The following is a 52085-nucleotide window of genomic DNA, read 5'->3' on the forward strand; positions in this document are numbered from 1 at the left end:
TCATCATAAATGGCTAGAGCACCACCTAGGACGCCATAATCAGGGATTGTTCCAACAAATAATTTGTTATCCCCTGACGTAATCGCGAAAGGACGATCTTGTTCATCTTGGATATCATATTCAAGCTGTGGATTGCTATTTAAATCTACAGGCTGGGTTGGGTCATAACTGTACATAATCGCACCAACATATGTGCCAAAATACACTTTATCATTCAAGAAGCCAATCCCCTCTGGTTGAGCAAAGGATGAAATATTGACTTCGATTTCATTCGTGACCGGATTATAAACACTCATACCACGCTGATAGCCGCCCATGTATAGCTTGCCATCTGGACCAGTCTCCAGTGACTGGATTGCTACAGCTGTTGCAGCAAGGTCTAACAAGATAAAGTTCATTTCATTTGTTTCTGGATTGTATAGCATATACTCACCATATTGCGTCACCATTGTCAATACAGTTTCACCAGTCGATAACGTAATCCACGACATATCCTTCACGCGTGGCGTATCTGGTAATAGTGGAACGTCAAGTAATGTTTCCTCATTTGTACTAAGGTCATATTTGTAAAATTGAGTACCATTTTTATAGTAAATGAAGTTTGGATTGGTTGGGTCTGGTTCAGAAATCATATTACTAAAAGCAAAGGATCCTTCGATTTCCATTGTCTCTGGATTAACAACAATCATATTGATTGTCGAAACCGCAACAAGAAGCTTACCATTTACCATCCAGATATCTTGAATAAATCCACTTTCTCCTGAATGTCCTTCGATTAGCAGCTCTTCTTTTTCACCTGTATGTCGGTTAATTTTATACAGATACTTCGTTGTTCCCATTCCAACATATATAAAATCACCATTAACCGCTAGACCTCGTGCATATTCTTGGTCTGATACTTTACCAAAATCCTTAAATGCACCAGTGTTGATATCATATTCAAATACACTACCACTAGGATATGTTGCACCATAGATTTTTCCATCTTCTGTTGCTTCTAAATCCCACACCCAGGCATCCGATGGATTTGTTCCGAGTTCTTGAACCTCTTTTAACTCTGGAACATATCGGTATAATTTGCCGTCAGATGTACTAGCAAAATACACATTCTTATCTGAACCAATCGTAATTGCCCAGACAGCCTCTGTATTTGCAATCACCTTAGAAAACTTTAACTCTCCCGTTTCAGCATCCAAGACAGAGAAGGTTCCAGGAGCACCATTTGAATGATAATATACTTCATTTTCACCTAGACTGTTTTCTTGGATTGCACCTGCTTGTCCTAATTGAACATGAACCATCTCTCCTAGATTGATAGGATCTGCATATTCACGATCAAATTGGGAATCATCTGTTACCTTTTCAAATGTTACATCGTCAAAATAGACCTCTGTAAAGCTAATACCACCTGAATAGAATGCTAATCTTGCATAGGCTGCATTCTCAGGTACAACACTGAATACTTTTAGGTCAGTCCAATCATTTTTTGGTAGGTTCCCATTTAGTTCTCTATGTTGTGTAATACTATTATCGTCAGCATCAAAATAGCGAATTTCGGTTACCACATTATGAGTCTGACTGACAACATTTGAATGCACTGTCAATAAATATGAAGCACCCGCTTCAACTGCAATTTTATCACTAATAGCACTTACACCCGCCTTATCAGTTGTATCATGTAAGTGAAGACTATGTCCTCCAGTAAGCGCTCGATCTGTACTTACTGAGATACCTGGTCCATCAAATTCAGATGACCAACCAGGGATAATCCCATCTGTGACCGCTTCTTCAAAGCTAGGATTCTTTACTTCTGTTTGGATATCATCAACCGGAGGCTCTTCAATGGCAGTTCCTTCGATTATTACATCATCAAAATATGCTTCTGTAATTGACGGGTGGCCGGAGTTGAAGCGAAGTTCGACTTGTGTTGCTCCCTCTGGAAGCTCAAAAGGAACTTGAATTTCGGTCCATTTATCCTTACCCAACATAGCAGCATTAAAATTAATAAAAGTAGCATTGCCAACTTTTTGTCCATCACCGTTATAAAAATGAATCTCATATCCTATCGAATGAGATTGGCTAACAACATACACATACGCTTTCGCCACATATGAGATACCTGTGCTAACAGCTATTTTTTCACTTGTTACCTGCAAATTCCCACCTGAACTATTACTATTTTCATCTTTCAAATGTAAACTTCTATTTCCTGTACGAGCTTTTTCATCACTAATACCCATACTTGTCGATGGGTTATTGGTAACAAGGCTCCACCTAGGATTATCAAACTCTTCAAAACTACCGTTAGGTACATCGACAAGTACCGTATCAGCTGAAACAGGTAGTGATTTAAAAGTTGTAAAAGGAGCGACTAGACCAAATAGTAGAGTAAAACAAAATGTAAGCATGATCGTTTTTTTCGAATTTCTAGATTTCAAACAACAAACCTCCCTTAAATTATGTAAAAGTAAAATGTTTACGAACCCCCCTTCCTTTTCGAGGAAGCGTTTACAGAATTTTTGAAGAGGATCAAAAAATTCCATACTTATAAACTTCCTTATTATGATTCTACTTAAGTAAATACATCATACATATAGGTCTTTCTTCCGATACTCTGTCATAAATAGGACTTTAAATAAACAGTAGAACGAAGATAAATTTTAAAAAGATTAAATACTTTCCACGAATTAATACTTTGATTCTGTCTATCCATAGAAAAAAGGCTGCACGAATGCAACCTCTCTTTACTAATTTGGGACAAGTATTCTTTCCCACTATTACGGCTTTTCCACTTACTTAAACAAATCGAGTAGCTTTGCAAAAAATCCTTTGTCTTCCTTACTTTCGGTTTTTTCTGCTGTTTCTGGCTCTTCTATTTGAATACTTTCGGTCTTAATCACAAATTGCACAAGATTTACATGTTCATTTTGGTCAGAGGCAAACGAGATTGCTTCAAAATCGGACTTATCAAATTCTGAAATCATTTTGTCTACTTCTTCTTTCATTTGCTCTGGTAAATCCTTAGTGGATTCATATAATTCACCTGTACCATCATGAAGTTCACTAACACCATTATCTAGTTCACTTGTACCGTTAGACAATTTTACAATCCCATTATGCATGTCACGATAAGACTCAGATAATTGGACAACTCCACCTGTATAGTCAACCAATCCAGAGTGGAATGTTTTGTAGTTGGTGGATAATTCTGCTAGACCCTTTTGTAATTGGGTAAAAGAGCTTGCAGCATCTGAGGTTTCTAGTTGAGTAGAAACTTCAGTTGCCATTGTATCTAGATTCTCTGCTACTTTGGTTAGTCCGTTGCTGAGATCACTAAGTGCAGTGTCGATAGCTGTAAACATTGGTTCAACTTTTGAATAGGTTCCTTTTACCGTTTGTGCAGCTGAATAATTATCGAGTAATTTTTTTACGACTTCTTGATTTGCATCGCTAGCTTCTAAGTCTGAAATTTCATCCTGGGTGAGCCCTGCTCCAGGAATAGCAGCAATTGCTTGTTTTAATGCCCCAAAGGAAGTGGCATAGTTGGTTTTCAATGTACCTAATCCTGTCGCAGTTTCTCTTAGTTCAGTTGAGATTTGCTTTAATCCATTGACTAACTCTTCAAAACCACCTAGATTCATGTCCTCAGAACCTTCACCTAGTGAATGACTAATCTGGGCAAGAACTTCATCAATGGTTTTAGATCCATTCACAATATCAGAAGACGCCACACTAATATCAGACATTCCTTTGTTAAATTGAGCAGATCCTTTACTAAGATCATGAACACCATTATTTAGCTCAGATACGCCACTCTTTAACTCACCTACCCCGTTGTGTAACTGAGAAATTGCATCTGTTAAAGAAGCCATATCACCAGTCATATCATCTATGTCTGGTGCTTCAATTGACATGGAGGATGGTACAGCCGTAATGTTAATTCCGTCAAGCTCAAAACCGACTACATCCGCCTTGAGTACAAGTTCCTCCTCAGTTTCAGGCATGACGGTATACGTCACTTGTTTGTTCTTGCCAGCGTTAGCAAGCATCCCTTTTCCAGCATCAATATTGCTGTAAATGGCTGGATCTAGTGTCAATGAAACCTGTAATAAGTAGTTTGTAAAGAACACTGGATTGATGTCTGTATTTGCAGAAGTAGTAATCTTTATTTGTACATTCCCGTCTTTTCCAGCAAGCTCCAACGGGTTTATTTTTTGGCCGTCTAACAAATACGTAACAGAAATATCCCAAGGTAATGCCTTGTCTTTGAGTGACCCTTGATAATAAAATTTCCCTTCAGGTGCTTCAATCTCAACTTGATTGTCTTTCGTACCTATCTCAGATAAGTCCGTTAAATTTTTCAACGTTGAGTATGAACCATAGTCCGTAATTTTACCTGCTTGTTCAATATCCAATGTGTTAACCACATAAATTTCTTGTTGTGTCCCTGCAGCATTCAATGTCGCATAGACGACCTCATCTTTTGATGAGATTTTCCCCTCATTTGTAGCCGCATTAGCAAGAAATGACGGCAATATTAGAGTGCTTGCAAGTAAGAGCAGTAGAACCTTTTGTAGTCTCTTCATCCTCATTTCTCCTTATAATAATTTGCTTTCCATGTTGTTTTTTCGATTAGTTTATCAAAGACCAATAGCATTGCAGGTAGGAAGAATACCACCATGATAAACGCAAGCAATGCCCCTCTTCCTAATAAAAGCCCAATTGACGACACAATCGGATTTGAAGAGGTAAAGGCTAAGATAAAACCGACACTTGATAAAATTGCTGCCGATACACCAATTGAGAAAATTTTCTCATTGAGCGTTTTCTTGATTGCTTTAAGAGCTGACATTTGTTTGCGATTACCTGTGTAATCCTCAGTCAATAGAATCGCATAATCGACTGTTGCCGCAAGCTGTACCGTAGAGATAATTAAATAACCAACATACACTAACGACGAATCCGTAAAATATGGAACCGAGAGATTAATCCAAACTGCTGTCTGGATCGTTAGCAGCAGTACAATTGGATACGAAATGGATTTGAATGTGACAATTAGGACAAGCGCAATGGTCAGCACCGTTAATAGATTGACCAATGCATTATCCTTTTGGACGGTATTTTTAATATCGTATAATGTCACGCTCTCCCCTAGAGTAAGTGCCTCTTCACCATAATAGTCCTTAGCGGTTTGTTGGATTTTTTCAATTAAATGAAATGCCTCGTCACCTTCGTTTTTGGTTGTAGTATTAATAATAATTCGACTATAATCTTCAGAATAAAATTGTTTTGTAATCGATTCGTCCAGATATTCTGGTGGTATCGCGCTACTGACCGTGTTTACATAGGCAAGTACACTTGACACCTGATCAATTTTTTCAATGTCCTGGACAATCGCTTCTTCCTTTGCAATATCCCCATTCGGTACAAGTAAAACCATTGGCGTATAAGCACCAAACTGTTCCTGGATTTCCAGTTTGTCACTACCTGCCCTCATCGATTCAGGTTGATCACCCAGTCCATAAATAAAATTTGTCTCACTCTGCGCCAAAAATGCAGGTACAATGATTAAAAGTACAAGAAGTAAAACTGGGAATCTCGTTTTCACAACAAGACTGCCGACTCTCTTGAAGTTCGGAATTATCGGTCTGTGCTGTGTTTTATCAATCCACTTATAAAATAAAAGGGTAAGTGCTGGTAAAAACACCATAACACTAATGAAGCTAAGTAAAATTCCCTTAACAAGGTTGATTCCTAGGTCTGAACCGATTTCGAAATTCATTAGTGACAAAGCCATAAACCCGAAAAAGGTAGTTGACGCACTAGCTGTAATGGCTGGGAACGACTTTTTCATCGCGAGCTGCATCGCTTCCTTTGGATCAGCTACAGTTTTTCGGTAGTCTGTAAAACTATGAAGCAAAAAGATCGCGTAGTCGAGTGAAACCGCAAGCTGTAAAATCGGTGCAACCGATTGGGTAACAAACGATACTTCTCCTAGAAAAATATTTGTACCAAGGTTAATAAGTACGGATACTCCAATTGCAGTTAAGAAAAAGACTGGCTCAATCCATGAGTTTGTCGATAAGATTAAGATGATGATAATAATCGGTACCAACAACAAACCTGCATATAGTGATTCTTGGCCGGCCATTTTTTGAGAGGTTGCAGTATCAAGTGCCTCTCCCGCCATTGCATGATCTTCACCAATGACTTCATATATCGCATCAGTGACCGCAACTTCGTCTCCTTTACGAACCGTTAAAGAAAAGAGCGCATCATTTTCTTTATAATAAGACTCGACAGTTTCTTGATCAGCCACTTCGATAGGTGTCTTAATATCGATAGCATCATCTAACCAAGTTACATCGGAAACACCATCAATTCCAGAAAGCTTCTTTTTAAAATCAAGTGCTTCCTGTATCGTTACATCATGAATCATGACTCTCGTATTAGGAACAGCCCCATCAAATTCTTCTTCCATAATCTCCATTGCTTTTACCGAGGGAGCATCCTCAGGCAAATAGTCAACCATATCATAGTTAACGGCAACTCCAAACTGAACGATCGTTGCGACAATGGTGAGAACCATGAACGTAATAACGACAGATTTTTTATGTTTTATTATTCGTGCTGCAATTTCTATTTTGATTCACCCTCTCTTGCATAAGCGACAATTCCACTATAATATTATATCGACACGGTGTTGGCCAATCAACAAACAGTTTAGTAAAATGAGTAGGTTCTCCAACACAACCAACTAATATGTTGGATATCTTTTCGAAAAGGAGGATGTGCATTTGAATACTTCCAAAATGGACAGACGAAAACAATATACACGCATGGTACTCAAGGAGAGCATTATTTCCCTGCTTAAGGTGAAATCGATTTCCGCTATAACGGTAAAGGAGATTTGTGAGGAAGCTGATATCAATCGCTCCACATTCTATGCCCATTACTCCGACCAATTTGATCTTCTGGATAAAGTAGAAGAAGAAATCATACAGGATATGATTAAATACCTCAATCAATATAATTTTGACAAAGAAGACGAAACCTTACAAATGACTGAAAAATTGCTGGAATACATCGTCACAAACAAAGACGTATGCCATACATTATTGAACGAAAATGTAGACACCGCCTTTCAACAAAAGGTAATGGATATCGTGCATCGATACCTTATGAAAAATTGGGCCGGTGGCTCTCTCGATGAGAATGTTTCAGAGTATTTTAGTACCTTTATTATAAGCGGAAGCATTTATGTCATAAAAAGGTGGTTGAAAAATGGAATGGATAAGCCACCAAGAGAATTGGCAGAGCTCGTCAATAACATCATCAATAAGGGATTAGCTGCCGTGAAGTGAATAGAGGGTTTAATAAAAGTGGCTGGATGATTCGGTCACTCTTTACATAAAAAAACAGGACCACTTCATGGGTCCTGTCTCTACATACGATTATTCACTTTCCTGCTCTTGGTCTTGGTCAAACCAAAGCTTTTCTTTGTCATCAACATCACCATTGTAATTAATAAGAATTTCATCCCCTGCTTTTATGTCTGTGTAGGCATAGAATTCAAATGTGTGATTGTCGAAGTTAATTTCGTAAAAAGCGTTCGGTTCATAAGCATGGTTGAATAACATGCCATATCCAAGAAGAATTGCCGTATGGTTGATTCCATACTCAAATGCATAGTCAGCGAGTAAGGTTTTCTCAATATGATGGTGCTGGTCATTAGGATATGCAATGACAGGAGCTTCATGGATTAATTGCCCTTTTTTAATATCCTCAGTTGCAAATACCCCTCGATTGAATTCTCCATTACTTAGTGAAGATGTTTTTATTTCGATCATGTTGTCGCCCTACCTAGTTCTTTAGATTTTCTCTTTAACCATACCATTAATTCCATAAAATAAAAACATTCTTATATATTCCCTATTACAAAGAGTGTTATTAGCGGAAAATTCACTAGATTTCTGCCCCAATTTAATAGAAAACAAGCTTTTGTACCATTCATTTCATCACCTGCTACATATAGTAAGATTGAGACGTCTCCTACAAAGTTATTTTGAAAGGAGGTCGAACAGATGTTAACTGCATTGCTTATCGCTTTAATCTTGTTCGTAGCACTGGTTGTAGCTGTATTATTTGGTTCTCCGGCTCAGCGCAATATCGTTAGAGAAGCTATTGATGATATCTTACAAACAATCTAACGAAGAATGGACTGAAACCAAGAAGTTCCTTGGATAGTATTCTATCTGAGGGACTCTCTTATATCAATTGAATCATAAGTGGGGTGAAAATAATGACTGAAAATAACGAACAGGTAACAAATAATATGAATGATAATAATGAAGAAAAAAACAAGGATATCTCAAAGGAATTAGATGGTTTAATGGAGGTTGCAAATAACTTGTTTAGTGAAGATACGTTAAGTAAACTAACTGCGAAATTAGAGGAAGTTTCCACTCCTCAAGAGAAAGATTTATTATCAAAACTTGGTAACCTACAGAATCTATCAGGTTTGAATTTAAATGGGGTGAATGGATTAAATGGCCTTGGAGGGCTACTCAAACAATTCACCGGGAATTCAAACAAAAAAGAAATCAATGAAGCATTACAGGACATCTCTGAAAAATTAGACCAATTAGATAAAAAAAAAGATGACTCCCAACACACAGGAACACAAACCCTATTAAATGAACTCAATGTACGATTATCAAATCTAGAAAACAAAATAGCTTCTATTCATTCTATGCAAAATTCCCTTTACACTCTTCAATCGGATGTGGATCATCTCCTATATCAATTCGAGGAAATGCAAGAGAAATTAGAGAAAAAGAAGAAAAAGAAAAAATAGGTATTCTCAAATTTGAGAAATTAAAAAATACGATTAATACAAGGCTCCGCCTCCAACGACTATGGGGCCTTTTTATTTTGCTTTACTATTTGTAGAAAAAAATACGGCAACCCGTTATAGTGGATTGCCACAAGTTGGCGCCAATACGCCACTCCTTTGTAAATACGATATTTTTATTTAAATAACTCCTTCGTTGCTTCAATCCATGTCTTGGCCATTAGCATATTACCTGCTGAGTTCATATGAACCCCGTCTGTTGTGAGTGCGAAGTCTTTACCATTTTCCAAGAATGCAAGAAATGCTTGGTGGGTTGGGACGATGAGTGCCTGGTATTTCTCAGCTAATTTATGGACGATATCAACGTATGGTTTTAGTTTTAGGTTCCCTTCAGCATGAATATCCTCAGTTATAACAGTAGGTTCCATTAAAACAATGGATGCATTTGTTTTATCTTTGATACTTGAAAGGATTGAATTATACACGTCTTCGAATTGCTCTGGATAGACTTGAACGATATCAGGAGCATCTAATTGTCGCCACACATCATTGATTCCAATCGAAACTGATACCAAATCTGGTGCTAAGTCAATCACATCATGGTCCCAGCGTAACGCTAAATCTGTTACACGATTCCCACCTATCCCTTTGTTGAGAATATCAAGATCACGCTCTGGATACGTAACCTTTAAATAATCATGTAGTAAGCGTACATATCCTGTTCCAATGAGATCAGTCTCACTCTTGCCACTATATGTAATACTGTCACCGATAAAAATAATTCGTTGTTTCATATACTTCCCCCTATAAGATAGAATTTTCAGTATTCCTATAATTTCCATCTTACAATCTATCAGAGTTCCCAGCAAGTACTAATCAGAAAGTTTATCAAAGTAATAGATAAGCGACTAGGGTTCCGATTACCCCCATTCCTAAGGCAAATGGCATGTTTCGCAGAGTAATTCGGAACGGACTTTGCTCAGTGCCCATCGCGGTTAACGTTACAAGCAGTCCATATGTTCCAACTGTAAAGGTGGCTACAGATCCTGTTATAAGAACAAGCGCAATACTAACAGGATTCATCACCTCTAACAAAGGTGTAATAACCCCAGTTAAAATACCTACTGTTGCAATTGGATGTATACCAAACATACTAAAAAATACAAATAGAAATTGTAATAGAAACAGGATTACAACCGGATAATCAGAAAGATAGGATAATGGCTTTTGTATCATTTCCAGAAACGACGTATCACCTAAACTTGAAGAAAATAACGATAAGGAAATAAATAGCACAAGAAAATTTTGCATTCTGTTGGTTGTTGATTTCCAATTATTCCAACCGATTGTCCAAAAGCTTCTCCTTCGTTTCATTAATAATGACCAAATGAAAGCAAACGGAAAGATAATAATCGTTACTGTTAAAATAAAGTTTAAATCAAATAGGTTTCCGAACAGTATCACCAGTGTTAGAAATAATATGAGCGCAATGATGAATTGGGCCATTTTTTTCATGATTTTCTTTTTGTTAATTACTGGCTGATTCGAATTACTTACGGCCTTAAACTTATATTTCCTATAGTAAAAATGACCAAAGACAGCATCTAACAAAAACGCAACGACGGCCATCAGGATTAGCCATGGTAATAGTGTGACATATTCAACCCCTGTTGCAAAAATTGATACCGCAACCATAATCTCTAACGGACTCCACAACAGAGCTAAGGAGTATCCTCTAAGTGATGCCGTTGTAATAAATGAATTACGTATCTCTTTACTAAAAGGAGCTAGCGTGTTCTTCAATACATCTTGTGAAATAGTGGCTGCGGACAAATTTAAGAACGCTGCTAAAATGTGTGTCGTTACTGAACTACGTGGATATAGTTTACCTAAATCAGAGACATTTACTTTCATTAGTAGATTCATATTCCGATCAAATCTTCCACTTCTTACGATACTATTCATCCATGGTAACATGGCTAACAGAGTCAATAATGATAGATTTGAAGTTAATAAGCTAGGTAGTATAAGAAATGACTGTTCCGTTGAAAGAAATAAACACCCTCCAATCAGTAAAAATGAACCTCCGAGAATTTTAAATAGGCGTGTTGCCAATGGAAAAGACACAATAAGCATAATGATAGCAAGTATTCCAAGTATGTAGTTGATCGTCTCATTATCGATAAACACATTAATGATGCTAACTAAAAACACAGATGAATAAAAGATATACAGATAACGAGACAACGGATATTGTTTCATTTTTTCCTCCTTCTTCGATGTCTAAGTCAAACAATCAAAGTATAGCATAAGAGGAAAAAACTACAAGATAACCGTTTTGTATACAAAAAAACAGTTCTGATTCGATGAAGAAAACAGAACCGCTTGTAGTATTTCGATTATGGATGTGGAAACTGAATCCGAAATTGAGTACCATCATTTTTTTTGCTCGTAACTTCTAAACTACCTTCTAGAAGCTTAATAATTTTTATAACGGCCATCATTCCAAGACCTGTACCTTCTCTACCTTTCGTTGTGAAAAACGGTTCACCTAATCGGCGAAGTTGTTCATTGTTCATTCCTTCTCCGCTGTCTTTGATTTCAACCACAACACCATTATGACTATGCTCAGTCCTTATGAAAAGATTTCCACCTCCAGGCATCGCCTCTATACAATTTTTCGTAATGTTTAAGAAGCACTGTTGTAAAAGTTGCGGATCACCTTTAATACGACAAGGAACAAGAGCCGTTTGGATATCAACACAGTTCATATTGGCCATAGGCGTAATTACATTTATGGAACGTGTGAGTTCTTGTTCCAAATTAACAATGATATGTTCTTCTGGCGCGGTTTTAGCAAACGTTAAATAATTACCAATAATATCATTCGCACGGTCAATTTCTTGAAGGGATATTTCAATAAACTCATTCCTCTTCTTTTCATCCCATTCATTTTTATGAAGCATTTGTAAGATTCCTTTCACAACCGTAAGCGGATTGCGAACTTCATGAGAGATACTGGAAGCAAGGTGACTCACTACCTCCAATTTCTCCGCTTTGATAATTTGCCGATTCATGTAAGAACTCTCACGTAACATTTCACAAAAATAAACTACAAAAAAGGTGCTTAACATATGAACAAGGAAAAACACAATAATGACCATATAATCAGCTAAATGTAGATGTCCAAATACAAATCGAAGTAATAAAATGAAAGTACAAATAAATAACGAAAAACTACATGCGATTAGGATCCGTTTGTGCTTCGTAGCTTTATTAAATAAATTTTCTATTAATAACAATACTGCAAGAATGACTAAAGTAGAAATTGCTGATGCATAGAAACCACTTCCTAATTCTCCTAAATATAGGCGAAGAATAAGGAAAATAACTACCAAAGTAAAACTAGCTTTTCTGCCAAGATATAAACCACCAACCACCATTGCTATGGTTCGTAAGTCCATGATGATTTCATCACCAATGTGAAACGGAAATAACATACAACTAATCATGGCTACTATAACTGAAACTAATGCGAGTCGATACTTAAACTTGTTAGACACTTTACTATTCGTTTCAATTAGATGAGGAATAAATAAGAGAAAGACTACCAAAAAAAGCATATTTAATAATAATGTTTCTATATATGTAAACACCCTATTCCTCCTATGTCTAGTTAGAAATCATCATAATGACAGGAAATATAAAAATTATTTAGGTGAAATCTAGTATTCTTTTTTATTAGTCAATTTTGCCTTTATTCTATGATTCGAGAGTGCTTTCCTTTTCTCAGGATGATAGTATAATTTCGTCAAAAAATAAGAATTTCCTTCTTTTTTTGATAAAAACAGCCTTTATTTCACAAAAAAATTGGCCCCCACAAGGAGCCATAAATCATCATTTATTTTGCCTTCAATTGTTCAAATAATCTGCCCACATTGACAACTCCAACATTCTTGTACTTACCTAAAATCACAAGCTCTTTTGGTAGTTGTCCAACTTTGTATATTCCGTCTTCATTAAGCTGATTGATGAGGCTGGGTATGCCAGTAAACTTTTCTTTGTTTAGCGGGATGTCTTTTAATGCGTCTGTTAGGATGATGTAATCTGCTTTATAAAATAAAAATAGCTCCCCAGGACGATCAAGAGTAACCTTTCTTCGAATCTTCTCTTCTTCGATGAAGATTCGAAGTTCACTGAAAAATTGCTTGTCATTATTTTCATTAAAACGTTTCACATGTTTATGCAAATCTTCAAGATTACTAGGTAATTCGCTGATGATTCGTGCTTGCTGTTCTGCGCCAAGTCTTATTAAAAACGTCTCTGATTTCTCAAATCGTTGTGGAAGCAAAAAAGCGTCTCGTAGAAAATACGGAACCTCTAATGTATCCCCTTTATAGTGGATCGTTCGTATCGTTGTATATCCCGGTACTTCCATTTGGGTTGGTAGTGAAGTCGTTGCTGCAACTTCTTCCTTGGCTTTATGACCTTGAGTATCTTTTTTTTGCATCGAAGCAACTAATAATGTCTCAAGGGATTTCAATCTAAGTTCCAATTCGGTAATGTCATAGCGGTCTTCCAGTGGTGGAGTAGGATCTTGATATTCAGGTACATCGATTGATAATGAAGTATACACTTCAACAAACCACCTAACAATCGTGTAAATGGCCTCCCAGGAAAGGAGTGCTTCTGAAAAACGAAACATTCTTTTGTCATGTGAAGCCTGGTTTCCTAGTTGGCGAACCAAATGAAGCGCGTCTCTTATCTCAGGTGTGAGAATCCCTTCATTATCTAGGATTGTAAGACGTTCCTTTAATGTTATACGTGGCTCTTCCTTCATTTTCTCAACTAACATCACATGTTGGAGTATATTTTCAACGAGTACCCTCGAATGAGTTAACATCGTACGTGGGCTCGAAAAGATTGTATGCTCCAATTCGCCTGCTAGAAAAGCTAATTCTTTTGAAATAGGTTCTAGGAATCTATAAAAATACTGAGTTGAATTCATGTCTAGTTGGTCCTTTCTTTGATGCAAAACAGATGGCCTGAATCTATAAACTAGACTCAGGCTTCTTTTTAGTCTTTTTATTTTAGACGAAAAAGGAACGACATTCAAGGAATGATTATTGGAATAAGGAACTTAATCTACTGATTACAGCCTAAATGGTATATTACTAGGTCGAATAACGATAAGTGGTATATCGATTACGGGGTAAATGGATAGCACACCACCGATTAACGATAAGTCGTATATCGATTACGAGCTAAACACAATACCAAGCAACAATTAACAATAAGTGGTATCCCGATTACGCACAATACCGTAAACACATCCCCCCTTTTACGAATCCCAGCTGCCCATTGTAGGACCACTTCTTAATCAGATGGAATCATTTCCCTTCCAATGTTCGCAGAATTATGTTAATTTTATAGTATAGTTTAATATTTCTGTTTTCACTAGGGGAACCCTTGATAAGGGCTGAGAAAAAAGTAGTTACTTTGAAACCCTCAATACCTGAACAGGCTTGTACCTGCGTAGGGATGTGGTTTAGGCACTTTTTTTGATGTGTACACATACATATCCAACCACTTTCCTACATTGGAGAGTGGTTTTTTGTTGTGCTCAACCTCTCCTCTCATCACGCAAAAAGGAGAAATCAAATGAAATTAATTGCCGTGACAGATGATCGACAATCAGTAAGAGCTATTGCTGACAAGATTATTGCCATCAAAGATGTGGTTGATTTTGTGCAATTACGTGAGAAATCAAAATCTGTAAAAGAAGTACTCACACTAATTGAATACTTAGTAACCGGTGGTGTGAAAAAAGAAAAATTAATTGTGAACGATCGCTTAGATATAGCGTTGTGTATGGATATACCGTCCGTACATTTACCAGAGCATGGTCTTCCTGTAAAACTGCTGAAGCAACGTTACCCTCACCTACGTGTTGGTTGTAGTGTTCATTCCTTTGAAAAAGCAAAAGAGGTGGAAGCTGATGGAGCAGATTACATTATATACGGACATTGTTTTGAAACCACTAGCAAACAAGGACTGCCTCCACATGGGACCGGGCCTATCGAGCATATGAAAAAGGAACTGACTATTCCGGTTTACGCAATTGGAGGAATAACACTAGACAACTTACCAACAATTAAAGCTGTTGCTGCGGATGGCGTGGCGCTCATGTCGAGTATTTTTTCAACAGATCAGCCCTATTCCATAACAAAAAAGTTCAGTGAGGCGATTTGCGATGAGAACTAATTATGAGGTAGTCGTAATAGGTGGTGGAATTATTGGTTGTTCCATAGCTTACTATTTGGCAGAAGCTCAAATGGATGTTGCAGTATTCGACGGCGGCCAGATTGGTAACAAAACAACGAAGGCTGCTGCTGGTATGCTGGGTGCACATTCTGAAAGCGATGGCGATTTCTCCCTTTTCTTCCCTTTTGCCAGGTCCAGTCAAGCCGAATATATACGATTAAAAGATGAGCTTTATGAGTTAAGTGGGATGGATATTGGCTATAGAACGGGCGGAATTTTAAAGCTAGCATTCTCAGAGCGTGATAAGTCAAATCTCGATCCACTCGTTAAACAACCTACTGTGGATTGGCTGGATTATGAAACAGTGAAAAAAATGCAACCAGAAATCAGTGATACAGTGATTGGCGCCGCCTACATCGCAGATGATGTGAACGTTATTCCTACAAGTACGTGTCTGGCATTTGCAAAAAGCGCCCAAATGCTTGGTGCTTCCATATTTGAAAACTGTCCTGTATATGACATCAAGAAGAATGGAAATGAGTACACCGTTAAAACAGATAATGGCGAAGTTCGGGCAAAGCATATCGTTCTTGCAACAGGCGTGTATAGCAACAGCCTTTTTCAAAACCTCGGTATCTCTGAAAAACTGAAACCTGTAAAAGGTGAAAGCATCATTGTTCATCATGATAAGCCATTTCTTGAGCACACTTTGTTTTATGAAAAATCCTATATCGTTCCTAGAAATAATGGCAAGGTCGTGATTGGTGCAACGATGATTGAGGATGATTGGAGTGATTCGATTAGTCTCCAAAGTGTTGAAGTATTGCTCAAACATGCTAAAACAATGCTCCCTTCATCTATCAATTGGAAGATTGACAGCTTTACTTCTGGATTACGTCCGACAACTTTTGATGGACATCCTTTTATAGGTAGACATCCTGAAGATGAACAGATTTTCATAGCTTGTGGGCACTTCCGCAATGGCATCCTTCTTGCGCCTGCTACTGGGAAAATGATTCGTAATCTAATTTTAAAACAGGAAGTAAACAAAGAGTGGATTGATGCTTTTCGTATTAACAGACAGGAAAAAGTTATGATTTAGGAGGTGAGAGAAATGAGAATCAGACTTAACGGTGAGACTGTAGAAATCCCTGTTGAAGTGAACTCAGTGGATAAGCTGTTGGCTCATTATAAGTTGGAAAATCGAATCGCCATCGTTGAAATAAACGAGGATATTATTCAAAAAGATGATTATAAAACGCAAAAACTTGCAAATGGTGATGTTGTTGAAATCGTTCAATTTGTAGGAGGAGGATAAAGATGTTAACAATAGCCAATTATACTTTTCATTCTAGACTTTTATTAGGTACAGGAAAATACCCTTCTTTCGAAATCCAAAAACAAGCTGTGGAGGTTTCAGATGCTGAAATCTTAACGTTTGCAGTAAGAAGAATGAATATTTTTGAAGAAAGTCAGCCCAACTTTTTAGAGCAGCTAGACTTAACAAAATATACTCTACTACCAAATACTGCAGGAGCAAAAACAGCTGAAGAAGCGGTACGAATTGCAAAGCTAGCAAAGGCATCTGGATTATGTGACATGATCAAGGTTGAGGTTATTGGTGATGATAGATCGCTTTTACCAGATCCTGTTGAAACGTTGAAGGCATCTGAAATGCTCCTCGAAGAAGGATTCATCGTATTGCCTTATACTTCAGATGATGTCGTGCTTGCTAAGCGTTTAGAGGACCTCGGTGTTCATGCGATAATGCCGGGCGCTAGTCCCATTGGCTCTGGCAAAGGAATCATAAATCCCTTGAATTTAAAATTTATAATCGAACAATCCCAAGTACCAGTTATCATTGATGCTGGAATTGGTTCACCCAAGGATGTTGCCTACGCAATGGAACTTGGAGCAGATGGCGTTCTTCTTAATACGGCCGTGTCAGGCGCTAAGGATCCTGTAAAAATGGCCCGAGCTGTGAAGCTTGCATTAGAAGCAGGAAGATTAGGCTTTGAAGCTGGACGCATCGAAGAAAAAGACTATGCAGTGGCTAGTAGTCCATTAACAGGTCTTGTAGGGTCTTAACTCATGGAAGACCATTTCGTTAGCAAGTAGCTGTTAGAAATTCTTCAGATTATTATCCTCCATATTACACACTCTAAGACTGGAGGTGATATCTGTGGAAAATGAAAATAAAACGAAAAGTAGTCTTCGTAATGATTATAATGACGGTTTTTTGAATAATGTTGGTCAGACACTTGCGGATGCTGCAACTTCTGTTACGGGAGAATACCAAGAAGAAGCTGATCATAAGTATGAACAACAAAAAAATAAAAAATAACAAGTACTTAAAATGAGACTGCGAATCCTCTCTCCATCTGAGAAGATTTGCAGTCTCATACCGTGTTTAGCGGTTCCCGGAACCTAAGCCTGTTCCATTTGTACCCGTTTGATTTCCACAACCATCAACACCATTGATGAAGTAGCCAGGTCCTTTTGAATAACCCATACCACCTGCACCGCTTGTTCCTTCATTATTCGTACCTGTTGCACCAGTACCATATGTCCCAACGCCTGTACGACCTCGATTAACATCGTCACAATTCGGTCCGCGGTTATTCGTACGGTTCCCGTTATTCATTATGCCGCTCCGACCATTATTGTTGCCATTTCTGTTTTCAAATGTATTGGTATTGCGTTTATCGTATCCTCGATTGTTGTCCCGATTATCTTGATTTCGTTGATTCAGTATTTTTACATCTCCATCATTTTGTGTATCAAAATTATTCGTATCGTTAGCTCCACATCCTGCAAGTCCAACGACTAATAATGTAGCACCCAAAAATGTAGTTACTGATTTCCTCATGTGGTAGCCCCCTTTTTTAACTATGAACATTTAAAAGGTACGATTTGCCCTCAAACGCTCATTTATAGGTTGGCTTACGACATTGGTATTTACTTCTGTTAGATAACGGAAATAGACCCATTTACTATTATGGTTCTTACTGTAAGGATGATGATAATGAACATTTTCCCACTTGTAGGAATGAGCGTACTGGGAAATCTACTATCTGAGGCAAGGCTAAATTAGTTGTACCTAGGCCTTGTTTTTAAAGCTTTATCCATTTTTAAATTTGGAGGTTTTTACATGGGACAGTCTCTACGAGAAATCATGACTTCAGATGTGTTAACGGTAAATGAAACACAGAGTGTAAAAGAGGCAGCAGCATTAATGAGCGAGTACAACATTGGGGCGATACCGGTTGTCAACAATAATAAGCAAATCGTAGGTATTGTAACGGATCGTGATATCACTCTACGTACTACAGCGCAAGGTGAAAGTGCACAAACACCTGTTTCACAAGTGATGACCGCGCAACAAATTGTGAAAGGCACGCCTGAAATGGATGCTCATGAAGCAGCTAATCTAATGGCTCAACATCAGATCCGTCGTTTGCCAGTAGAAGAAAATGGCCAAATCGTAGGAATGGTTGCATTGGGTGACCTAGCGGTTGAAAATCAATATGCCAATGAGGCAGAACAGGCATTGAGTAGCATTTCAACGCCATCTTCTCCACAACAATAAAGTTTCTAGGCAGACCATTTGGTATCATTTGGTCTGCTCTTTATGCAAAATCGCACGTAGCTCTGCTAAATCATTAATCACATAATCTGCTTGAGACAACTCGTCTTCTTGCGCAAAGTAAAAATTACATCCAATCGAAGTTAACCCATTATCCTTTGCTGCTTGTATATCAGAAAGCCTGTCTCCAACAACAGCACCATTTGTGATACCATATTTTTTTAGAATGCTTTGAACTAAGTCTGATTTATGTAAGGTGTTAATTTGTTGAATACTGAATGTTTTCGTAACCCATGTATCTAACTGATAATAACGCACAATTGCTTCTAGATATTCCTGTAAACCATTGCTTGCAATATAAATCGAATAATTTTTTTCTTTTAAATACATGAAGATTTCTTTTACGTTTGGATATAAGTCCCCTTTTCCGCTATTTATATTTTCTATGAGTCGATTTAAAAAATAAACATCGGTTTCCATTCTGTCCTCTGCTGAATGATGTGGCATTAAAGTTTCCCACACTTTTGGTAAAGGCACACCCATTATCTCACGGTACGTCTCAATTGGAGTATCACCTTCCCATTTATGTAGTGACCGTAAATAATTAAACGTGTCCTCAAGAGATTGTTCTAATATTTTATCTGTTTGAAAAAGTGTTCCATCCATATCGAATATAATTGATTGAGACATGTTTCTCTCCCTTTTTTTCTTGAACTGTAAAAATGACACCATCCACATTAGTACCGTAAACTGGTGGCGGTGCGCGAAATACTGTCACTATTTAGCATATTTTCCCCCACAGAGCTGTAATTTCAATTCCTAAGTAGTATCTATCCTTGTTTTTTATTTTTAATTATCCTATCACTGATCATTGCAAGTAGTAGCCCAACTGCGAGTGGCAAAAGAGCAATTTCAGTTTTATCGGGAGTCATTTTAAACATTAGTACATTTATATCTGCTATAAAACCAAGTAGATAGAGTAATATCATTGCTCCGATTGAAAAAAATACAGAAAGTTTACACAAAATCCCACCCCTATGCTAAGCAATTTTGCTCCCTACTTCGATAGAAGCACCCCATCGGGATCGACTAAACCTGAAAAAGACCATGTTTTTCCTTGATTCTGAGTGCTAAATTGCGCTAATACGTTACCGCCCAAGTAATCCCCATTTGGTCCTTGATTGACTAATAAAGTCCCTTCTGTTCCGGTAAAGGTCGGAATCTCGGCTATTGTGAAGTATCCTAGATACTCTTCAGGTATTGGAACTTCAACCCGCTCCCAATTGACACCACCATCAGTAGTCCGGTACAAATTAGGTATGGGGGGCTTTGACTCTTCGCGATATTCACCAAAAGAGATAAACCCTAACTGGTCGTTTATAAAGCCTCCATCCGTTACTAAGCGATAGTGCTCCACAGATCCAACGTTATTCCAAGATTGCCCACCATCAATGGTCTTAAAAATAAAGTTAGCCTCGCTACTCATTGTCTTATCGCCTGTAACGATGAGATATCCGTCCTGTTCAGAAGTGAAACCCAAGATCCGTAACCTCAAAGGAGGTAATTGTTCTGAAATAACCACCTCATTCCAGGACTCCCCTTTATCAGTACTCATAAGAATTCGCAGCGTACTATCAAGTACAAATGCGGTTTTCTCCGGTGTTATCACATAGCTTCCTTCTGCTAAATTTGATTCATTGTATCCACTAATAATTAAGTTATCAATTGGAACGGGTACAGTTTTCCAATTTCGGCCATTATCATAAGTGACCATCAGCTTTTCATCTTTAATTTGATACTTGTTTCTTTCTGCGTCTTCCTCTATTCCGGCTTTTTTATGATAGTCTTCCAGTGTTTCAACAGGTGGCAACCCTATTTGGATATCATTTGATCTTTCAATATTTGCTAATGTGTAGGTATCCTGATCAAGTTTGTTAATTGTCAGTTTCCAAACGATATTTGGAACAACTCGATTTTCCTGGATTTCTCCCCACTTGTAATCGACTTGTGGACCACTTTCTGGTAACTGAACTTGAAAAACAGTCGCAACCACAAAGGTATTTTCATCTCCTGATAGCTTTGTAAATCTCGTGTAGCTGGCATTCGAAATAATCCCATCATCTTCTAAACTCTTCATAAAATCAAACAGAATGCGATATGCGATTATTTCTGGTCTCTTGTCATCCGCATCCACTTTCAGCGTGTAGGGTAATTTATCATTTATGTTTGCTGCATTTTCGACTGGTTCAGGATTTAGTTCTTCTTTGTCATCTTTAAATACTTCTACTATTAAGATAGCTATACATAGTAAAATGACTAGTAGTAATCCTAATTGTCTTTTTTTCATAAAAGTCACCCTTGAACTTTCAAATATCGTATTTTTATCTTGTAGAAACAAGGTATAATAACCATAAAAATAAGGACAAAAATGCAAGGAGTGGCAGGCCATCTTTTACTTTTTTCCTTGATCGATAAAAGCAAAGTTTACAAACAAAATAAAGGATACCAGTACTAGCCACTACAAAACCTGCAATAAGGGATGCCATTTGATTCTTTGTAAACTGAAAATATATTATAAAGAAAATAAAAATATAAATAATTAATCTTTTGGATACCGCGTATTCCTTTGGATTAAAGATTACCTCTTTAATTGGTCGCTTTCTCTCCATATATTCCCCTTTCATGTTACAAGGCAATACCTTGACGAAGCCACTCTCCACCTACCTTCACACAATGAATGTTGTAAACCATGCGATGTATTTTGCTCCCCAAATAAACAATACTTGAGCAAGTACTGTGATAATGCTGATGCAATCATTTTTACTCTTGCTCCAGATAACCTCACAGCATATGCGAGTGTTTCAATTGAATGAATGATAAAAATAAACAATGCAATAAATAATAGTTTCTCAGTTAAAAACTCCATTTCAAAACCTTCTTTATAAAAAATAATCAACCTACCTAATTTTACCATAACAACCAAACGTAGACACTGTTTCAATGAAAATAGCAGTCACCACTTCTTAGAATTAGCACATCTGCAGTCCCGCATAAAATAGGTAATTTTTGGTGACATTATGTATGGACACCAATGAAGGAGCTCAATCTATGCCACATCAAAGATTTCAATCAGCAAGCATTAAGCCTCGATATAAAAAAGGCCATATATCTGTATTCGGGATTAATTCTGTGTATCCACGCCCTCCTTGGATTGCGGCTTGGTGGTCTGCTGCTTTTCCAGGGTTTGGACATATGTTTATTGGCAAGTATCTACATGGTTTTATTCTCATTCTATGGGAGCTAGTCGTAAACAACTTGTCTAACTTGAACTTAGGGATGGCTTTATCCTTTTTAGGTAGATTTGACGAAGCAAAAGAAGTTATTAATATGCAGTGGGGGCTCCTCTATGTGGCTGTTTACTTTTTTTGTATTTGGGATAGTTACCGTTGTGCGGTTGAGATTAAAAAGAGTCATATTTTAGCTGAAATCGAAGATGCTCCCGTCACACCATCAGATGTTAATTTTTTTGATGTTGTAATCCTAGATAAGAAAATTCCATCTGTTGGGATGTTCTGGTCATCTTTTACACCTGGGCTAGGACAACTATATGGTGGAAGTACGGTTATTGGTGCATTTATTTTAGCGTGGTGGATTTATGTTTGCTACAAAGCACAAGCAATAAATACCATACTATACTCCCTTCTTGGAGACTTTAGTCGAGCAACGGATATTGTGAACTGGCAGTGGTTTTTATTTCTACCCTCAATGTACGTTTTTGCCATTTATCAAGCTTATGTTTCGGTAACTGAAAGTAACACCTTATATGATATTGAGCAAATAAGGTTTCTTAGAGTGAGGTCGGAAAACTTGGGACAACAAAAAGCAACCGAAAGCAATACAGTTCAAATCATTGCAACATTTGATCATTCTCCCTTCGTGGAAATGGTGATTCACGACATTGAGAAGTTGGGTGTACATCCGAACAATATCATTGCATTGCCATTGGAGAATCTGGATTCCCAAGCACACATCATTGACACAATACATCGCGTCGATGGAAGAAGCATGCTCGACGGGGCCATGATGGTTGGAACTATTTTCGCAGTATTAGGTACTGTATACGGATTTGTCTTGCACTGGGGACCTGTAATTTGGGGATTGCTTGGATTAGTAGCTGGATTTCTATTGGGACTATTAATTGAACTAGCCGTGAATAAGAAAAAGTTAACATTAATTTCGAAACGCAAAAGCGAAGTGATTATCGAAGTAACTTGTGATGTTTCTCTGAAGGAACAACTAATCAGAGCACTACAATCACGTAAAGCAATGGGCTTTGTTGTTAAGCCCATATCGTCAACTTCCACCCCATAATAAATGAGTGAACAGAAACTAGGTTCACTCTATCTTCATTAGTATTGATTTTCTCTTTAGTGTTATAAACGAATAAATGGTAATTTTACTCTTTTTCTCTTTGTAAAAATCGCTTCTAAACTTGTAAGGTAGTATATATCAATCAATGGTTCAAAATATCTCGAAGAGTGCTTGTTTTGTTACTTATGATAAAGGCTCCCTTTATTTGATTTAGTCAGGAATATAAAGAAATCTGTGATCCATCTCGAAATCAACCCCACAGTTATGTACCCATAAAATAAAAGCATAAAGTTCTCCTTGCCCCCAAAACGAAACAATCCAATGCCGAGTAAAAGCGGCTTTAAGAAAAACGCAAGTACAAGAGAAAGTACTAGTAACCATAAGTAGTAATTCTTACTCTTATTCAGGGTATATTGATATAGAAAGATATATATAACAGGAACAAAAGAGGAATCTAGCGCTAAATTTGCCGGAATGCCTGGAAGTAATTTATAGGGATATGTCCACCACCCTCTTGTTGTAGCAAATGAATCAGTCATTGCAAAGAATACGTGTACGCCATATCCGTAAAAACCTAATTGAAAGACCTTTCTCCTATCGATAAAAAGAAATAAGGCAATGAGTGGTAATATTAGCATACCTAGGACAACCCAAAACTGCCATGTATGGAAATGAGAGTATTCGTGCCAATAATTAATCCATCTTTCACTTAGTTGAATTTCTGCTTTTCGTATTTCCTCTATCAATCCGATTTGGTCTTTATTCACAAAGAAACCTCCTGTTTTTGATAGTATTTTAATATGTATGCTTGTTTATTCCACCTTCCCCCATGTTCGATAAATATTTCCCTTAAAAACACCAATACTATTACTAAATGTCAGAAGGGAAATTAGAGACAGCTATGATAAAAAAGAAAAACATTTTAAATAAAAACTCGATTCCTTTTTTGTTATTGTTAGTGATCCATATGTGTATGCTTGTGATATTTTCTAGACATAAAAAATCAAAATCAATATGGATTTTATTATTATCAAATATAGGTTTTGCCTATTTGTTTGAATATCCAACGCTTAACATATTTCATGGGTATAAATATAAACCTTCCATTATGAAAAATCGTGTTTTTGATTCAATTCTAGGCGCAATCTTTTCACAAGCATTCTACGTTCCGGTAACAGCTACCTTATTGACTTTGTTTAAAAAAGGTTGGAAATGGAAAGTAAGTGCAAGTATGATTTATTATGGCATCGAGTTACTTTTTTTACGTTTGAGAATTTATCAAGTAACCTGGTGGAAATCTATCTACACTCCGGTATTACTAACGATTTATTTTTTTATAAGTGATGGATTTTACAAAGCACTAGTAAATAAAAGAAAATGGGCAATGACGATAGCTCATTACATGGCTACCGAAGTAATTTGGATTTCTTTTATGTATATCCTAGCTGTCAAGGAGTATATAAGAATTGGACGGGGACGCATTCATACGTGGGTTGAACACTTCAAGATAGTACCTCTATATAGTTTGATACTAACCTTGATTGCAACGATCACATCAACAAAGACTCGAGGACTTCATTGGTTTTTACTACCTTTAACCCATTTAAGCATGGATACAGTATTATTTAAATTAGGTATGTTTAAAATAAAAATGAAACACTCTCTTGTTCATATGGCTAGATACATCCTAATGCCAGTTATTTCGAGGATTTTTTATAAAACAATCTTTAAAGGATAACTTAGTGGCTACCCCATTTCTATAAAATTTAAAAATAATTAAAATTAGCACCTTGACCTTTTCATCTCATTTGTATTAATATTAAAAACAATAAAAATTGTAAATCGAATTAATTAAGCTGTGAAAAGGACATGAATCACTCATCAATTTCTTTATCAGAGAACAGGGTCATTGGCTGAGAGCCCCGAAGAAAAGTGAATGATTTACCACCTTGGAGCTTTTATGGGGAAATGATAAAAATCAGAGTATCTATAAACGGGAGATCCGTTATCATATTTGAGCGTAAAACATTTTTTTGTGTTTTATGAAATCAGGGTGGAACCACGGCCGCACTCGTCCCTATGTTTGGGAGGAGTGCGGCCGTTTTTTTATAACTTGATATCGTTTGGCAATGAAAAGGACATGAATCATTCATCAATTTCTTTATCAGAGAACAGGGTCATTGGCTGAGAGCCCTGAAGAAAAGTGAATGATTTACCACCTTGGAGCTTTTATGGGGAAATGATAAAAATCAGAGTATCTATAAACGGGGAATCCGTTATCTTTTTTTGAGCATGAAACATCTATTGGTGTTTTATGAAATCAGGGTGGAACCACGACCGCACTCGTCCCTATATTTGGGAGGAGTGCGGTCTTTTTTATATTCAAATAAAGTAGGAGGAGATTTTAAAATGGTTAAAAAATTGGAAGCAGAGAATCGAAATCACAGAAAGTTAGGTCAAGAATTAGAACTATTTACTTCGTTGGAAGAAGCACCAGGTATGCCCTTCTTCCTTCCGAATGGAATGGTAATCAGAAATGAACTGGAAAATCTATGGAGGAAAAAACACCAAAAGGCAGGCTATCAAGAAATTAAAACACCAATTATGATGAAACAGGAACTGTGGGAGCGATCAGGACATTGGGACCACTACCAAGAGAACATGTACTTTTCCAATGTAGATAATCAACATTATTCGATTAAACCGATGAACTGTCCTGGTGCAATATTAATTTTTAATAATAAACGCAGGAGCTATCGGGAATTACCCATTCGTTTTGCAGAGCTAGGATTAGTACACAGACATGAATTATCAGGATCCTTAAATGGATTACTCAGAGTTCGATCTTTTACTCAAGACGACGCCCATATTTTTGCTCGTATTGACCAGATTGAATCTGAAATTGATAAAGTACTATCACTAATCAATGAGTTCTACGCACATTTCGGTTTTGAGTATAAGGTGGAACTTTCAACAAGACCAGAAGATTACATGGGCACTGAAGAAAACTGGAATCAAGCAGAATTAGCTTTGGAATCTGTATTAAAGGACAAAGGCGTTCAGTATCAAGTTAATCCAGGAGACGGAGCATTTTATGGTCCAAAGATTGATTTCCATATCGTCGATTCCTTGGGAAGAAGCTGGCAATGTGGAACGGTACAATTGGACTTTCAGATGCCTGAAAAGTTTGATTGTGGTTATATTGGTGAAGATAATAAGTTTCATCGTCCGGTTTTGATTCATCGAGCTATTTTTGGATCAGTGGAACGGTTTATGGCGATTTTAATTGAACATTATGGTGGGCAGTTTCCACTTTGGCTAGCACCTGTTCAAGCAAAAATAATCCCGATTGCTGAAGCGCACATAGATTTTGCAAACGAGGTTAAATCACAGCTAGAATCAGGTGGTATACGTATTGAAGTGGATTACAGGGATGAGAAAATGGGATTGAAGATTAGAGAGGCCGAAAAACAAAAGGTCCCTTATATGCTTGTAATCGGCGACAAAGAGATGGCGAGTCAGTCTGTGGCAATAAGAAAGCGTAAAGAAGGAAATCTTGGTGTGATGAGTATAGAGGATACAATTCAGTTGTTAACGAAGGAGATTAACGGGATTTCGGAGGCTAGGATTGGGGCTTGATAGTTGTTATGGTTGTGGATTGGTAAAGCATTTATCGTTTCTCGGGTGTGTGGTATTCCGTTTCAGATTAGATTTTCGGAATACCCCATCCGCAATCGCAATAATAACTATACTTCAATCTGTTTTTAACTTTTTATAATATGCTTCACTTGCGATGATACCAAAAAAACCGAACATTAAAATCAGTAATCCATAAAACGTAAAACCTCCAAAAAAGGTATGATAAACGCCAACTCCTGTTGTTAAGTACCCAATAGCAGCAAATATGTATCTTTTCATTTATGTACCCCTCCCCTTTATCTTACATTACATCTCTATAACTATATTATCTAAGTTGTAATCGGTAATCTCTATTTCCATTTTTAAAGTTGTCGTAAAATTATCTGTCCATACATGGTAACGAAATATTTTCCGTTGTCCAGTTCAGAGGCCTTCCCGATTGCTTCTTCAACTACTGCTATATTTTCATCTATGATTTGATCTTTATTCGCGATGGTATCTTCACTAGCATTAGCACAAGCTGTTAAGATTAAAAAAACAATAATAATAATGCCCATTCTCGCAATCAATTTCATAAGTAACTCCCCAATTTATTGCTTTTATTAATAATCTTACCATAATTTTCTATCGCAAATATAAAAAAGGCACGAATTGGTTTAGTAATTCGCACCTCTTTAAAATTCGCTTTAGTTTTGTTTTAGGAAATTTGGATCTGAGTATGCAGGATTCGGGTATTTGTAAAAACCTTCTCCGGTCGCTATTCCCATTTTACCTTGATCAATCATTTCTGACTTCAGTTTATCTGCAATCACTCCGTAGGCAGGGTCCAATTCAGCGCGAGCTTTGTTGAGGTTGTATGGTGTTTCCATCCCCACAACGTCTAAAATTCCGAATGGACCTCTTGGAGAACCTGTTGAAATCATCCAGTTTTTATCAATCGTATGAGGGTCTGCAATATCCTTTGCCCATAGCGTTAACCCTGCATTTAGAAACGGAACTAACAATGTATTTAAAATGTAACCTGGTTGTTCTTTCTTAAGCACAAAAGGTATCATTCCGATAGAACGTGCAAAATCGGTTACCTGTTCAACATATAGTTGATCTGTACCAGGATGTCCCATAATTTCAGCGGTATTGTTTTGCCAAATGGAATTCGCAAAGTGTAGAGCTAGAAACTTATCCGGTCGACCTGTAAACTCTGCAAACTGACTAGGTAGCATTGTCGAAGAGTTACTTACGAACACTGTTTGCTCAGATGCTACAGCTCCTAGCTTTTGATAGAAATCTTGTTTAATATCTACACGTTCAGGAACAGCTTCAATTACTAAATCTACTCCTTTTGTTGCTTCGGCTAAGTCAGTACTATAAGTTAACCGACCCATTGCTGCATCTGCTTTTTCCTCATCCTTAAAAAAGTCTGCATACACTTTTCTTAATTTTGTGATACGCTGTTTGCCTTTACCAATTGCTTCGTCGTTAATATCGTATACGCTTACATCATACCCGAAAAATGCAGATTGAAATGCAATTTGGCTGCCTAAGACACCGCTTCCGGCCACCATAATCTTTTTAAAATCCATAGCCACTCTCCTTTAGATACTGTTGTTTCCTACATTATTCTTTCCACAATTCTATTTTCATATGAATATTACAGCGTAAAACAATAAAAGTAGGTCAATCAATGTAATGCATCCATTATTTTCTTAACCACGTCTTATATACTTCTGGAAAATGTTTCAAAATCCTTCTTTTATAAAAGAAACCTAACGATTTTCATTCCCAAATTATTACTTCGTTTATATAATAAATACGTATAGTACGCCTCTGTAGCTCTAGAAGGGAAGAGCGCCGGAAAACATTGTTGGTACCGGGTCGCAAGGCATGGGTTTCAGAAGCACCGAAAAGCAATTTAGCTGAGGCGGGTGAAATTCCTAGCCGGTGAAAATCCGTAGGGAAGCGTGTTCCCCCTAGCCTATGCTTACGAAAGGAGTGCGGGTTCGAATCCCGTCAGAGGCTTTTTAGGATTTCTAGTGTACCAAAAAAACTGTCCATAGATGACTCTTAAGGACAGTTTTTTTAGAGAAGATGATTTACACCCTTATAGCTATATCTAAAAATAATAGTTTATTATAATACTTCTTCAATTGTAGACTTTCCCTCAGTTTGTTCATTATCAAGCCATTTCCATTCTTCATGTAGCCTGATTCTACCATCTGGAAGAGTCTCCGGGGTTGAATAACATTCCCCTCCCCTTATTTCATTTCGGTCATTTACATGGTTATATCTAAATTTCAAACAACCATTATCCTCTACTAATCCAATTAAAGTCCCTTTAACGATTTCTCCGCCACTATATACTGCTGAAAGTATGTTACCCTCTTGTTTGTATTCGAAAATCGTCTTCGAAGATACCTCACCGTTTTCCGTATTGGCAATTGATACAAACTTTTTTCCATTGTAATTGATCATGTTTATCCACCTCTCTCTTATTTATAGGAAAATTCAGAACGGTTACGTTCATTTTATATATGAAAACATACTTACACAACCATTATTCAGGAGCTACTAGTTCAACTTTGATTCGGTCGGGGTCTTCAAAGAAAACAGCATAATAATCTTCTCCACCTGCAAACGGATGCAATTCAGGATAAAGAATTTTGATACCTCTTACCTTTAATTTATCTGTTAGTTCATCTACATGCTGACGGGAACTAGCGTGAAATGCAAGATGATTAAGTCCTACTCGACATCTATGATAAGGGACATCTAAAAACCTATCCTCTGTTTGCACAAACACAAGGTATGTATCGCCAAGCTTAAAGCTCTGTCCATTTTCCCATTTTTGAAAGGATGTGTATCCTAACTCTTCAAGTAACCATCCCCAAAAATCTACTGACTTTTTCAAATCTGATACGTACAGTTCAACATGATGAAGCAATCCCTTAGACATAATAAATCCTCCTTCTCCTATTGTGTTTCCACCATCTTTTATTCAACAAAAAAAGTACTAACCCTTTTTTAGGATAGTACTTCTGAGTATAATGGATAGTCACGATTGAATAAACAATTAGAATCTAGCTTATATTTACTTCACAGGATTATTATTATGGGCGATTTGTATTAGGTTTCCACACGTATCGTCAAACACAGCGATAGTCACTTCACCGGCATTGGTCGGCTCCATGAAAAACTTCACTCCAAGCTTTGATAATCGTTCATATTCTTTATGTACATCCTCTACTCCAAACATTGTCGCGGGAATGCCTGATGCATGAATCTTTTGTTGATACTCTTTAGCAGCTGGATGATTAATCGGTTCAAGTATAAGCTCTGTACCTTCGGGATTTTCAGGAGAGACAAGTGCAATCCACCTAAAGTCTCCTGTTGGGACATCATGCTTTTTTACAAAACCTAATGTTTCGGTATAAAACGTTAGGGCCTTGTCTTGATCTTCTACAAAAATACTTGTAACTATAATTTTCATCGTTTTCCTCCATAATCAATCTGTATTCCACGATTATCATACCACTTTAAACAGTATGTCGTAATCAAGTCATCGTTAACCTACTTTTTTTACTTAACAGTAACCGATGTGACGTGAAAAAGGCTTACTCCAATAATAATTGAGTAAGCACCACTTTTCCTCTTAAATTTAGTAAGCAAAAACCTGGCTAGCCTGCAGTAAATCGTTTCTTGCTTCTATATACTCACGATGGAGTTTATCAACATAATCGCCTGCACTTGTCACTTCATTAATCACACCAATTCCTTGACCACTGCCCCAAATATCCTTCCAAGCCTTGGACTTGCCTTCTCCACCAAAATTCATTTGTGATGGATCACTTTCAGGTAGATTATGCGGATCTAAACCTGCTGCTCGAATAGAAGGTGCCAAGTAATTTCCATGTACGCCAGTAAACAAATTGCTATATATCACATCATCAGATGTACTTTCAACAATCGCTTGTTTATACTCTTCTGCTGCTCGCGCTTCGTGTGTCGCAATAAATGGCGAACCGATATAGGCAAAATCTGCCCCCATTGCTTGTGCAGCTAATATAGACTTCCCGTTTGCAATTGAGCCCGCTAATGCTAGTGGTCCATCAAACCATTCGCGTATTTCCTGAACTAACGCAAAGGGGCTTTTACTTCCTGCATGTCCGCCTGCCCCCGATGCAACGGCGATTAAGCCATCTGCTCCCTTCTCAATCGCTTTATGAGCAAACCGATTATTGATGACATCATGTAATACGATTCCACCGTAGCTGTGTGCAGCTACATTGACCTCTTCACGCGCTCCTAGAGAAGTAATAATAATGGGAACTTTGTACTTCACACATAATTCCATATCGTGTTCAAGTCGATCATTAGATTTATGGACGATTTGGTTAATCGCAAAAGGTGCTGCAGGACGATCAGGATTCTTCGCATTGTAGTCAGCAAGTGTCTCTGTTATCTCGGCCAACCACTCATCTAATTGTGAAGCTGGCCTGGCATTAAGTGCTGGCATCGAACCCACAATCCCTGCTTTACATTGTTCAATCACAAGCTTTGGATTACTGATGATGAATAGTGGTGATCCGATTACAGGTATCCTTAAGGATCTAAGGATAGATGGAATGTTTGACATGCTTATTTCCCCCAGTTTTAAGTAGTTGAAATTTGTTAAATTGCTTTTATAGAAAACGTTTTCAATTGTCCTTATATAACTAATACTATATTAATAGTTATATAGTCAAACTATTTTTGAAAATTATAAATATATTTGTGGACAAAACAAAGTTTTAAAATTGATTTTAAAACCCTACTGTCTTCGTTGCAAATAGCAACTTAAGGGTTTTCGTCAACTCAGATTTGTCCTTGTTTGACAGATAATCCGTGTCAATCTGTTCTTCTTTCCCATCTTTCATTAGAAGAATAATCACATCATTCACTTGAACAACACGTTGTACGTGGCTAAAAGGGATTTGTTTTCTTGGAAGGATATTCCCTCTGTAAATGGAGAAAGACTTGTCGTCAATTGTAAGATAGTCCTTTTTATGTAGCTTGAGATAATATGTTGCCCTATATATCCCGCCCATAATTAAGACTATATATACAAATGTTAAGATCGGATTGGTAAAACCACCACCATCAAAGGAGAAAAAGGAGATAAGAATTAAGGTAGTAATCGTAAATACATACAATAGGGATGTTACAGCTTCTCTTTTCCACTTCTTTCTTGAAACAAATTTAAACCCCATAAATCAGCATCGCCTCCTTACTTATTTATATGTTCATTATTTCAAAATATTTATTAACTATATAATGGTTTCCACTTCGGGTCTTTGTACTCTACTTTATCTGGGCTCCTATCACTTGATATAAATTCAGATTGACATGCCCCAATCAAAATAAAGTTTTTTTGAGCTTCCCTTAAGGAAACTGGATTTGCTCCACCATCATAATCAGGGTCGTCAAATTGGACTCCATCATCTTCCCAATAACAAACCTCACAAATCGCATATGTATTTGGTGGTTTTTCGTCGAGGGTTTTATACCCACAACAAGGACAAGTATATTTAATACGCAATCACCCTACTCATTTGAACTTAACGATTTTAACTTTCTTACTCCTTACTACTACTTCAACATAAATTCCATATTTCCTTCATTCCTAGGTAAAGATTTCCCTTTTGAACATGTAATACGTCCCATTCACACCAGACAATTCCCAACCTTCTTTTCCAAGTTCGTTTAACTTATCGGCTAATACCTCTTTAAAATCCAACATTTGAACCTGAATTTCTTCAACCTTATACTCAAATTGTTTCACAATAAATACCTTCCTCTCTAAATCCCTATAACTGCTCTTACTATTTGTTTAGACGATAACTAATTAAACGATCTTTCAGTTCGAAACCTGCTTTCAAATAGACATGGTTTGCTTTGGTGTCTGTATCCTCGACGGTTAATTTAATCTCTGTTATTTGTGGAAATGAAAACATTTCTGTGACAACCTCTTTTAACAATTGGGTACCTAAACCCTGATTCTGCGCTGATGGTGCTATCCCTATGTATTCGAGCGAAGCTTCTGCCATTATAATATCAACTTCAAAATAGGCGTAACCTTGGAGTTCGTTTGAGTTATCTCTTACTATTTTTAAAATATTTCCATTGCCAAGTCTTTCGATAATTGTTTTTGCATCGTAGTAGGTGTTTGGAAATAATTCGTTATGTAATTTTTCGAAACCTCGATAATCGCTATCTATAAATGGCGTACTCTCTATCTTACTAACCTTCTCAACGTTTTGTTCATGTATTTCTAAGATAAGATGTTCACCCGAGCATTTAGCATTTATTTCATTCATAAAACGTTGTTGCTGCTTGTTTTCCTTATTGATAAAAAAAGAGTAGGTTTGAACCGTTGGATATTCTCTTGTTAACCGCTTCCATAACTGTTCTTGGAGCTCAACTGATGGTGTCTGGTTATATGGACCCCATACTTCAGCAAATGTATCATCGATATCAATGCCAACCGCCGCTACAATCTCTCCTTCTGTATTCCTTGCAATTTGAAAGTTGAGTTCCCCATTTTCATTGATGAAGTCTTCCTCCAGTGTTTGACGAATCTCCTCAACTTTTATGCCACAATATCCAATATGTGTTTCTTTTTGTTTGTTCATTTTTGATAAAAAAAGAGCTAGCTCTTCAAGGTCTGTTGCTTTTTCAACTTTCGTTACCATTTATATCACCTTTTTTTCTATATTTATATACTGCTAGATTTTTAGATTATTTATTACATCCACACTCATATTCCTTGAAAGTAAATTCTTTATACAATCTAAAATCTTTAAAATCACTTGTATCTGACTCATAAACCTTAACAACAGGGGCAACATCAACCTTTGCCACATCTCTTACTTGTAGTTCTATATCTTTCGTTGAATCTAATATATATTCGTACATATCAATATAAATCGCATTGTGTTCACATACATCATATGTCACTGCGAGGTAATACTTCGTCATTGGTTTCACTCCCTATGGTTTGGGTACTTAATTCTGTGTCGTTATCGATCTAATCCGCCATTTTAGATCTTGAGCAGTCTCCTCTTGCTCCTTTATCAATTCAAATTGATAATTATCTTCCGTAGTACTGTAAGTTAAGAATATCTGATCTCCTTCAATCCGAAATTGCACTAGTTCTTGAACGACATTAGGGTTCCATTCAAAGGTAGAGTGTGTCTCACTGAAAAGAAAGCCACATGGACAATTACCTTTACTGTCCGCTGAACTGTAGGCTACTCCGCGTGTGATATATTCCTTTGCATCATTGAACGTCCTTGCTGACTTGTACGATTCAACGGTATGTATCGCATCTCTAAAATCCTGGTATTCAGTAGATGTTTTTAACAATGTTATTTCTTGATTTAATGCCGTTAGATTATCTGTTAATTCTTGATTTTCTTCACTAAACACTTGTAGCTCATTTGTTTTTTCGGTCAGTTCCAGTTCAGCTTGTTCGATTTGTTTCATCAGTTTTTCATTTTCATCTTCCAAATTTGATGCAACACTTTTGACATCTGATTCTCTTAGGACAGAGAATAATGTAATTGCGACTAAAAATACGATTAGACCGAGAACTATTTCCTTTTTCATATTGATCCCTCCTATTGAAATCAGCCAAATTTTGTATAGTTACCTGTTGTTCATTTTTGGGCACAATACCCTTGAGGTGATACAATTGATTAAAAAGTTTTTAGTATGTTTCTTTCTTTTACAATTATTCTCATCAAATGCTTTTGCCGAACATAATCAGCAAATTCAAATATTCGATATTAATCAAGATAAAGTTATTAAACAGATAGAAAATAACGCAGATATCCAACAAGAAGTATCAAAATATCTTAAAAACGTAGACGGCGTGTACACAAAATACAACCCGATTCCTAATAGTGGATTTATGGTAAGGATTCCTGTAGAACCTCCCACTATGGTGAGAAGTCGTTGGTTTGACGATCTGGTCGATGAAATAACGATTATTTTCCCAACTCAAGAAGCACCTTACTTAATGTTGTTTGACGATGAAAACCAAACGTATTTCTTAACATTTAAAGGTAATACAGACCCTTTACTGAAATTATTGAACTTCAACCCAAAGACCCCACAATAAGAGGTCTTTTTCTTTTTTTGGTCCCTTTAGTTGACTATAAAGTCTTGAACTGAAACAAATAGGTTAAATACAGCAATAATAATTAACAAATAGCCAATCGTCTTTTTCTCTTTTTTTAATTCTTCTCTCCCAAAGATTAAAAACAATGCTGCTACTGAATCCATGCACTCATTCTTATAGCTTTTCTTTTATTTTCTCAATAACATCTTGATAAAATGAGACTGGGTGTGGTACTAACGAATTTTTCCCTACTTCTTCATCAATTGTGATTCTGTTTCCTTCTTCATTCATTCTAAATCCACTTATCTTAATTGTTTCTTTTCTACCATTCCACAACTCCGTAAAATCGTTAAATTCCGTTTTTACCATACCAGCTACTTCTTCGGTCTGAAGAGTAAAACCTTCCATTGAAAATGTACTTTTATATAGGAAAACGTTCGCAATTTCCTTATCTATTAATTCGTCTCTGTCTACAGAATAGTCGATTACTCCAACAGATAGAAGGTCTTCAAAGGCAAGCTCAATCCCAATCTCTTCCTTAATTTCTCTTACGCCATCTTGAACGGTTTCATTTGATAGTAAATGACCAGCAGCTGTAATATCCAAAAGGTTCGGATAATCCTTCTTCGTTTGACTACGTAACTGCAAATATAGATAATCAATTCCATTTTCTTTACTAACAAACCAGCAGTGAAACACCTCATGCCAATATCCAAACCTATGTACATCTTCTCGTGTAGCAACGCCAATATGTTTCCTAGATTCATCAAATATATTTAATTGTTCTTTTTCCAACAAACTTCACCCTTTCTTTAAATTAAATAACTAATTTTACACATTGTTTACCTCTTTTGGGTGATAAATTTGTTGAACTACACCAGATGAAAACGTCTTTGTATGCACCAGTTTTAAATTCATCCTATTTTTCACTCCAACAAATAAGGGTTTTCCATCCCCTAGTACAACAGGATGTACTGATAATCTATATTCGTCAATTAGTCCCAATTGAATAAATGTCGTGACTGTGTACACTCTTCCACAATTCTGCTTCAGTATCAGAAATCTCTGTGTTCGGTATATATTGTCCCCATTGATCATAACTTTTTCTACCATAAAGAATCGTATCAATACTATGTAAAAAATCTAAAAATCCCATATCATTATCCATTATGCACCAATCAATCTCACCATTAGGGCCTTCTATAAAACCATCTAATGAAACAGCTAAGTCTAAAATAACTTTTCTTTGTTTTATGCTATTTGACATTGTTCTTCCTCGCTTCCTATAACGAAATAAGCCTATTTTGCTGTGGAGAGTCATTATACAAAAAAGTCTATATACTTACAATGAATTGCAAACGTGCCTCACAGTTATGAAATAATCTCGAAAGCTTCTGACTTGCTTTACTTTCATCTATTTCATTATAATGGAATTATACAAAATATTTTAATTCTTCACTACAACTTAGGTTTTATACTCTTCTAATTTCTATCATTTTTTCTTCTATGAATCTACTACTCGTTATTTTTTTCTATCATATTTTGCTAAACGACTTAATATACTATTCCTGATGCTCTAGAATTTAATTTAAAGTAACCCCCTTCTTCTTTGTAGCTACAACATACGTATGCTTATTATGCATTTCTTTTTATAAAAAATAGAGATGCATGATTATAGATTAATTATTTTATATAGAAGGAGAGATGTATGGTATGGATGCTAAAAGTAATGAAAACATTGCACAATGTCCTTTTCATGGGGGCGCAACAAGTAACAAATCAAGTGGTCATACAAATCGAGACTGGTGGCCAAACGCATTAAACTTGAATATTCTCCATCAACATGACAGAAAGTCGAATCCTATGGGTGAAGACTATGATTATGCTGAAGAATTTCAAAAACTAGATTACGATGCTCTCAAACAAGATCTTCGCAATCTAATGACAGACAGTCAAGACTGGTGGCCTGCTGACTATGGTCATTATGGTCCAATGTTTATTCGTATGTCTTGGCATGCAGCAGGTACATATCGAGTTGGCGATGGCCGAGGTGGTGGCGGAACTGGTAACCAACGTTTTGCACCGCTCAATAGTTGGCCAGACAACGTTCTCCTTGATAGAGCAAGACGTCTACTATGGCCAATTAAACAAAAGTATGGAAATAAAATCTCTTGGGCAGACCTGTTAGTTCTTGCAGGTAATGTCGCCATTGAAGATATGGGTGGTCCAACGATTGGATTCGGAGGCGGACGCGCTGATATTTGGCAACCGGAAGAAGATGTCTATTGGGGAGCTGAAACGGAGTGGCTTGCTGATAATCGCTATTCTGGTGAACGTGAACTTGAAAATCCGTTAGCAGCTGTTCAAATGGGATTAATCTATGTAAACCCAGAAGGTCCTAATGGGAAACCAGATCCAATTGCAAGTGCAAAAGACATTCGTGAAACCTTCGCCCGAATGGGTATGAATGATGAGGAAACTGTTGCTCTTATCGCTGGAGGGCATACATTCGGTAAAGCACATGGTGCTGGAGACCCTTCTCTCGTTGGTCCAGAGCCTGAGGCCGCACCTATTGAAGCACAAGGCTTAGGTTGGCAAGGTTCACATGGCAAAGGGTATGGCCGTGACACAATCGGTAGTGGCATTGAAGGTGCTTGGACCGCTAATCCAACACAATGGGACAACGGTTATTTTGATTTATTATTTGGATACGAATGGTGGCTTACAAAGAGCCCTGCCGGTGCATGGCAATGGCTTATCGTAGACCCTGCCGAGGAGCATCTTGCACCAGATGTAGAAGATCCGTCCATCAAGGTACCAACAATGATGACGACTGCCGATATGGCATTACGCCATGATCCGGAATACGAGAAAATTGCTCGTCGATTCCATCAGAATCCAGATGAGTTTGCTGATGCATTTGCTCGTGCATGGTTTAAGCTAATCCACCGTGACATGGGACCTAAAGCACGATATCTTGGACCTGAGGTTCCAGAGGAAGATTTCATTTGGCAAGACCCTATCCCTGCAGGTAATTATGACTTAACAGAGGCTGAAATAGCTGAGATTAAAGAAAAAATTCTAGATTCAGGACTTACTGTTAGTAAGCTTGTCACAACAGCTTGGGCTTCAGCAAGTACGTACCGTGGCTCCGACCATCGCGGTGGTGCAAATGGTGCACGCATTCGCCTAACTCCACAAAAGGATTGGGAAGTGAACCAACCTGAACAGCTGGCACAAGTACTTCAAGTGTTAGAAGGTATACAAAAAGATTTAGATGTTACAATCAGCTTGGCTGATTTGATTGTATTAGGTGGTAGTGCTGCCATTGAAAAAGCTGCACGTGATGCAGGTTTTAATGTAACGGTTCCTTTTGCACCTGGACGTGGCGATGCTACACAAGAACAAACAGATGCGGAAAGCTTTGAAGTGCTTGAACCTATCTCAGACGGATTCCGCAACTATCAAAAAGAACAATATAGTGTAAGCCCTGAAGAGCTGCTAATTGATAAGTCTCAACTTCTTGGTTTAACTGCACCAGAAATGACTGTTCTTATTGGGGGTATGCGCGCACTAGGTACAAACTATGATGGCTCACAACACGGTGTATTCACTGATCGCGTAGGTCAACTTACGAATGATTTCTTTGTCAACTTGCTTGACATGGGAGTGCAGTGGAAGCCTGTTGGTGCTAATCTATATGAAGGTCGTAATCGTAAAACGGGTGAAGTCGTTCGTACAGCAACTAGAGTTGATCTCGTATTTGGCTCAAACTCTGTTCTCCGTTCGATTGCAGAAGTATATGCACAAGATGATAACAAAGAGAAGTTTGTAAATGACTTTATCGCTGCATGGGTTAAGGTCATGAATGCAGATCGCTTTGACCTTAGAACGGTAGAAACAAAGAAAGCTCAATTAACAGGTAAATAGGCTCCGAAATAAGTAACATCCCTCCAATGTGAGGGATGTTTTTTGGTCTGTGATTTTTTACTAGTTAATGGGATCTGCGTATGCCTTCGGGGAGTGTTGGTACGGTAATTCATGCGTAAATGAAAATGAGCATGGTTCTATTGCGTATTTCCGAAAAGCATGCGCATGTGGGTGGTATTACCAACGACTTACTTTTTCATAACAAAGAGCATCGTTGACCATTATAATATCACCCTCTATTCCTTATTCAAAAACCACTTCCATATTCCATACGAAATGTACAAAACAATAAACATCGATATCCAACTGTAGTACCATTCCCAATTGATATACTCGATAGTGTCTGTGAATTTTTCTAGGATAACTTCTGCACCAGTTAAAACCGAGACGATAATACCTGTATATAAGAATCCAGCCACCTTAGAATCTCTTGGATAGTATAGATTATAGAGTGCACTTACAATAGGAAACACAAAAAATTCGTATGTAAAACTACTTTGAGTAGCAGTTTCAAATACTCGTACGGGATACCTAATTAAGTTTAACTCAACGACTAAATAACCTAGTGGCCATGTTAACACCTGCATGCTTAGGAAGCCTAGAATTGCTTCACGAAGTTTTGAAGCAGCTACCAAAAAATAAAATAATACAATTGCTATAATCCAGGAAACTATAAGAATAGTAATATCTATCATCTATACCTCGCCCATTTTCCAAAGCAAGATCATTATAGTTGCATGTACACGTGATGTTCCCCACAAGAATAATCTTAATCTTCTATATTTTTATTAGGTATATCATATCCATTCTATTCATGTTTGTCTACGAATCTACTTATAAATCACTATATATTTTATACCTTTTTTACTATGCTTATATAAAAAGGTAATATGTGGTATCCCTACTAATTACCTACTCCTATAAATGCTACTAATACTAATAAGTCATCCAAACTTGTAAGGGTGTCCTCTTTTCGAAGCATATAAAAAACTGTAGAGAATATCCCCCACAGCGTCTTTAAACAATCATTTGTTATCATCTTATTCTTTTTCTTCTCATCCATTGTGTAGCAGCCCATTTGTCACCAACAACAACCGGCGCTCCACCATGTAAGGTTAAATCATTTAAGGATTCGTCATTATAGAAGTACTCAAAATATACAGCCATTCCCTTTTGTGGGGATACTGAAAAATTCAACTTTGGAAAATAGGTTTCTCCACCCTGTTCAACATTGCTTAGATACATGACGAGTGTACTAATTCTAGGATTGTTTATTGCGTTTTTGGTAGAATTAAAAAAATCAAAATGAGCTTTGTATTCTTGCCCAATCTTATAATTTAGTATTTGCAGACCTTCACCATATTCTGTTGGGATATTCATAATCTGTGAGATTCTTTTTTCAATTCTCGTAACGACGACATTTTCGCTCTCATCTAAAAAAGTACTACTACTCGTTCTCATATTATCTACATGTGCATTTGCAATTTTCGACCGATCCATTTTATCGGCTGACAACCGAATTAATTCATCACATTCTTCATCACTTAACACATTCCCTAAAATCACAATTAAAGGCTCTTCTAGCTTAGCAATTATTTGTATTTCGCGATCATCCGTGCAAATTTTATTCCCACTGTGATTAAATATCGTTGGTTCTTTCACTGTTAAATCGGTAGCATCCATTGTCAACTTCCATCAACCTCTTCAATGTATAAAATTTTTCAAAACAATTGGATTGATTGTAAACAGAAAGCAATTAATTTCGTATTTTCCTTTTTTCTCCCTCCTGTTTTCAAAATGGATGTCAGCGCTTACTCGTTCAATGAACGAATTTGCTTTTTTATTTTATACTTTGAAAGGCTATTTATCTACTATTTTTTTCAAAAAATATACACTTTTTTACTTTTTTAGTATAGATAGAAGGTGTAGTGAGAAATGCATGTGACCCAACAAATTGATATTTACTTTAAGAAAGCTACATACTAGCCTTTTCTCTTTTTTCGTATATGTTTACTAACTCGATCGAAACTATTTTTTCGTAGTAAAATTTATCAGTACGACTAAATTCAAGTTCTTCTGCAATCTCCGCATTTGAAGTTCCTATAATAACAGTATCTTCTCCTTTACTGCCAACGACTTCAAATTCATGTCCTTTATATTCTGCAACTGAATAGATATAAAAAACATCTGTAATCTCAGATTCATTTATTTTCTTTTCATATACGCCCTCGGCATACTTTTTAAATCCTTTTTTTACATCCTGGTCGTCATTACTTATCAGGAATAATTCATTTTTCCTAGTCCTGACAATTCTGTATTCCTTGCCGTTATAGGTAGCATACTGATCTTTTCGATACATTTTATCATTCATCTCCCTTCATTATTGAGCCTTTTTCCATTGTCTAGAGGCTGGTTGTTTTCTTTTTATTTTTCTAACGAGACTTCTCAATTCATTACCCGTCTTAAAAATTCCATTTAGTAGTTTCACTGTTTGATAGCAAGCGAAGACATCAAGTTGCTCATCGTCTGTATGTTCATTCCTATATCCCGCTGATAAATTTACGCTTTGAATACCATGTTCAGCCCAAATTCTTGTATCACTACTTCCACCCGCTGTTGTTGCCCAACTACTTAACCCCTCTCTATACGCCACTTTTTCGAAAAAAGAACCGTATTCAGGATGGCAAAAAGAAATATACCCTCCACATGAAGTTACGATATCACCACTACCTCTGCGGTCAACAACAACTGCGGCATCTGTCCCCCAAAGAAAATAATCATCTACTCGTCTAGCACCGACTAATCCGTTCTCTTCCTCTACTGTAAAAATGACCTTGACTTTGCCACTGAAAGGAGAATGCAAAAGCTGTTCCATTACCCAGAGGATTATAGCTATCCCAGCTCGATCATCAGCACCTAATATTCCCTTACTACTAGACCAAATGGGTCCGTTCTTTACAATTTTTCGATTCTTTTCGAGTTCGCAGACAATATCCAGGTGGGCATTCAACAAGATGGTCGGACCATTACCACCACGATACGTTTTTTCAGCCAATACATTTCCGGCATGGTCTATAGTCAAATAATCTACCAAAGGAGAAAGTTTATCTATCGTAAATTGTCTAACTTTGTATTCATTGCCGCTCTCACCTGGAATCATTAATAATTCCTCAACTAACTTACAGAACAATTGTTCTTTCAAGAGATCAACATCATTTCCGAGCCAGCTTTCATCGATTTGGCCCATTTTTTCTGCGACATCGAGGAGCCCATTTTTCGATTGAGGGAATTTAAAAAGGTAATAATTTCGATGTTCGCGGCAATGAACCCGTCTGATATCAAGTGCGAGAAACACATCATTTAACATTTCAATCTGACATTCTTTTGTAAGCATCACATAGGGAGCTCTTCTATCGTGACCATCACAGGACCCTGTTGTATAGAAACCAAGGCGATTCAGCTGCCGAACCACTCCACTAATATATAAATCTAGCTCTTGAACCTTCGGATCCGCGAGGCCAGGTTGAAACCATAAACCTTCACCCCGGCCACGAGACGGGTAATCGATAGACTCAATCCAACTCTCCTCTTCTATTGCATTCTCGAGGAGGGTTAATACACGCTGATGATAAACATAAGGTATTTCCGCACGTCCAAGACATTCAAATAAAAACTGAAGATTGTTTTCTGTTTCAAATTCACAATTAAACTGATTTTCTGCTTCCTCTACCAATAACCATCCATGACGAATAAACAATTGATTCCATGTTTTCATTGTATCATCTCCCTTTCATTTCTATCCATATTATCCCATAGGAGCTGTGACACCTTTGTCACAGCCGCAACCTTGATAAAGGAATCAGCTCGCCTCGTTCCCTTACCTTTCCACTACATACGTTAAACCCTTTTGTAAAAGTGCTGATTACATCTCCTCTTCAAAAGGCCTCATTCCAAATTTCGATTCCAAATCATCTACTAGTTTTTGATAGTAAGAGCTACTCACAACTCCTTTTGAACCACGAAGAATTTCCATCATATATTTTTCTGGAGGCGCTAGCTCCTCCTCTTTATCGATAACTAAAAACGTGAGCACATTGCTGTATGTCTTATCCTCGATTTTGACATCAATAAAAGCAGGTCGATAGATACCAATATTTACTCCTTCTCTTCGGAATAAATAGGTTAATGTAGCCCGATTGATAAGATATACCTTGCCTTCAGCACTTTCTGTCGACTCAATCAAATCTGCTCTTCCGCCATCATGTGCTTTACGGGTAAAAGCTAATGAAAAGTCCTTCGCGATACCACGTCCTATTACTCTTTCAAACTGGTTTGCGATACCCGCTTGTTGGAAGCGTTCAGTATCCATACAGGATCCATATGCAAAGTAATAGAGTTCCTCCTGCTTTAGATAGCAATAGCATTTCCAATCACCGTATTTTATTTCATCAAGTTTAGTAGGAATCGATGATGGGTATACATATACATACGCTTCGAACGTGTCGTAATCAGTGTGAACCACTTGAGTTATCCGCTCATAATGATTGTCCTCACCTTCACCTCGATATCCTTCTAATTGATCAAGACGGTGTAGCTGTTGAGAAGTTACTTCATACAATTCTCCATACACTCGTTTAGCACTGTTTTGAATCATCGCCGGATAACCAAATCCTGTGTCATAAAGGATTCCGTTTGTCCAGCATTGTCGGCTCAAACACCTTGCATCTTTAATTAAATAGTGGTTCGTTTCATGCTGTCGCAAAGTACCATAAACAAACACTTTTGTAAGCTTCTTCATTTTTATCTTCTCCTTTCAAGCTAACTTGCTATGAGTTTACGATGTTCACTGTGACACTCTTGTCACAGGACATGGATTGGAAAAATAACTACCACGTAACCAACGTGAATCTACTGCGCGATTTGCCCATCTTTCCACGTACTCTCTTTCGGCATCCGTTAAATATTCGGTTTTACGTGTGTGAATGTGACCGGAGTGAACTTCGAAATAACCATTTTCATAAAGATGGTCACAGCCAAAGACACATGCTGGCATCACAATATATGGATCTTTCCTTTCCTCCTCTGTACAATTCGCACGTTTTTTCTTATGTGCGGCTACAAGTGAATGACACGAAAAAGTCCGCCCACAAATTGCACATTCCTCTGTCACTTTATCTTTAAACAACCAATCTCGTAAAAGGGATTGCTCTTGACGTTGTTTAACCTCTCTTGTCACATCTGTTTCTAGAATTGACTCTAACTTTTCCCTATAGATTTGATATCGATCTTTAGGAGAAAATTGGTCAATTAGAATAAGTTGATAATTTCCCCTCCCACGTGACTTATCCACATATAAGAACGGACAATGATATAACTTCTGCTTACGGTATGCTTCTTCGTGACCCATTTTTTCAAGATAGACATTAAGCTCCGAGAACGAACCGTTAGTTTTATTGTTATTTTTAAAATAATCATATATATCTTGTTCAATTGCTGTAAGCTCTCTTTTTTCCATAACGATAGTTGCGTATTCGCCTTCGATTTCTACATACGATGAATTCATGAGATAGTCTTTAATAATCGCAACGGAAGGAATTCGTTTCTGTAAACTTCTTTTACTGATATCAGAATGGACAGTATTTGCTAGGATATCAGTTTGAACTTTATCTGTAATATTCAACACTTTTCCTAACGCATTCATAAGTACATTTGAGCGTTCCTCGAATAAATACCACATATTGTTTTTGTCTATTGATTCATAAAATACCTTTGCAGACTTGTCATTCACAATTAGCGATTGATACAAGGACATGTTATTTCCTTGAAGCCAACTGTTCATTGAAACCACATCAAGGAAGTTCACCATACCGTGTATTCCAGGCAACGATTTAAGTATTCTCTTCTTTTCAACCACCTCTGGATGTATTTCATTTTTTATAAAAAGAAGCTTTTCATTTTGGAGATAATCCATTTCTGAAGCCTGGGTTAATCCTAGGTTGTAGAGGTTGTAATTTTGACAGTGTCCAAGCCTTTGAATCAACCGGAATAAACCTCTGATATGGACTTGCCCATTTACTAAACCCTGCTTGTGCAATTGCTCAAGCACATCGTCCACATAGACTACCTCATGTTGCTCGATAAGCTCGCTCATCATTTTAATAATGTTCAAGTCACCATCCTGAATTCTATTAAAGAAGCGATTTGCAATAATTTGTTGAATTCTTTGTCTAGATACGCCGAATTCCTCACTAACGGAATCATAAGTTGGATATGTCTGTGTACCTAAGCCAAAATACGTTTGAACAATTAAAATGTCACGTTCAAGAGTTGCGAGATATCGTGTGTTCACTTTCTTCATAAATTGTTGTATTTGATTTCGTAGCATCAACATCATCTCCCTTGTTTTCTGTTGAATACAGTATATAAAATCAGCTGTGACACCTCTGTCACAACAAAAAAAAGCCTCTGGATTAATCCAGAAGCAGGTCAGTACTTACATCGCGTTGATGCTTAAACATTCGGTATGGGTGTGGCGAGTTCCATCTATACCCACCATCAATCGTTTCAATACAATTAAGAATCGGATTTATTCGTTCTACTCTTTCACGTAATCGGGAGATACTACGCCTTAATGCAGCCTGTGGATCTCGAGAGTGCCGATACATTCTCTGAATAATATCTTCACGTCGAACCCCTTCAGGATGCCGCATTAAATACTCAAGTAATGGAATTTGTAACGTTGGGATTGTATCCTCATTTCCATTAATAGCTAGTGTAGCATCGTTCATCGTACGTTGATTGAAGATAATGATATTCTTATTTTCGAAGAGGTCTGATAACTCCTCGTATTCACGTTCAGAAATGTCACTAAATTCAATCCCGTTTACAATCATTTGGTAAGGCTTTTCCTCTGTTCGACCAGATTCCTTCAGTTCCTTTAACAGGGACTTCATTTCCCCAAACAATTCAAGGTCTTCAGAAGGAATTTGCTCAACCCTTCCGAGGGTTTCATTTACAATAAATTGCGTTCCTTTTATTATGTAATAATGTGCTTTTAATTTTTGCTCTTTCTGAAGTTGATTACGAGTCTGCCTTGGACGACAATGTAGTGCAGACTGGAAGGATTCAATTGATTTCGTCCATTTTTCCTGATAAAAATATAGAAAACCTAATCGGTAAAACGCCCTTGCATTCTCTGTGTCAATTCTAGTTACCTGTTTAAACCTCGTGATCGCTCTTTCATACGAGTGCTGACGAAGCTTCAAATCTTCCCCTTGTATCAGCAATAAATAAGCGAGCGTTTCCTTATAGACAATTTCATTCTGATTCAATCTTGAGAGATTTTTAAAAATCTCTACACCCTCGGTGACCCAACTAAAATTTGACTCATCCTCAAGACTCCACCAATCTTCTTCCTTTTCTAGAAGTTCATCCTCTGAAAGATTTGACATTCTAATCATCAAAAAATCCCCTCGCCAGTCATTTTATCACGGTCTCACCTATTGTTAATACATTTAATTGTTCCTTCGGTAGCTCGCGTTTTTCCCATTCGCGTATTAGGCGATCCAATGCTTCGGGGCCTGTGTCGTCTGCCAAACGGTATGCACCATAATGCATGGGCACGAATAGTTTCGCCTTTAACTCGATAAATGCCTTCACGCTATCTTCGGGAGAAATGTGGGAGTCGGCCATGAACCATTCCGGCTCATAAGCGCCAATTGGCATAAATACAACATCAATCGAAAATCGTTCTGCTATTTCCTTGAACCCGGAGAAGTAGCCGGTATCACCGACAAAATAAAACGTTTCGGCAGCATGTTGAAAAATCCATCCACCCCAATGGGACGTGTTCATGTCGTTAAGCGTTCTTCTTGTCCAGTGTTGAGCAGGTACAAAGTGGATGTTAATACCTTCGTAGTCAGCTTTTTCCCACCAACTCAGTTCTGTAACATTCTGATACCCTTTCTTGTTAAAAAGGGACTTCATTCCAATCGGCACAAAATAGTGTGGGTTTCCTTTTAATTTTTTCAGTGTCGGAAAGTCCAGATGGTCATAATGGCCATGTGATATCACCACAACATCAATCTCAGGCAACTCCTCCAACGGTATTCCCGGTTGTGTTAAACGCTTCTGAAAACCCATTCGCTTCGCCCATACCGGATCAGTGAGGATGTTAACTCCATTAAGTTGAAGCAAAAAGGTAGAATGACCAATCCATGTGTATGAAGTTCGATTTCTATTTTCCTGTATCTCCTGGATTCTCTTCGTTTGGCATTGTGCAATATTTTTCGATAAATCCTTCACCTTACTACGTCTTTCCTTCTGCCACTTCCGCATATCACCTAACGATTTCTTATTCGTCACATCATTTAAATTACTATACCTTGTCCTCATGAACGTACCCTTGGGACAAAGGGACAGGTCCCTCGTCCCAATCCTTTCTAGTTGAGTTGCATCTTATTTATATTCTCTTTCGGAATTCCAGCTTCTATATAACTCCTTACTAATTTCCACTGAATTGAGCTAACTTTTTTAAAGGTTTGGAAAAATAGATTGGCAGAATGTAATGGCTCCCCATTTATAATCATACTCGCAGAAATAATAACCAGCACCTCATCCACTCTTAATGGATTAACTGAAATAAGATTCAGCTCCCATTTGGCGTTATGTTCTCTAACAAACTTAAATCCCTGTTCCCAACCTTTTATGGATTCCTCAAACCCAAAGTCTACAATATCATTGCCTGAAATTTCTCTTCCCTTGTATTGATTTGAAATAAACCCCCTCATTTCTGTCAGTGAGGAATTAGTCCAAGCATCCAAATACGAATCGAGAAATGTTTTAAAGTGATGATCCATCGTAACCTCCTAAAGATAATATATTTATTTTAATCATTTATAGCTGCTTCTTTACTTAGATAGGAGAGTATTCCATAGGCTCCGAACAGTGTACGTACCCATTTTTCTGGTAAAAAGGAATCGCTTCGTCACTCGGCCACACAATTACAAATTCATAGTGATTCTCTTTAATCCAATCATTTATCGTACGCAACACATTACTTCCAATACCACTATTTCTATATTCTGGGATGGTGTACACATTTGTCATATATGCAAATGGGTGAGTAAGCCTTCCAGGTCTTGGAACCTTTTGGATTAATTCTATGTAAATATGGGATAAGATTTTCCCTTTATCCTCGGCAATCCAGATAAACCACTGATTGCTATTCAATGCATTCTCTAGAAATTGGTGACATTCTTTTTCAAACGTTTCATAGGATTCGTCTTTTTTGCTTTCATCAAATTCAATTGTAGTATCCCATCTCATTTTTATTAACTGGTCAATATCTATTTCCTCTGCAAGTCTTATTTTCACTTTGATTTATCCTTTCTCGTATTTTCTTGTTCCACCTTGTGTTCTGTTAACTCTTATAAAAAAAATGTAATCCTTTAATTGGTAGGTGTTCCCTGATGGAATACGATTTGCCATTTATCTTGTCTTTTTTTCCAAATAGAACTTCGTAAAGCATATTTAGTATCGTTATGTCTGAATGTTTTATAAGTTGCCAGTAAAACATCTGATGTTAACAGATTTATTTTAAAATCTGTCACTGTATATTTTATCGAATTAGTATTAATTCCTTTAACAGCAGTAAGTAATGCTTCTTTATCATATGGTTTTCCTGAACTTCCGAATTCTAAAAAGTCATCTGCTAGGAGCTCAATAAAATCGGTATATTCATACTTCATTAATCGTTTTTCTAGATTAAGAATTTGTTTTTCCAGCAATGAATACTCCATCAAACTCCTCCTTCTTCTATATATGTTTCTTTATTCTCCAAGAAGAAGCAGTTATCCTTCATTCACTATCAAAATCTAGTCTGGTATTGGAAATTCATTTTTCAACATACGAAGCCTAAAAACAAATAACGCTGAAGCTATTTAAGCCTCCAGCGTAACTGAATTTTATCTATTTATCATATCCTCAAAAAGTCCCCATCCTCACCACCTTAGTATGATGAGGGAATCCGGGGCTATAGAGAGGTCAAGCCACGTTAGTTGTAGTCGTTTTTGTTTCTCTGTTTGCACCGATTTTGAATGTTTTTCTTAGGTACGGTAACACGTAGTAGTCAGCTCCGAATTTCCCTGCGTTAGCTCCAGCTGCTAGAACAACTACTCCTAGAAGAACCATCCAAGGGTTTGTGCTCACTGTACCACCAAACATGAACATGAAGTTCATCATTAGCCCAAAGAACATTGCGGCAGTGGTTAAGCATCCAATTAGTAATCCTAATCCTACAAGGAATTCTCCCCAAGGAATCATAATGTTGATAAGTTCTACGTTTGGAACGGCAAAGCCTTCAACGAAAGCAGTGTATGTTGGATAAAGTGCAGTGCCTGTTGCTTTATCTAGTACAGGGTTTGCTACAACATTCCCAAGGAAGCCACCTGCATCAAATCCACCTGTGATTTTGCCCCATCCAGCTGTCATCCAAGTCCAACCAAGGTATACACGTAAAACTGTTAAAATAGCTGCTGCCCATCGGTTTTCTCTAATAAATGTGTTGATCATCTTGAACCCTCTCCTTAATCCTCTTTTTTATTTGTTTTATCTCTATGTCTATACTATAAATCCATGTGAACAATTTCACAATATAAATGTGAAGTATTTCACAATTTGTTCAATGATTTGTGAATGAATTGTGACGAGATAGAAAAGGAGAGAATCAATCTAAATTGGCCCAACCTAGGAAAAGCAAAAAGAACACTCGAGTGAGTGCCTTTTGTTTAAAATAAACATTCATTTATTAGTTCCTTATTTGCCAATTCGTTAATCCATTTCTCTGGGATATTTTCATAACCATAGATAATTCCAGCTAAACCTCCTGCTACTGCAGCAACAGTATCCGTGTCATTTCCAAGGTTCACAGCTTTTAATACGCAGGTAGAGTAGCTATTCGTTGTTGCTACGCACCAAAGTGCAGCCTCTAATGTATCCACAACAAAACCGCTTGATTTAATTTCAGTTTCTTGAAGTTCATGAATATAGGAAAGCCTATGGTAAGGTTCCTCTTCTTTATTGCTTTTCACCATTATACCTATGTTCTCCCCATTAATCAGTCCTTTTGCTATCTTCACATAAATAATACAGGCTTTTGTTGACCACTCATGCGCATGTGTTAAATTTGAAACCTTTCTTATTTCTTCCTCAGTACAATCTATAAACGCTAGTGGAAGGATTCTCATCAGTGACCCATTTCCATTAGCGTTTACGTCGTTTACGCCTTGACCAGTAGTTATTGCATATTGTGTCGTTCCCCCGATATCGAATACTTCATTATGTGCTGTAAAATTNTCGCAGAAATAATAACCAGCACCTCATCCACTCTTAATGGATTAACTGAAATAAGATTCAGCTCCCATTTGGCGTTATGTTCTCTAACAAACTTAAATCCCTGTTCCCAACCTTTTATGGATTCCTCAAACCCAAAGTCTACAATATCATTGCCTGAAATTTCTCTTCCCTTGTATTGATTTGAAATAAACCCCCTCATTTCTGTCAGTGAGGAATTAGTCCAAGCATCCAAATACGAATCGAGAAATGTTTTAAAGTGATGATCCATCGTAACCTCCTAAAGATAATATATTTATTTTAATCATTTATAGCTGCTTCTTTACTTAGATAGGAGAGTATTCCATAGGCTCCGAACAGTGTACGTACCCATTTTTCTGGTAAAAAGGAATCGCTTCGTCACTCGGCCACACAATTACAAATTCATAGTGATTCTCTTTAATCCAATCATTTATCGTACGCAACACATTACTTCCAATACCACTATTTCTATATTCTGGGATGGTGTACACATTTGTCATATATGCAAATGGGTGAGTAAGCCTTCCAGGTCTTGGAACCTTTTGGATTAATTCTATGTAAATATGGGATAAGATTTTCCCTTTATCCTCGGCAATCCAGATAAACCACTGATTGCTATTCAATGCATTCTCTAGAAATTGGTGACATTCTTTTTCAAACGTTTCATAGGATTCGTCTTTTTTGCTTTCATCAAATTCAATTGTAGTATCCCATCTCATTTTTATTAACTGGTCAATATCTATTTCCTCTGCAAGTCTTATTTTCACTTTGATTTATCCTTTCTCGTATTTTCTTGTTCCACCTTGTGTTCTGTTAACTCTTATAAAAAAAATGTAATCCTTTAATTGGTAGGTGTTCCCTGATGGAATACGATTTGCCATTTATCTTGTCTTTTTTTCCAAATAGAACTTCGTAAAGCATATTTAGTATCGTTATGTCTGAATGTTTTATAAGTTGCCAGTAAAACATCTGATGTTAACAGATTTATTTTAAAATCTGTCACTGTATATTTTATCGAATTAGTATTAATTCCTTTAACAGCAGTAAGTAATGCTTCTTTATCATATGGTTTTCCTGAACTTCCGAATTCTAAAAAGTCATCTGCTAGGAGCTCAATAAAATCGGTATATTCATACTTCATTAATCGTTTTTCTAGATTAAGAATTTGTTTTTCCAGCAATGAATACTCCATCAAACTCCTCCTTCTTCTATATATGTTTCTTTATTCTCCAAGAAGAAGCAGTTATCCTTCATTCACTATCAAAATCTAGTCTGGTATTGGAAATTCATTTTTCAACATACGAAGCCTAAAAACAAATAACGCTGAAGCTATTTAAGCCTCCAGCGTAACTGAATTTTATCTATTTATCATATCCTCAAAAAGTCCCCATCCTCACCACCTTAGTATGATGAGGGAATCCGGGGCTATAGAGAGGTCAAGCCACGTTAGTTGTAGTCGTTTTTGTTTCTCTGTTTGCACCGATTTTGAATGTTTTTCTTAGGTACGGTAACACGTAGTAGTCAGCTCCGAATTTCCCTGCGTTAGCTCCAGCTGCTAGAACAACTACTCCTAGAAGAACCATCCAAGGGTTTGTGCTCACTGTACCACCAAACATGAACATGAAGTTCATCATTAGCCCAAAGAACATTGCGGCAGTGGTTAAGCATCCAATTAGTAATCCTAATCCTACAAGGAATTCTCCCCAAGGAATCATAATGTTGATAAGTTCTACGTTTGGAACGGCAAAGCCTTCAACGAAAGCAGTGTATGTTGGATAAAGTGCAGTGCCTGTTGCTTTATCTAGTACAGGGTTTGCTACAACATTCCCAAGGAAGCCACCTGCATCAAATCCACCTGTGATTTTGCCCCATCCAGCTGTCATCCAAGTCCAACCAAGGTATACACGTAAAAC

At 37.2% G+C, this 52085-nt stretch carries 58 protein-coding genes, 3 pseudogenes, 1 riboswitch and 2 other annotated features (1 of these 64 cut by a window edge); of the genes and pseudogenes, 14 read left to right on the forward strand and 47 right to left on the reverse strand.

Features of this window, described 5'->3' with window-relative positions; genetic code table 11:
* The 3 genes from CZ490_RS22480 to CZ490_RS06460 all read right to left on the reverse strand — a co-directional run.
* Nucleotides 1-2438 carry the 5' portion of a carbohydrate binding domain-containing protein gene (locus tag CZ490_RS22480; protein WP_200801554.1) on the reverse strand. 979 nt of this gene lie to the left of the window's left edge, so the window shows 2438 of its 3417 coding nt (coding positions 1-2438); its start codon is at nt 2436-2438; the stop codon falls past the left edge of the window.
* A 354-nt stretch (nt 2439-2792) separates the two neighbouring features.
* Complete coding sequence (locus CZ490_RS06455) at nt 2793-4586, reverse strand: hypothetical protein (protein WP_077618132.1); 1794 nt, start codon at nt 4584-4586, stop codon at nt 2793-2795.
* Between the two features lie 2 nt (nt 4587-4588).
* Entirely contained in the window at nt 4589-6589 is a 2001-nt protein-coding gene (locus CZ490_RS06460) for an efflux RND transporter permease subunit (protein ID WP_077618133.1), read from the reverse strand.
* A 202-nt stretch (nt 6590-6791) separates the two neighbouring features.
* Between CZ490_RS06460 and CZ490_RS06470 the strand changes: the two genes are divergently transcribed.
* Complete coding sequence (locus tag CZ490_RS06470) at nt 6792-7364, forward strand: TetR/AcrR family transcriptional regulator (RefSeq protein ID WP_327078401.1); 573 nt, start codon at nt 6792-6794, stop codon at nt 7362-7364.
* A gap of 90 nt (nt 7365-7454) precedes the next feature.
* Here the strand turns inward: CZ490_RS06470 and CZ490_RS06475 are convergent, their stop codons facing one another.
* Nucleotides 7455-7850, reverse strand: a complete 396-nt coding sequence (locus tag CZ490_RS06475; protein WP_077618135.1) for an SET domain-containing protein — start codon at nt 7848-7850, stop codon at nt 7455-7457.
* Nucleotides 7851-8084: 234 nt separating this feature from the next.
* On the opposite strand from CZ490_RS06475, the gene CZ490_RS22805 reads away from it, so the two are divergent.
* The gene (locus tag CZ490_RS22805) at nt 8085-8210 is read left to right on the forward strand and encodes a hypothetical protein (protein WP_268762039.1); all 126 of its coding nucleotides are present in this window, start codon (nt 8085-8087) and stop codon (nt 8208-8210) included.
* A gap of 92 nt (nt 8211-8302) precedes the next feature.
* Nucleotides 8303-8857 (forward strand): hypothetical protein, encoded by a 555-nt coding sequence (locus CZ490_RS06480; protein WP_077618136.1) that lies wholly within the window; start codon nt 8303-8305, stop codon nt 8855-8857.
* A gap of 173 nt (nt 8858-9030) precedes the next feature.
* On the opposite strand, the gene CZ490_RS06485 is transcribed toward CZ490_RS06480, so the two are convergent.
* The 4 genes from CZ490_RS06485 to CZ490_RS06500 all read right to left on the reverse strand — a co-directional run bounded on the left by CZ490_RS06485 (nt 9031) and on the right by CZ490_RS06500 (nt 13889).
* Complete coding sequence (locus CZ490_RS06485) at nt 9031-9648, reverse strand: SGNH/GDSL hydrolase family protein (protein WP_077618137.1); 618 nt, start codon at nt 9646-9648, stop codon at nt 9031-9033.
* Between the two features lie 94 nt (nt 9649-9742).
* Complete coding sequence (locus tag CZ490_RS06490; RefSeq protein ID WP_077618138.1) at nt 9743-11116, reverse strand: hypothetical protein; 1374 nt, start codon at nt 11114-11116, stop codon at nt 9743-9745.
* Between the two features lie 137 nt (nt 11117-11253).
* Nucleotides 11254-12510 (reverse strand): ATP-binding protein, encoded by a 1257-nt coding sequence (locus CZ490_RS06495; RefSeq protein WP_077618139.1) that lies wholly within the window; start codon nt 12508-12510, stop codon nt 11254-11256.
* Nucleotides 12511-12755: 245 nt separating this feature from the next.
* A complete protein-coding gene (locus CZ490_RS06500) occupies nt 12756-13889 on the reverse strand; it encodes a DUF4145 domain-containing protein (protein WP_327078402.1) in 1134 nt (377 codons plus the stop codon).
* Nucleotides 13890-14303: 414 nt separating this feature from the next.
* A riboswitch (TPP riboswitch) is annotated at nt 14304-14413 on the forward strand.
* Between the two features lie 102 nt (nt 14414-14515).
* On the opposite strand from CZ490_RS06500, the gene CZ490_RS06505 reads away from it, so the two are divergent.
* The 5 genes from CZ490_RS06505 (at nt 14516) to CZ490_RS22295 (ending at nt 17462) form a co-directional block, all read left to right on the forward strand.
* Nucleotides 14516-15118 carry a thiamine phosphate synthase gene (locus tag CZ490_RS06505; protein ID WP_077618141.1) on the forward strand — a complete coding sequence of 201 codons (603 nt, stop codon included), beginning with the start codon at nt 14516-14518 and terminating at the stop codon, nt 15116-15118.
* A complete protein-coding gene (gene thiO / locus CZ490_RS06510) occupies nt 15108-16220 on the forward strand; it encodes a glycine oxidase ThiO (protein WP_077618142.1) in 1113 nt (370 codons plus the stop codon). Before CZ490_RS06505 ends, thiO begins: the two co-directional genes overlap by 11 nt.
* A 12-nt stretch (nt 16221-16232) precedes the next feature.
* The gene (gene thiS, locus CZ490_RS06515; protein ID WP_077618143.1) at nt 16233-16436 is read left to right on the forward strand and encodes a sulfur carrier protein ThiS; all 204 of its coding nucleotides are present in this window, start codon (nt 16233-16235) and stop codon (nt 16434-16436) included.
* Nucleotides 16437-16438: 2 nt separating this feature from the next.
* Nucleotides 16439-17206: a thiazole synthase gene (locus CZ490_RS06520; RefSeq protein ID WP_077618144.1), complete on the forward strand. Its 768-nt coding sequence runs from the start codon at nt 16439-16441 to the stop codon at nt 17204-17206.
* 94 nt (nt 17207-17300) lie between these two features.
* Nucleotides 17301-17462: a hypothetical protein gene (locus CZ490_RS22295; protein ID WP_159439916.1), complete on the forward strand. Its 162-nt coding sequence runs from the start codon at nt 17301-17303 to the stop codon at nt 17460-17462.
* Nucleotides 17463-17528: 66 nt separating this feature from the next.
* On the opposite strand, the gene CZ490_RS06525 is transcribed toward CZ490_RS22295, so the two are convergent.
* Nucleotides 17529-17987, reverse strand: coding sequence for a hypothetical protein (locus CZ490_RS06525; protein WP_077618145.1), 459 nt, complete (start codon nt 17985-17987; stop codon nt 17529-17531).
* Between the two features lie 282 nt (nt 17988-18269).
* Here CZ490_RS06525 and CZ490_RS06530 point away from each other — a divergent pair, with 282 nt between their 5' ends.
* The gene (locus CZ490_RS06530; protein ID WP_077618146.1) at nt 18270-18707 is read left to right on the forward strand and encodes a CBS domain-containing protein; all 438 of its coding nucleotides are present in this window, start codon (nt 18270-18272) and stop codon (nt 18705-18707) included.
* A 24-nt stretch (nt 18708-18731) separates the two neighbouring features.
* Here the strand turns inward: CZ490_RS06530 and CZ490_RS06535 are convergent.
* The 5 genes and pseudogenes from CZ490_RS06535 to CZ490_RS06550 form a co-directional block, all read right to left on the reverse strand.
* Nucleotides 18732-19388: pseudogene (locus CZ490_RS06535) on the reverse strand (HAD hydrolase-like protein); the annotation flags it as partial.
* Nucleotides 19389-19534: 146 nt separating this feature from the next.
* A complete protein-coding gene (locus CZ490_RS06540; RefSeq protein WP_077618148.1) occupies nt 19535-19729 on the reverse strand; it encodes a hypothetical protein in 195 nt (64 codons plus the stop codon).
* Nucleotides 19730-19761: 32 nt separating this feature from the next.
* A complete protein-coding gene (locus CZ490_RS06545) occupies nt 19762-21051 on the reverse strand; it encodes a WD40/YVTN/BNR-like repeat-containing protein (RefSeq protein ID WP_084795405.1) in 1290 nt (429 codons plus the stop codon).
* Between the two features lie 34 nt (nt 21052-21085).
* Complete coding sequence (locus CZ490_RS22300) at nt 21086-21373, reverse strand: hypothetical protein (protein WP_159439917.1); 288 nt, start codon at nt 21371-21373, stop codon at nt 21086-21088.
* A 122-nt stretch (nt 21374-21495) separates the two neighbouring features.
* Nucleotides 21496-21630, reverse strand: a pseudogene (locus tag CZ490_RS06550) (lipid II flippase family protein); the annotation flags it as partial.
* Nucleotides 21631-21812: 182 nt separating this feature from the next.
* Between CZ490_RS06550 and CZ490_RS06555 the strand changes: the two are divergent.
* Nucleotides 21813-23075, forward strand: a complete 1263-nt coding sequence (locus CZ490_RS06555) for a hypothetical protein (protein WP_077620963.1) — start codon at nt 21813-21815, stop codon at nt 23073-23075.
* A 179-nt stretch (nt 23076-23254) separates the two neighbouring features.
* On the opposite strand, the gene CZ490_RS06560 is transcribed toward CZ490_RS06555, so the two are convergent.
* A complete protein-coding gene (locus CZ490_RS06560; RefSeq protein WP_077618150.1) occupies nt 23255-23842 on the reverse strand; it encodes a CBO0543 family protein in 588 nt (195 codons plus the stop codon).
* 134 nt (nt 23843-23976) lie between these two features.
* Between CZ490_RS06560 and CZ490_RS06565 the strand changes: the two genes are divergently transcribed.
* Both CZ490_RS06565 and thrS read left to right on the forward strand, forming a co-directional pair.
* Nucleotides 23977-24813 (forward strand): hypothetical protein, encoded by an 837-nt coding sequence (locus tag CZ490_RS06565; RefSeq protein WP_077618151.1) that lies wholly within the window; start codon nt 23977-23979, stop codon nt 24811-24813.
* Nucleotides 24814-24924: 111 nt separating this feature from the next.
* Nucleotides 24925-25157: a binding site (T-box leader), on the forward strand.
* A gap of 38 nt (nt 25158-25195) precedes the next feature.
* Nucleotides 25196-25429: a binding site (T-box leader), on the forward strand.
* A 55-nt stretch (nt 25430-25484) separates the two neighbouring features.
* Complete coding sequence (gene thrS / locus CZ490_RS06570; RefSeq protein WP_077618152.1) at nt 25485-26714, forward strand: threonine--tRNA ligase; 1230 nt, start codon at nt 25485-25487, stop codon at nt 26712-26714.
* Between the two features lie 114 nt (nt 26715-26828).
* Here the strand turns inward: thrS and CZ490_RS22305 are convergent, their stop codons facing one another.
* From CZ490_RS22305 to CZ490_RS06630, 13 genes are all read right to left on the reverse strand, one after another.
* Nucleotides 26829-26993: a hypothetical protein gene (locus CZ490_RS22305; RefSeq protein WP_159439919.1), complete on the reverse strand. Its 165-nt coding sequence runs from the start codon at nt 26991-26993 to the stop codon at nt 26829-26831.
* 83 nt (nt 26994-27076) lie between these two features.
* Nucleotides 27077-27289 (reverse strand): hypothetical protein, encoded by a 213-nt coding sequence (locus tag CZ490_RS06575; RefSeq protein ID WP_077618153.1) that lies wholly within the window; start codon nt 27287-27289, stop codon nt 27077-27079.
* A gap of 111 nt (nt 27290-27400) precedes the next feature.
* Nucleotides 27401-28294 (reverse strand): 3-hydroxyacyl-CoA dehydrogenase, encoded by an 894-nt coding sequence (locus tag CZ490_RS06580; RefSeq protein ID WP_077618154.1) that lies wholly within the window; start codon nt 28292-28294, stop codon nt 27401-27403.
* Between the two features lie 547 nt (nt 28295-28841).
* Entirely contained in the window at nt 28842-29183 is a 342-nt protein-coding gene (locus CZ490_RS06585) for an avidin-fold protein (protein WP_200801555.1), read from the reverse strand.
* A gap of 82 nt (nt 29184-29265) precedes the next feature.
* Nucleotides 29266-29664 carry a VOC family protein gene (locus CZ490_RS06590; protein ID WP_077618155.1) on the reverse strand — a complete coding sequence of 133 codons (399 nt, stop codon included), beginning with the start codon at nt 29662-29664 and terminating at the stop codon, nt 29266-29268.
* A 135-nt stretch (nt 29665-29799) separates the two neighbouring features.
* A complete protein-coding gene (locus tag CZ490_RS06595; RefSeq protein ID WP_077618156.1) occupies nt 29800-30198 on the reverse strand; it encodes a VOC family protein in 399 nt (132 codons plus the stop codon).
* A gap of 168 nt (nt 30199-30366) precedes the next feature.
* Nucleotides 30367-31344: an NAD(P)H-dependent flavin oxidoreductase gene (locus tag CZ490_RS06600; protein WP_077618157.1), complete on the reverse strand. Its 978-nt coding sequence runs from the start codon at nt 31342-31344 to the stop codon at nt 30367-30369.
* 166 nt (nt 31345-31510) lie between these two features.
* A complete protein-coding gene (locus CZ490_RS06605; RefSeq protein WP_077618158.1) occupies nt 31511-31957 on the reverse strand; it encodes a hypothetical protein in 447 nt (148 codons plus the stop codon).
* A gap of 53 nt (nt 31958-32010) precedes the next feature.
* Nucleotides 32011-32280 carry a CPCC family cysteine-rich protein gene (locus tag CZ490_RS06610; protein ID WP_077620965.1) on the reverse strand — a complete coding sequence of 90 codons (270 nt, stop codon included), beginning with the start codon at nt 32278-32280 and terminating at the stop codon, nt 32011-32013.
* Nucleotides 32281-32370: 90 nt separating this feature from the next.
* Nucleotides 32371-32529: a DUF4177 domain-containing protein gene (locus CZ490_RS06615; RefSeq protein ID WP_077618159.1), complete on the reverse strand. Its 159-nt coding sequence runs from the start codon at nt 32527-32529 to the stop codon at nt 32371-32373.
* Nucleotides 32530-32569: 40 nt separating this feature from the next.
* A complete protein-coding gene (locus CZ490_RS06620) occupies nt 32570-33439 on the reverse strand; it encodes a GNAT family N-acetyltransferase (RefSeq protein ID WP_077618160.1) in 870 nt (289 codons plus the stop codon).
* 46 nt (nt 33440-33485) lie between these two features.
* Nucleotides 33486-33725 carry a hypothetical protein gene (locus CZ490_RS06625; protein ID WP_077618161.1) on the reverse strand — a complete coding sequence of 80 codons (240 nt, stop codon included), beginning with the start codon at nt 33723-33725 and terminating at the stop codon, nt 33486-33488.
* Nucleotides 33726-33752: 27 nt separating this feature from the next.
* A complete protein-coding gene (locus CZ490_RS06630) occupies nt 33753-34355 on the reverse strand; it encodes a hypothetical protein (protein WP_077618162.1) in 603 nt (200 codons plus the stop codon).
* A gap of 85 nt (nt 34356-34440) precedes the next feature.
* Between CZ490_RS06630 and CZ490_RS06635 the strand changes: the two genes are divergently transcribed.
* Entirely contained in the window at nt 34441-34869 is a 429-nt protein-coding gene (locus CZ490_RS06635) for a hypothetical protein (RefSeq protein WP_077618163.1), read from the forward strand.
* A 26-nt stretch (nt 34870-34895) separates the two neighbouring features.
* Here the strand turns inward: CZ490_RS06635 and CZ490_RS06640 are convergent, their stop codons facing one another.
* The 3 genes and pseudogenes from CZ490_RS06640 to CZ490_RS06650 all read right to left on the reverse strand — a co-directional run bounded on the left by CZ490_RS06640 (nt 34896) and on the right by CZ490_RS06650 (nt 36136).
* A complete protein-coding gene (locus CZ490_RS06640) occupies nt 34896-35033 on the reverse strand; it encodes a DUF3953 domain-containing protein (RefSeq protein WP_077618164.1) in 138 nt (45 codons plus the stop codon).
* Nucleotides 35034-35043: 10 nt separating this feature from the next.
* Nucleotides 35044-35664, reverse strand: coding sequence for an NUDIX hydrolase (locus CZ490_RS06645; protein WP_077618165.1), 621 nt, complete (start codon nt 35662-35664; stop codon nt 35044-35046).
* 36 nt (nt 35665-35700) lie between these two features.
* A pseudogene (locus CZ490_RS06650) lies at nt 35701-36136 on the reverse strand (dihydrofolate reductase family protein).
* A gap of 446 nt (nt 36137-36582) precedes the next feature.
* Here CZ490_RS06650 and katG point away from each other — a divergent pair.
* A complete protein-coding gene (gene katG / locus CZ490_RS06655) occupies nt 36583-38799 on the forward strand; it encodes a catalase/peroxidase HPI (protein ID WP_077618166.1) in 2217 nt (738 codons plus the stop codon).
* A gap of 236 nt (nt 38800-39035) precedes the next feature.
* On the opposite strand, the gene CZ490_RS06660 is transcribed toward katG, so the two are convergent.
* The 16 genes from CZ490_RS06660 to CZ490_RS06740 all read right to left on the reverse strand — a co-directional run.
* Nucleotides 39036-39494 (reverse strand): CBO0543 family protein, encoded by a 459-nt coding sequence (locus tag CZ490_RS06660; RefSeq protein WP_077618167.1) that lies wholly within the window; start codon nt 39492-39494, stop codon nt 39036-39038.
* A 340-nt stretch (nt 39495-39834) separates the two neighbouring features.
* Nucleotides 39835-40482 carry a 2OG-Fe(II) oxygenase gene (locus tag CZ490_RS06665; protein WP_142255425.1) on the reverse strand — a complete coding sequence of 216 codons (648 nt, stop codon included), beginning with the start codon at nt 40480-40482 and terminating at the stop codon, nt 39835-39837.
* Nucleotides 40483-40774: 292 nt separating this feature from the next.
* Nucleotides 40775-41170, reverse strand: coding sequence for a hypothetical protein (locus CZ490_RS06670; RefSeq protein ID WP_142255343.1), 396 nt, complete (start codon nt 41168-41170; stop codon nt 40775-40777).
* A 9-nt stretch (nt 41171-41179) separates the two neighbouring features.
* Complete coding sequence (locus CZ490_RS06675) at nt 41180-42574, reverse strand: M20/M25/M40 family metallo-hydrolase (RefSeq protein WP_077618170.1); 1395 nt, start codon at nt 42572-42574, stop codon at nt 41180-41182.
* 147 nt (nt 42575-42721) lie between these two features.
* Entirely contained in the window at nt 42722-43597 is an 876-nt protein-coding gene (locus CZ490_RS06680) for a gamma-glutamylcyclotransferase family protein (protein ID WP_077618171.1), read from the reverse strand.
* A 45-nt stretch (nt 43598-43642) separates the two neighbouring features.
* Nucleotides 43643-45184 carry a sigma-70 family RNA polymerase sigma factor gene (locus CZ490_RS06685; RefSeq protein ID WP_077618172.1) on the reverse strand — a complete coding sequence of 514 codons (1542 nt, stop codon included), beginning with the start codon at nt 45182-45184 and terminating at the stop codon, nt 43643-43645.
* 85 nt (nt 45185-45269) lie between these two features.
* Nucleotides 45270-46259, reverse strand: coding sequence for a hypothetical protein (locus CZ490_RS06690; protein ID WP_077618173.1), 990 nt, complete (start codon nt 46257-46259; stop codon nt 45270-45272).
* Nucleotides 46260-46278: 19 nt separating this feature from the next.
* Nucleotides 46279-47193, reverse strand: coding sequence for an MBL fold metallo-hydrolase (locus CZ490_RS06695; RefSeq protein WP_077618174.1), 915 nt, complete (start codon nt 47191-47193; stop codon nt 46279-46281).
* 47 nt (nt 47194-47240) lie between these two features.
* A complete protein-coding gene (locus CZ490_RS06700) occupies nt 47241-47657 on the reverse strand; it encodes a flavoprotein (RefSeq protein ID WP_077618175.1) in 417 nt (138 codons plus the stop codon).
* Between the two features lie 55 nt (nt 47658-47712).
* Nucleotides 47713-48174 carry a GNAT family N-acetyltransferase gene (locus tag CZ490_RS06705; protein WP_077618176.1) on the reverse strand — a complete coding sequence of 154 codons (462 nt, stop codon included), beginning with the start codon at nt 48172-48174 and terminating at the stop codon, nt 47713-47715.
* 74 nt (nt 48175-48248) lie between these two features.
* Nucleotides 48249-48599, reverse strand: coding sequence for a nuclear transport factor 2 family protein (locus CZ490_RS06710; protein WP_077618177.1), 351 nt, complete (start codon nt 48597-48599; stop codon nt 48249-48251).
* A gap of 244 nt (nt 48600-48843) precedes the next feature.
* Complete coding sequence (locus tag CZ490_RS06715; RefSeq protein WP_077618178.1) at nt 48844-49371, reverse strand: DoxX family protein; 528 nt, start codon at nt 49369-49371, stop codon at nt 48844-48846.
* A gap of 215 nt (nt 49372-49586) precedes the next feature.
* Nucleotides 49587-50123: an ADP-ribosylglycohydrolase family protein gene (locus CZ490_RS06720; protein WP_077618179.1), complete on the reverse strand. Its 537-nt coding sequence runs from the start codon at nt 50121-50123 to the stop codon at nt 49587-49589.
* Nucleotides 50124-50477: 354 nt separating this feature from the next.
* Nucleotides 50478-50939 (reverse strand): GNAT family N-acetyltransferase, encoded by a 462-nt coding sequence (locus CZ490_RS06730; RefSeq protein WP_077618176.1) that lies wholly within the window; start codon nt 50937-50939, stop codon nt 50478-50480.
* 74 nt (nt 50940-51013) lie between these two features.
* On the reverse strand, nt 51014-51364 hold the full coding sequence (locus CZ490_RS06735; RefSeq protein WP_077618177.1) for a nuclear transport factor 2 family protein: 351 nt from the start codon (nt 51362-51364) through the stop codon (nt 51014-51016).
* Nucleotides 51365-51608: 244 nt separating this feature from the next.
* A partial coding sequence (locus tag CZ490_RS06740; RefSeq protein ID WP_077618181.1) for a DoxX family membrane protein occupies nt 51609-52085 on the reverse strand: 477 nt, incomplete at its 5' end.

The sequence above is a fragment of the Litchfieldia sinesaloumensis genome (assembly GCF_900156865.1).
GTDB lineage: Bacteria > Bacillota > Bacilli > Bacillales > Bacillaceae_L > Ferdinandcohnia > Ferdinandcohnia sinesaloumensis.

Coding starts and splice junctions, on each gene's coding strand:
- CZ490_RS06455 (WP_077618132.1), bottom strand. CDS start 4,586: ATGAAGAGACTACAAAAGGTTCTACTGCTCTTACTTGCAAGCACTCTA.
- CZ490_RS06460 (WP_077618133.1), bottom strand. CDS start 6,589: ATGGTTCTCACCATTGTCGCAACGATCGTTCAGTTTGGAGTTGCCGTT.
- CZ490_RS06475 (WP_077618135.1), bottom strand. CDS start 7,850: ATGATCGAAATAAAAACATCTTCACTAAGTAATGGAGAATTCAATCGA.
- CZ490_RS22805 (WP_268762039.1), top strand. CDS start 8,085: ATGTTAACTGCATTGCTTATCGCTTTAATCTTGTTCGTAGCACTGGTT.
- CZ490_RS06480 (WP_077618136.1), top strand. CDS start 8,303: ATGACTGAAAATAACGAACAGGTAACAAATAATATGAATGATAATAAT.
- CZ490_RS06485 (WP_077618137.1), bottom strand. CDS start 9,648: ATGAAACAACGAATTATTTTTATCGGTGACAGTATTACATATAGTGGC.
- CZ490_RS06490 (WP_077618138.1), bottom strand. CDS start 11,116: ATGAAACAATATCCGTTGTCTCGTTATCTGTATATCTTTTATTCATCT.
- CZ490_RS06505 (WP_077618141.1), top strand. CDS start 14,516: ATGAAATTAATTGCCGTGACAGATGATCGACAATCAGTAAGAGCTATT.
- thiO (WP_077618142.1), top strand. CDS start 15,108: ATGAGAACTAATTATGAGGTAGTCGTAATAGGTGGTGGAATTATTGGT.
- thiS (WP_077618143.1), top strand. CDS start 16,233: ATGAGAATCAGACTTAACGGTGAGACTGTAGAAATCCCTGTTGAAGTG.
- CZ490_RS06520 (WP_077618144.1), top strand. CDS start 16,439: ATGTTAACAATAGCCAATTATACTTTTCATTCTAGACTTTTATTAGGT.
- CZ490_RS06525 (WP_077618145.1), bottom strand. CDS start 17,987: ATGAGGAAATCAGTAACTACATTTTTGGGTGCTACATTATTAGTCGTT.
- CZ490_RS06530 (WP_077618146.1), top strand. CDS start 18,270: ATGGGACAGTCTCTACGAGAAATCATGACTTCAGATGTGTTAACGGTA.
- CZ490_RS06545 (WP_084795405.1), bottom strand. CDS start 21,051: ATGAAAAAAAGACAATTAGGATTACTACTAGTCATTTTACTATGTATA.
- CZ490_RS22300 (WP_159439917.1), bottom strand. CDS start 21,373: ATGGAGAGAAAGCGACCAATTAAAGAGGTAATCTTTAATCCAAAGGAA.
- CZ490_RS06555 (WP_077620963.1), top strand. CDS start 21,813: ATGCCACATCAAAGATTTCAATCAGCAAGCATTAAGCCTCGATATAAA.
- CZ490_RS06565 (WP_077618151.1), top strand. CDS start 23,977: ATGATAAAAAAGAAAAACATTTTAAATAAAAACTCGATTCCTTTTTTG.
- thrS (WP_077618152.1), top strand. CDS start 25,485: ATGGTTAAAAAATTGGAAGCAGAGAATCGAAATCACAGAAAGTTAGGT.
- CZ490_RS22305 (WP_159439919.1), bottom strand. CDS start 26,993: ATGAAAAGATACATATTTGCTGCTATTGGGTACTTAACAACAGGAGTT.
- CZ490_RS06575 (WP_077618153.1), bottom strand. CDS start 27,289: ATGAAATTGATTGCGAGAATGGGCATTATTATTATTGTTTTTTTAATC.
- CZ490_RS06580 (WP_077618154.1), bottom strand. CDS start 28,294: ATGGATTTTAAAAAGATTATGGTGGCCGGAAGCGGTGTCTTAGGCAGC.
- CZ490_RS06585 (WP_200801555.1), bottom strand. CDS start 29,183: ATGATCAATTACAATGGAAAAAAGTTTGTATCAATTGCCAATACGGAA.
- CZ490_RS06590 (WP_077618155.1), bottom strand. CDS start 29,664: ATGTCTAAGGGATTGCTTCATCATGTTGAACTGTACGTATCAGATTTG.
- CZ490_RS06595 (WP_077618156.1), bottom strand. CDS start 30,198: ATGAAAATTATAGTTACAAGTATTTTTGTAGAAGATCAAGACAAGGCC.
- CZ490_RS06600 (WP_077618157.1), bottom strand. CDS start 31,344: ATGTCAAACATTCCATCTATCCTTAGATCCTTAAGGATACCTGTAATC.
- CZ490_RS06605 (WP_077618158.1), bottom strand. CDS start 31,957: ATGGGGTTTAAATTTGTTTCAAGAAAGAAGTGGAAAAGAGAAGCTGTA.
- CZ490_RS06620 (WP_077618160.1), bottom strand. CDS start 33,439: ATGGTAACGAAAGTTGAAAAAGCAACAGACCTTGAAGAGCTAGCTCTT.
- CZ490_RS06625 (WP_077618161.1), bottom strand. CDS start 33,725: ATGACGAAGTATTACCTCGCAGTGACATATGATGTATGTGAACACAAT.
- CZ490_RS06630 (WP_077618162.1), bottom strand. CDS start 34,355: ATGAAAAAGGAAATAGTTCTCGGTCTAATCGTATTTTTAGTCGCAATT.
- CZ490_RS06640 (WP_077618164.1), bottom strand. CDS start 35,033: ATGGATTCAGTAGCAGCATTGTTTTTAATCTTTGGGAGAGAAGAATTA.
- katG (WP_077618166.1), top strand. CDS start 36,583: ATGGATGCTAAAAGTAATGAAAACATTGCACAATGTCCTTTTCATGGG.
- CZ490_RS06660 (WP_077618167.1), bottom strand. CDS start 39,494: ATGATAGATATTACTATTCTTATAGTTTCCTGGATTATAGCAATTGTA.
- CZ490_RS06665 (WP_142255425.1), bottom strand. CDS start 40,482: ATGGATGCTACCGATTTAACAGTGAAAGAACCAACGATATTTAATCAC.
- CZ490_RS06670 (WP_142255343.1), bottom strand. CDS start 41,170: ATGAATGATAAAATGTATCGAAAAGATCAGTATGCTACCTATAACGGC.
- CZ490_RS06675 (WP_077618170.1), bottom strand. CDS start 42,574: ATGAAAACATGGAATCAATTGTTTATTCGTCATGGATGGTTATTGGTA.
- CZ490_RS06680 (WP_077618171.1), bottom strand. CDS start 43,597: ATGAAGAAGCTTACAAAAGTGTTTGTTTATGGTACTTTGCGACAGCAT.
- CZ490_RS06685 (WP_077618172.1), bottom strand. CDS start 45,184: ATGCTACGAAATCAAATACAACAATTTATGAAGAAAGTGAACACACGA.
- CZ490_RS06690 (WP_077618173.1), bottom strand. CDS start 46,259: ATGATTAGAATGTCAAATCTTTCAGAGGATGAACTTCTAGAAAAGGAA.
- CZ490_RS06695 (WP_077618174.1), bottom strand. CDS start 47,193: ATGAGGACAAGGTATAGTAATTTAAATGATGTGACGAATAAGAAATCG.
- CZ490_RS06700 (WP_077618175.1), bottom strand. CDS start 47,657: ATGGATCATCACTTTAAAACATTTCTCGATTCGTATTTGGATGCTTGG.
- CZ490_RS06710 (WP_077618177.1), bottom strand. CDS start 48,599: ATGGAGTATTCATTGCTGGAAAAACAAATTCTTAATCTAGAAAAACGA.
- CZ490_RS06715 (WP_077618178.1), bottom strand. CDS start 49,371: ATGATCAACACATTTATTAGAGAAAACCGATGGGCAGCAGCTATTTTA.
- CZ490_RS06735 (WP_077618177.1), bottom strand. CDS start 51,364: ATGGAGTATTCATTGCTGGAAAAACAAATTCTTAATCTAGAAAAACGA.